We start from the raw sequence: 44,620 nt of genomic DNA on the forward strand, positions 1-44,620 counted from the left end.
CACAAACATCTCGAATTCAAGCACAATCTCTGATTTTGTATGCTAATTTATATGTTAAATACCGTTATTCCTTGTTATTTCATGTTTTGTACTCGAAAACTGAACCCGTTAGATTTTGGGATAGTGTTTTTCAAAAGTTCATTATTAATAGAAAAGGACTTTTTCAGTGGCCTCGGATGGGGCCCCCGTGAGAGTCTTCGTGTATTCAGGCTTTTAGTTTGGTTTATGTTCTTCCAAAATTTTTTCAAAACAACAATTCCCTATAAAATCGCTTTGATTAAAAACCTACGTTCTTCAATTCTGGTTGCCGTAACATTTTCTTTAATCGCTCATAGCTTTTAATCCATTTTTTATATTCTCCTAGTCTACTGATAGATTCATTATAGACACAAAAACAAAAGAAGGAAATCACCGATTCAGAGTAGGTGATTCCCTTCCTTTATTCTTTGGTCCCTCACTAGATTATTTACTAGTTAAGGCACGCTTACTATCTTCCTCGTTGATTTGATCCTGATCTTTTTTCCCGGGTTTTGGACTTTTAATGAAAAAGGATAACACTAACCCAACAAACGCGGTAATTCCAGCTACAATGAAGGAAACATTCACACCGTGAATCAGACCATTCACTCCCTCATCAGGAATCGCCCCGTTAGTCATTACGGTAACAAGCAAGGCAGTACCTACGGCTCCTGAAACTTGGCGCATCGTATTATTCATCGCCGTGCCATGTGGCATTAAATCTACGGACAATTGATTTAATCCAGCAGTAGTTACGGGCATCATCACCATTGCCACACCTAACATCCTTACTGCGTTAACTACAGCTAAATAGGTGAAGGTTGTCTGGCTATCTAGATTAGTAAACATAAAGGTCGTAATCGTTAAAATGACTAACCCGATAATAGCCAGCCATCTCGCTCCATACTTATCAAAAAGTTTACCTGTAATAGGATTCATAACTCCCATGAGTAATGCACCAGGTAATAGCATGAGTCCTGATTCAAAAGCTGTAAAACCTAACATATTTTGCATGAATAATGGCAGAACGGTCGCACCCCCGATTAAAGCTATGAAGACGACCATTCCTAAAGCAGTGGTTAAAGTAAATACTTTGTTCTTAAATACTCTAAACTCTAAGATCGGCTGCTGCAGTTTAAACTGTCTTAAAATAAACCATGTAAGTGCAACAACTCCGATAACCATAGCAATGACAACCTGTTGAGCTGCCCATCCCGAGTTACCAGCGGTACTAAACGCATATAGTATGCCACCAAACCCTAAGGAAGATAAGATTATCGATAAAACATCAATTTTCGGAAATGTTTGCTTGGTAACATTTTTAAGAATAAAATAAGCAATGATAAAATCAATAATAACGACTGGTAAAATCACATAGAATAAACTTCTCCAAGGGAATTGTTCAACAAGCCAACCGGATAACGTTGGACCAATAGCTGGAGCGAATGAAATGACCAAGCCGAACATTCCCATCGCTGCCCCGCGCTTTTCTATCGGATAAACCATCATCAAAATCGTTTGCATTAACGGCATAATTATCCCAGCACCAGAAGCTTGGATAATCCGACCAACCATCAAAATTCCGAAGTTAGGCGCAATCGCACAAATGGTTGTACCGACAGCAAACAATCCCATCGCTGATAAAAACAAGGCGCGCGTCGTAAATCGCCCAATTAAAAAAGCCGTGATTGGAATCATAATTCCGTTCACTAGCATAAAGATGGAAGTGAGCCATTGAGCAGTACTCGCTTCTAGACTAAGATCTCTCATGATATGTGGTAGTGCGGTAGCTAATAATGTTTGATTTAATATCGCAGCAAAAGCGCCTGAAATTAAAACAAACATCAAAGGTACACGATTAATTTTCTCCTCCGAACGTGTCGGTTCTTTTTCATCAACCATTCAAATTTCCTTCTTTCTTTTTCGTGGAATACATGTATTTGCTTAAGAGCACATTTAAATATATTAACACAGCCTATAGTCAACGGAAAGAAAAATGATTAGCTACCTAATTATTTTTCTTTTGAAAAAATATCACAAACCCACTATTAAAGGAATAATTGGTATACTTTTTTATTAGCAGCCTATACTTTTCATCGGTACCTAGGAGTTTCAAATGGAGATAATTGATTATCCTAACATAAGACTTTACACTGGTTATATAAGGAAAGGATGATTCGATATGGGACAAACAATTAATGGTAAAATTGCCTACATTACAGGTGCAGGTAGCGGAATTGGACGAGCGACTGCATTGGAACTAGCACAAGAAGGAGTACATGTAGGATTAATGGCTCGTACAGAAAGCAAGTTAAATAAAGTCGCCGAAGAAGCACGAGCACTAGGCGTAAATGCAAGTATAGCCGTCGTTGATATCTCAAAAATGGAGGAAGTCGACCATGCAGTAACTTCCCTCAAAGATGAGCTAGGACCTGCTGACATTTTAATCAATAATGCCGGAATTAGTTATCGTGGTTCTTTCTTAGAAATTGAACCCGAAGATTGGAAACATACAATAGAGGTAAACGTATTCGGAACCTACCATGTTACACGCGCCGTGCTTCCTCAAATGATTGAAAAAGATCAAGGCGACATCATGAATATCTCATCAAGTAACGGCCTAAAAGGAACTGCTGGCGCTACAGCCTATAGTGCTTCCAAATTTGCGATCTCAGGAATGACCGAAGCTCTTATGCAGGAAGTGCGCCGAAATAATATTCGCGTAAGTACCCTTAATCCTAGTTTAGTTGCTACAGAGTTGGCATTAGGGGATAAATTAGATGAAACGGATAAAGAAAAGTTTATGCAGCCTGAGGATATTGCGGAGTATATGGTGGCTCAACTGAAGTTACATCCGCGCATTTTCATAAAATCTTCCCTACAGTGGGCAACGAACCCATTTTAAAAAAGTACCTGCCCTCCTACCTTTAGTGTAGAGGGCAATTTTTTTGCGAAAAATAGACACTCCGTCGGTAAAGTTCTGATTTTGGCCGATAAAATTTCATCTATACGGAAGTCCCCAAGTTATCGTTCCGTTTCACCCTCTTCCCACAAAACCATAAAAAAGCTCAAAGACTGCAACAAACGCAGTCTTTGAGCTTACTCTCATATCAGCTAGTAATTTTTTCATAGGAAAGTTCCTTTTCCATTACTTACTCATGCTCAACGGTCGAACTCCCTCTCTTACTGCAATAAACTCGGGACGTTCTTTTCCTTCTGAGAACTGAACCCGTTAAGTTAAGGGGTACAATTTGCGTTTTTGTACTCCAAAACCGAACTACTTATTAAACCATTTCTAACTTTTAATAGCTTACAGCAGCATAAGAATTTATTCGTCCTTCACTAAAATAATACCCCGTACCACTAATTGGATCCGCCGTATTTTCAATAGCTTCGCGGATTTGTGAATTGTTTCGTCCTTGCTCTGCGAGTATCCCAGCTAGTCCTGCTACGTGAGGTGAAGCCATCGAAGTTCCTGACATATAAGCATATCCACTGTTTGGAACAGTTGAAGCGATGTCAACACCTGGAGCAGTTACATCTACCCATGCACCGTAATTAGAGAAGGAGGCTTTGTTATCGTATCGATCAACAGCCCCTACTGCAATCACATTGTCATAGGAAGCGGGTTCAAAGGTTGTAGACACACCATCGTTTCCTGCTGCAGCAATAACGACTGATCCCTGATTCCAAGCATAATCCACTGCATTTTCTAGTGTTTGTGTATCACAATCGCAGCCTAAAGATAGATTAATAACTTCTGCACCCTGATCGGCTGAGTACTGAATCGCATCTGCAATGGCTGATAGAGATCCGTTTCCGTTTTCATCTAGCGCACGTACAGCAAGAATTTCAGTATTCGGTGCCATTCCGGCTATCCCTTCAGCATTATTTGTCTCCGCAGCAGCCGTTCCTGCAACATGTGTTCCATGTCCATTTTCATCCATAGGAGTATAATCATAATCTATAAAATCATATCCCCGAACCGTTTTTTCATTTAAATCTGGATGGTTATAGTCCACTCCTGAATCGATAATAGCAATTTCCTGACCGCTATTGCCTCGAGTGATATCCCAAGCAGCTGGTGCTTCCGTATTTTGCGGCCCATACTGCACATTACGATAGTAAGTATCATTAGGAGTCCATGTTGCATGAAATTCGTAGTTGGGTTCAGCATACTCTACATTAGGATTTTTGTTTAAAGCTTTTACAACAGCCTCGACATTCCCTACTTTCAACACTTTGAAGTTAGAATCCACTGCATCTTTGTCAACGATCTCATCGGCTTTGACACCTTTTAAAGCCGAATTTTCTTTGGACTGACCCTTACCCTCTTTAAATTTTACTACGACTTCGCCTTCAACATAGTCACCCTTTTCCATCTGAGCATTTACCTCTGATTGTGGTAATTCTTCAACTTTTTCAGCGTAAACATCATAAACATTCGGCAGCAATGACAATGTTATTGCAAGTGCGATCGCAGTCAAACCTTTCAATCTCATAAAAAATCCTCCTTTTTTGGTATAGTAATAGATTCACCAAAATAAGGAGGATTTCCTGTAATTTCGACTTGGGAAAGAACAAGTAATTTTAGTATACTAACGAGTAAACTCAGGCTATCGTTTGGGCAAGTTCATTCTTTTCCTAAAATTAATAAGCCATGTTTTTTTTCCATCACGTAAGGTCCTGGTAATTCACGAGGTGGTACACCATAATATGACTTCACGGCCACTTTATCTGCTTTCTTCTTCTTTTCTATAAATTGGTCAATCTTCTCTACTGGTACTCCACTCGGTTCAATAACTACAGTTTTATCAATTCTAACGATGAAATTTCCGGTGATCTTTAATTTCTTTCTGCCAAAGTAAAGTTCCTTAATCGGTTCGATAATAATCTATCCTTTCATTCGCCGATTTCTAGTTAGATGCTAACTAAAAGAAAGTTTGATAATAAAAATAAGCTACAAGCAATGATAGTATTGAAGCAATGGAACCTGTAATTCTAATTGGCAGTCGCAATTCACGGAGAACTGCCCCTACGATAATCCCTGCCACAACCATACAAGTGATTAATGAAAATAGATGGAATACCATATAATTCATAGAAACTGGATCTACTACTTCTCCAGCCAACACGACACCTCCCATGCCTCTAGTGCCTAACGCCTTTAGACAAATGATTTATTTCTTGATTTTTATGTATTCAGCCGTTCCACACTTTTCACATTGGATTAGCACATCCGCAAGGTTCAATCCTGGAAAGGACACGTGTCGAGGTCCCATCGAACGATCTTTGCAGTCCTCACAAACATACTTATCGGTAATATTGAAAATGTAAGTATGAAAGTCAAGTCGCATAGATTCTGTCATCCCTATCCCCCCTTTTACTATCAAATTCCGGTTACTACACCCTATATCGGTATATTTCGACAAATTTATACAATTTCCTTTATTTTTTTGAAAGTTCGAATGTTTGTTGCTTGTTTTTAAATTGTGCGGTACCTGGTACCACACAACAAAGACAGATTCACATTGTACAGATAAACACTAACATATCAACAAAAAAGAGCATCAAACTGCTATGCAATTTGATACTCAAGTCATCTTACATTTTTAAAGTTTACACCTCAAAACTGAACTACTTAATTCAATATCCAATTTGTTATTTGTACTGTAATTTCACGTTTTCTCCACAGTATCAGAACTACTTAAACAAATAATGGATATCTTATTATTTGTTTATCGTTTGGATAAGTGACAAGAGTGTAGGAGAGACTGTATTTGTATCCACTAAACCATCCTCACACTGCTTGACCCTATCCAACTGATCCAAAAAATAATCGTCACGACACTTAAACTTCAATGTACCCGAAGTGATCTGGCCCTTCACACTAATTACTTGATCATGTAGCCATTCTCTGTCCAATGGTATCTCTCCTTTTACGGTATCTATACTTGAAAGTATAGGTACTAAGCGAACAAAATATACGTTTTAGTGGAAATAAGGACAAGTTCTTCTACATTAAAAAAATAATTCTTACTGAGTTTTTCTTCTCATTAATATGTATAAGAAAGCCAGAGCTTCATAAGCTCTGGCTTTCTATGTTAATCCTTTTTATTAATATATTCGTTAGGCTCTTCATTACCCGCACTACTACTGTTTTTAAATTGACTTAAACGACCATTTCTGTGTTCTCCATGGTTTTTGTTCTCTTTGAATTGGTTATCAGGTTTCTTATCTTTTTTCGACATTATTACCCTCCTTTTCTTATAAGAGATGATATTAGTTTAGATTAAATAAAACTTTCTATTCATCACAATAAACAACTATCCATTAATTCGTGTGGCGAATGTTTGATTTGAAAATTACAGGGAAGAAGACCTATGACAATAAAATGCTTGTTGTATACATTCTGTAAAAAGGAGAGGTTTACAAATGGCACGATTAGATGGTCAAATCGCAATCATTACAGGTGGAAGTGGCGGTATCGGTAAGGAAACCGCTAAGTTGTTTTTACAAGAAGGAGCAAAAGTCTCCCTCGTAGATTTAAATGAAGAGGCTTTAGAAGAAGTTAAATCTGATCTTGAATCTTATGGCGAATTGATGACTGTTAAAGCAAACGTTTCTGAAGAATCTGAAGTACAAAACTATGTACAGAAGACTTTAGATCGCTTTGGTACCATTGATATTTTCTTCAACAATGCCGGTATTGAAGGAAAGGTTGCCCCTATTACTGAACAAACGGTAGAAGACTTTGATAAAGTTTTCAATGTGAATGTGCGTGGGGTTTTCCTTGGTTTGAAACACGTTCTGCCAACGATGACTGAAAAAGGAAACGGAAGCATTATTAATATGTCCTCTGTTGCTGGTTTAATGGGCGCTCCTGGTGTGGCTCCTTATGTTACTTCAAAACATGGAGTGGTAGGCATTACTAAGGTCGCAGCGCTAGAAGCTGCCCCGTCCAATGTAAGGGTGAATTCTGTCCATCCTTCACCAGTAAATACTCGAATGATGCGCTCCCTCGAGAAAGGATTTAATCCTGAAGATGCTGCAGCAGCTAAGGATCAACAAACAGAAGCTATTCCATTAAATCGCTACGGTGAAAGTGACGATATCGCGAAACTTGTGCTTTTCTTAGCTTCTGATGATAGCAAATTCGTTACGGGTAGCCAATATCGCGTGGATGGTGGTATGGGTGCTAGTTAATAGATGAAAAACTGAGTCCTCTCTTTAGGGGATTCAGCCTTTATTATGTGTTGCACAGTTACGAAATCGCGAATAATATATCATTCTTTCGCTAATGTCTTCTATTGTATGGATCCACAAATCTTATGAACTTTTGCCTCTTCCCACTTTCTGCTCTAACACTTTCTTCAACTCCGTCCAAGGTGCAACAATTTCCTTCGCAGCTAAAAAACTTAATCTCGTCGGACCTAAAAAAGATGTACCACATCACTCGATTGAGTTAATCTCCATGGGAAAAACGGCAGCGGAAATGATTCAATACCAAACCAACTCAGAATCGGCCGTTGTTGGGAAGACCTTGCGTGAAGTATCTTTCCCGAATACGAGCAAATATTAGTGCGATTATAAGAAATAAGACGATTGGTACTGCACCTCTAAGTCCCGCCCATGAGAGGAATGTTTTTTCCTTCAAAGTATAATTCATTTTTATGGTTGATATAAAAACAGCGATCGGTCGTGCGATCAATATCAAGATAACCGATAGAACTAAGCCGTTCAACATAATATCCATTGTGAACAATTGCCCGGGAAATGATAATAACCCTAAAATGATAAACATCAAGATTTGAGCCATCCAAGCAAATCCCTCATTGAATTGGAATATAGAGTATCGATAGGTCAATTCAGAGTTCCGAGTTCCCTATCAGAAGGTCCGCCACGTAAACAGCAAGAAATCCGCTGCCACCAAAGAATGATGTAGCACTATAGGACATTAAGGCAAAGGCTACCGATAAAATCGGATAAAGAGCACTTGAATCTAATTTGATTGAAATAGTGAACAAGTAATCAATCGTAGTATGGAAGATACCATGTGTTGCAGAAGTTAGTTATCCTATCATAAGTGATATAAAATCGCGTATAAAGTGCCTTGTTCATCTTTAGAAATCTCTATCAAAAATGAACGAAAACTTTTTTGAATAATTTTCGTTCTATTCTTGTATTAATCATTATAGTCGGTTCTAAACAATAACTCTTTAGGGATTACCGTTCCTCGTGTACCTCGCAAATCCGCGAGCGTATCTACGTGTGTTCAAGAAAGTTATCAAAATTCCTCCAAATATTTTCTAACTCCCCCCTCTTTCACCATTCCAAACAGAGATAATAGCTGGTGTTCTTAATTTCCCATCATTATAGGAAACAATAAAAACATCAAAACAGCTAATCAAAGGTAATAACTGGTTCCTACAAAGTATATCCAATGTTAATCCTTCATAATTTTCCAGATCATCACTGACTCAAAGTGTCACCTCCATAGTAATTATCAACTTGATAAACTATACGGTATGAAATCTGTAACAGTTGCTCATTATATTTCACCTATCTTATACTAGAACTACCAATACAGTTGGAGGTTTTACTATGGTGATACGCTTAATCACATTTTTTATGATCGGTATCGTTTTGTTCACATTAATCACCTTATTTTCACCTAATTTATTAAGTTACCTTTGGATTGCCCTAGCCGTTCTACTTGTTATCGGTATAGGCTATCTAGCCTTTCACTACTTAAAAAAGATTTTTGTTCTATTTCATGAAGAAAACAAGAATTCATAAAAAATAAAAAGAGTTCTAGGAAAATGTTGAAATCCTGGAACTCTTTTTATGTTAATTTATTTCCTATCAGATTATTCAAAAGTCATCTTACTCATCACATACACACCGTAATTCCTGTGCACAGCTCATCTGATTAGCAATAGCATAACCAACAACCTCATAACCTTTCCTTCTTAATATCCGAACACATAAGTTCCTTTCTACTTGATCAGAAGAAATGAGAACGAGCTTTTTATTAGGAATGTCCGTATAATGTCTCTTTAAATAAGGAAGCGGAACACAATAAGCTTGGTTAGCCGACTCGCGACTAGAAGTCTGGTAATCTCTAGTATCTATATAAACAACATCATCCTCAGATTCATTTCTCTGAGGAATATCCATGTTTTGTACACCTAAAACCGGGATATATCTGTAAAAGAAGGATAACAACAATGCGATTATAACTACAATCCCCACGATATACATGGCTACCTCCTTGTTTTTCTATAATGGATACATAATATACCTCACAATGTATTAATTCAACCGTTTTGTTTTGCCATGCATTTAACTACAAGCAAGCCCTAGGAATTGGTCCATACCTAGGGCTGACTAGTATGCATTTTATTATTTCACTTCTAAAGTCCATTCATGACGATCTTCCACTTTACCTGTTTGAATGCCTGTAATTGTATCGTATAGTTTTTGCGATAATTCTCCGATTTGATGATCGTTAATGATCATTTTGCGCCCTAACCAATTCAATTCACCAACTGGAGAAATCACGGCCGCAGTTCCTGTACCGAACGCCTCTTCTACCAGGCCTTCTTCGTAAGCTTTATAAAGCTCTTCTACAGAGATTTTACGCTCAACTACGGGAATGTCCCATTTTTTCAACAATTCAATGATTGACATTCTCGTAATGCCCTTTAAAATACTTCCATTCAATTCCGGAGTAACAACCTCTCCATTAATTTTGAAGAAAATGTTCATACTCCCTACTTCTTCGATATACTTTTTCTCCATTCCATCCAACCATAGCACATCAGCATTGCCTTCTTTATAGGCCTTTGCTTGTGCTTGATAGCCAGAAGAATAGTTGCCGGCGGTTTTCGCCATTCCTGTGCCGCCTTTTACAGCACGAGTAAATTGGTCTTCCACATTAATTGTTACTGGACGCAAACCACCCGTAAAGTAAGAACCAACAGGGGATAAGATTATCATTAATTTATACGATTGGGAAGGAGCAACTGCGAGACTCGTTTCAGTCGCAATAATAAATGGACGTATGTAAAGTGAGGTCCCTTCAGTCGATGGTACCCAATCCTTTTCTATGCTGATTAATTCTGTAAGGTGGTTCATCACTTGATCTTCGTCAATTGGCGGAATGCTTAGCCGTTCACTGGAGCGATTTAACCTTTGAAAATTCATGTCTGGACGGAATAGTAGTATGCGATCCTCTTCTGCTCGGTAGGCCTTCAACCCTTCAAATACTGTCTGACCATAATGAAAAATCATCGCTGCAGGATCTAGCGTTAATGGTTCATACGGTACAATTCTCGGATCATGCCAACCCTTTTCTACTTCATAATCCATAACAAACATGTGGTCAGTAAACGTTCGTCCAAATGGAATTTGATCCGATTGAGGTTTAGGTTTTAGGTTCTTACTTTTTACAATTTCTAGTTTTTGTTCATTCATAGTTAAGTCTCCTTATTTCCAATGGTTTGTCTCTTGATAGATCTGTCTTTCCTTTGAGGGTTAACTTATACAGAAACGATGATATTAGTATTCATTGTACGCTTTACCTTTCGAATTTTAAAGACTTTTGATCGCAATCCTCCAAAATTTCTTTTGCACATTAACGCACTAGACTAAATCGAGGTGGAGTATTGAATGCGGCGCGATATTCCTCAATAAAATTCGAAGTTAACCGTTTTAATTGATTGATCATACATTTATAGATAGATAACCATTTGGAGGGGAATTTTTATGACATTACCATCTATAGACCTTGGACTCATGTCTGAACACTTAGCGGCTCATGAAGGAATCATTCATAAGCTCGAGAACTACTTATCAAAGGTAACATCCACAGAATTAAGAGAAACCATTGACTTGCAAGTCAACGTTATGCGTGCTCACGTCAAAGTCATGTTAATGCTCATCAATCCATATCTACATGAATATGTAGTCGTACCGCCCCTTTCTACACATAAGAGCAATCATGGACCTCAAGCAAATACAATGGAGCAGAATTTAAAAAATAAGCCAATCGCTTTAGAAGCTCGGTCCACAGCAAAATCAATGGCGAATGAAAATTTCACATCCGCGCTCTTCATGAAAAACCATAATGTCAAACAGGCACATATTGAAATGGCACTACAACAGGTAACAATTCAGGAAAAATATAATGAATATATCAAGAAGATGGGATGGGCCTTTGTTCCTTATGCCTCTCTTCAGGAGCAAATCCATACCTACCAAAATTATCAACGAATGTTAATTTAAGACCTCCATTTCTACTAAAAATATAAACATAGAAATACCTTCCCCAACTATATTTACATTTAATAGTTATCGGCCTTTCCACCTTTTCAATAGAAGCATATTATAAAGTATCTACTAAAAAGGTGGTGAGTTTATGAGTTATTATGGCGGAGGAGGATTCGCGTTAATTGTTGTGCTGTTTATTCTTTTAATTATTGTTGGGACATCTTTTGTAAAATGGTAAGAGAAGAACAAAAACCATTCTTCGATCGGAGCCAGGACTAATGTCTTGGCTTTTCCCATACTAAGGGTGTGAAAGATTCCTAGAAAACTAATCTTGATCTATTTTTTGAACTTCATATTTATATCCTAAGCATTGATAATTTTGTCTTTGATACATTTCTCTAGGAGTATCTTCTCCGTCAGCAACTAAGATCACCGTTTTGTCAGAAAATTGATCCATAACAAACCTTTGCAACCTGCTTCCTATACCCTTCTTCTGAAACATTTCGGCAATAGATAAATTATCTATTTCTACCGTCTCCTCCGCAACAATCACATCCATAGATCCCGCTGCAGTCCCCTTGTAAAAAGCGAGAACCTGTAAAATATGTCTTTCTTGAAAATTACGTTTATGCAATTCAATTTTTTGTTCCGCGAATTCACGACCAAACTCTAAATCTTGCGGAAATTGTAATTGAACAAAGGTTTCAAAATTCTCATGAGTTACTTCTACAACCTCTATATCGGATTCGTTCTTTACTAAAGGAAATTGATGAGGCTCAATCGCGTACAATTCGTTATAACCAAAGTCATAACCAATATTCTGGAAATAATCAGTCAACGTAACTGTCGGAACTGTATTTGCAGGTAAATAGAATTTCTCATGCTTTTGTCCATATTTCCTATGATAATCTCTTAAATAATGAGCAGCTTCTTTAAACTGCCTCAGATTGGGCAAGTCATTAAATTGAATAAAATTACTATCATATCTCGTTAACATTTCAGGATAATGAATATGTTTATATCGCTCGTCTTCATATACAACGTGACCTACTTATAAATATTTTCAAATGTTATTTGTTTCATAAAATTATTCCTCTCAAATTTCTCTCTTTTTTAGGTTAAGTTAAACGTTAATATTGATCGTTGCCCGAGTTGAGAATGAAGTTTATTCAACCATCGAGCAGTATGATGAAACAAAGAATTGGTGAGGTACATAACAAGGCTATTTTACTGGTGATTATATAGACTTTATTAATAAATACCCATTAAAAAACTTGTGCAGAGAGAAGTTTCTCCTACACAAGTTGATTTCTTATTTCCCTATTTTTCTTAACTGTTCTTCTGCCATTTTTCCGGTGATTGGTAAATGGTACCTTTCTCCTTGATAAGCTTTGACCATTAAGAAAATCCATAAAACAAGGGTAAGAGGAGCGATCAGTAAACTTATGATAATACCGACAATCGGGATAAAATTAACAACTAAACTTAAAACAAAAAATCCCCCAAACACTAGGACAGATTGCATGGCATGAAAGCGGATATTGTCATTTTCCTTTTCGATTAATAGAAATACAACCCCGCTAATAAAGCCGAGTAAATAAGCCAACAGTCCCCCTACATTTTCCTCTAAACCCGTTGAGGATTTCTGGTTCTTTTCTGATTCCTTTTCACTTTCAGACGACACTTTTTGATTTGGCTCTTCTTCCATTTTGCTCATTCCTCCTTTTCTTCATCTTTCAACAGGCTAACGAACATCGCTACTGTCAATGAAGCATACATAAGCGGTAGAAATGGCTAAACTAACTTGCCTAATCAAACCAATTGTCAAATTATTCTGTATATTTATTAAACGAATAATCACTCCTTTCGTCAATGTAAGTAGCTTTCATTTGAAGTAAATTGTTGCTCGCATAATAGATACTAGTAAAATTAATGTTACGCAGCGTGTTACATCAGGCCCCGTCATAATTAAAAATGCAGCAGAAATGCCATGAAAATTGTGACGAACCCCCAAAGTAACAGTATCTGGAAAAGTATTGCATTAAATCCAGCAGCTCTTGCCATGGTACTCACATGTTTTTTGACGTTCATTGTAAAGGTTATGCTTTCGGCCAAGTTTTCTTGTTATGAAATATATTAACCGCTACCAAACCACCACCAATTAAACCAGATAACCCAATGATTGCTTACCTCCAACCATCACTCAATGTTCTCATCCCCTTTTAAAAAATAAATCCGCAATCCTGCAGCTAAAAATACCATTAGCTTTTCAAAAGCAAATGAACGTACTGCAGACAAATGCATAGGATAAGGTAATTAGCCTAGCTACCAAACAATAACTATAAGAATAAGTCATAAAAACCGAGGTGAAGGTATGGCTGTTGTGAAGGCAACACAAAAAGATATTAATCTGTTAGCAAGATTGCTAAGAGCAGAGGCTGAAGGTGAAGGGCAAATAGGAATGATGCTCGTTGGTAATGTTGCAATAAACAGAGCGAGAGTCATTTGTTCCGATTTTGAAGACGTACGAAGTATTCAGGAAGTAATTTACCAACCGAAAGCATTTGAAGCTATTACAAAAGGTTATTTTTTTCAAAGGGCAAGGGAGAAAGAAAAACGATTAGCTCGTAGATCTGTACAAGGAGAAAGACGTTGGCCGGCTAAATATAGTTTATGGTACTTCAGACCAGACGGGGACTGTCCAGCCACCTGGTATGACCAACCTCTAGTGGGAAGATATAAGCTCCACTGTTTCTACCAGCCTACTGGTGAAGAATGTGAAGATGTTTATAACACGTTTTAATTCTCCTCTTTTTAAACGTAAAAAGTCACCATGCTGATCAGCATGGTGACTTTTTCTTTTATTAGCAGAATGAATCTTTTGATTTCGGTACTGATAATCCAAACAATGGCCTGAGGTAGAGAGCTAAGAAAGTCCCTGCTAATGCTAGAACACCCCAAATGTAGCCGTGAAGACTAAAGGATGCAATTCCTCCAAAGTAGGCGCCAATGTTACATCCAAACGCGAGGCGGGCACCATACCCCATGAATAAACCACCAATAACTGAAGCGGCAATATTTTTTCCATTCATTTTAGAGAACTTAAATAGTCCACCTGCTGCGGATGCTAGAAATGCTCCTAAAATAACACCTAAATTTAATACAGTTGTTGAATCAGCAAAAATTGATGCGTCCAAAACTGCGGCATTAGCACCTTGCCAATAACTCCAACTAGCTACATCAATTCCGAAGAACTGAGCAACTTTAGAGCCCCATAGTGCAAAAGCTGATGTAACTCCCCATGGCGCACCACGAGTCATTAGTGTTAAAGCATTAAGAACAGCTAATATAATGGCTGCGGCAAACAAAGGCCATGAACCACGAAAGATTCTTGACCATCCCTTTGTAGATGGTACAGGTGCCATTTTCGGTGCCTTTTTCTTTTTTTCTACAACTAACGTAATCCAAGCAACGAGACTAAACAGAGCAATTGATAAAAACCAGGCTCCACCGTAGCCGAGACCCGTGGATGTTGCTAAAGAGACGGGTTCAAATGCTGGTAGGTCTTCCGTCCAGAATGGCAGATGATGAGCTCCTATTGTTGAACCAACAATAAAGAATAATAGCGTGACAAACATAACGGAGCGTCCTCCACCAACTGCATATAGCGTACCAGAAGCACAGCCACCGCCAAGCTGCATTCCAATTCCGAACATGAATGCACCTACAAGCAGACTCACTCCGACTGGTGCGACATAACCAGCAACGCCTCCGCCAAAGAAAGAATAACCAAAGGCTAGAATTGGAGCAAATAATGTTACGGCGACACCTAACATTACCATATGAGAACGTAACGCTTTCCCATTACCAACAGACATAATTCTACGAAATGCGGAAGTAAAGCCAAAACGTGCATGGAATAATGTATATCCCAACAATAGGCCAATAACAAGAAGTAACGACTGTACTATATTTTGTGTAATCATTAGATAAATCATCAAAATTGCTCCAACGATTAAACCACCAACTATAAGCGGCATTTGCGGACGATTTAAATCAGCATCTTCTCGTTGAACTGGATCTTTTACTTCATCTATAGGCTGAACGTTTGTTATTGCCATTTTAAAACACCCTTTTCCTTATAAATTTACTCGGAATTAAACTACTAAATTATAATAACGCTTGATTATCTTTATGTCAAAATAATTTAATCAATAGGAAAAAGTTAGCACAATCTCAGATTTTCAGACAATAAGTACAGTCTTCTCTAATTAGAGTAAGTAATTCCATTACCGTGGATAACAGGTGAAATAACATACTGACCACTCGCTTTCCGTGGGGAAGACGGCAAGCCTGAGGAGGCTCAGCGTACGCCTACGGAAAGCGACTCCTTCCTTACCGCCCCTTTCTCCACACAATCATCTCGGAATCGAATCTTCTATAACAATCCTTCACAGACCCTACAATTTCCTACTTGTCTATAAAATCAACATAGCAAATAGCATACCAATTAACATAGTAATTAGCACGTTGATAACAGCTTTATTATGCGATTTGTATAATAATTCAAATGTTATTATCCCATAACCTCTGATATATAAGGGAAAAACAAGAGACCAAATCATATGCGATTTGGTCTGCTAATTCGTATGCTATTTCGTAAGTTTCTCCACCGAAACGGAACCACTTATAATTAGAGAAGACTGCTTTTCGATCCTTCTGCCACCCCGTGTTTATTCAGCTTTATTTGATTGACTGTTTTCGTCTTCAGTTTGTGTTCCCACTTCAAATTCCTTAACTAATTCATGTAACTGATGACTCGATTGGTTCAAATTTTCAGCCGAGTGGGCTAATGACTCTAATGCCCCTGTTTGTTCATCAATAGATGAATTGATTTCTTCATTTGCAGCAGCGGTTTGCTGAATACTTGAAGCTATGTTGTCCACCGAACTTACGACATTATTTTTATATTGGTTAATATCTTCAACATTGGCAACGTTACTTTCAATACTATTAGTAATTTGACGAACGGCTGACTCAATATCATTAAAGGCTTCCTCTGTTTTCGCTACCACATCATTTTGCGTATTGGTAATCTTTCTTGCATCATCCATCTTGTTGATCGCCCCAGTTGAGCTTATTTGAATTTGATCGATGATTTTACGAACCTCATCCGTAGAGTTCGCCGTTTGTTCCGCTAACTTACGAACCTCTTCTGCAACTACAGCAAAACCCGCTCCGTGTTCTCCTGCTCTAGCTGCTTCAATACTTGCATTTAATGCTAAGAGATTCGTTTGTTCTGATATATTATTAATCGTCAAAATAAAGTTGCCAATATGTTCAATCTGATTCGTTAACTCTCTTACAACGTTTTCAACCTCTGCAATGGTTCTTTTCGATTCCTCGGAGTGTTTGCGTAACTCGTCCATTTGTGCTAATCCATTTTGGTTAACTGTTGTGGCACGATCAGATAATCCATTCATATGATCACTACTTTGAGCAACGGACTCTATCTTTCCACTTAGCATATCAATTTGAGTACGCATCTGATCTAAATCTTCCGACGATTGATGTGCACCTTTAGTAATTTCCTCCATCGTACTTTGGATTTCTTCATTTGAAGCAGTCGTTCCTTCTGAAACTGATCTGAAGTTCTCAGCTGAATTACTTATTACCGCAGCAGATTTAGTTGTTCGATAAATAAGATCTCTCATATTATTAAGCATCACATTAAAATGACTATATAATAGACCTACTTCATCATTTGAATGATGAGCAACTGTAACGGTAAGGTCTCCTTGGGCAACTTTATCTGTTTCTTCTTTAAGTTTGGTTACTGGTTTAGTAATGCGATTTCCAAACAGATAAATCGCACTGATTAGTAGTATAATGACGATTCCTCCAAGGGTTAATTGTTGAATTAACAATTGATCAAGAGAAGCATAGAGTTCTCCTTCAGGTACCATTAAACCAACTTTCCAACCTGTACGAGAAATCGTATTATAATAAACTTGATAGTCCTTCCCATTCATTTTCATAGCAAAATGCCCATTACTATTATTTAACAGCTCTTCACTATGTGCATTGAATTGAGCATCTTCCTCTACTGTCTCATTCATTACTTTTTCATCTTGATCATGAGCGATAAATGTCCCTGAGTTATCAATACTAAATGCCCAGCCTGTTTCATAAATTTGGATATCTGAAATAATTTCTTGGATTTGTGTTAAATCAATATCTGCTGTAATTACTCCGCCAAAATTCCCAGATTCATCTTCAAACGGTACACTAGTGGTGACCATCGTAATATCAGAAGCTTCGTCGTAATAAGGGTCACCCCAGACGGCATCCTCTACACCTTGAGCTTGGGTATACCAATTCCAACTCGGATAATCATACTCTGCTGTTTCATATTCATCCGTAAAAACAGCACTTCCCCCATCCTTATAGACATAAGGACCGAAGTATTCTACTGACGAGTCATAGGCATACTTCTCATACCAAACACCCGCTCCTAACGTATCCTCGTTAGTCATAATACTTTTCTCTAGGATATCTTGATAATTTTCTCGTGATAACGATTGACCCGTTGCATTCACAACAGAAGCGGTCGATTCAGCAACCTGTTGGTGACTAGCGAATTTACCCTCTATTTTATGAATCGCATTGTCTTGCAAAGTGGTCATACGTGAATTGATTTCTTCATCAATTTGCGCTTTTGAAAAATTATAAGAAAAGGCCATAAACAAACCTAGTCCAATAATGACTAGTGGTAAAAAGATCGATAACATTTTTCCTTTCAAACTTTTAAAAACCATAATTTCCCCCTACTTTATACATTTTCAACCTTTTCTTTTTATCGGTTCATGGAACAAAAACTTTATTAAAAACATTAATTCTTTTCTTAACAATCTTCAAGTTTATCCCACGAGTAAGGGATCTGACCGTGTCAGTACGGCAACATGTGAAAAAAATTAACAATTTCGTCACCGTTCTAACTCGTTTTCTAATGATTTTGGTGACTTTTTTCGATATACTCATCGTTGAGTCACTTTTATACGAGAAGGGGAATTTTTTTGCAAATCAACAAAGATTACAACTATGTACCTTGGGTGATTGGGCTTTCTATTGCCATCAATGTCATTGTCGTAGCACTGCTATTCGTTCCAGAAATAGGGAGTGGGGCAAGCTTTGATATTAAGCTGTTGCCATTGCTTAATGCTGTGTTTAACTCTTTCACATTCGTGTTTTTACTTGCCGCCTTATTTATGATTTTACGAAAAAACATTACGTGGCATAAACGTTTCATCTTTGCAGCATTCACGACGACGACTTTATTTCTTATATCTTATTTAACCTATCATTCTATGTCTTCTTCGACTTCTTATGGAGAAGAAGGAACTTTACAAACGATCTATTATTTCATTCTCATCACACATATTGTTTTAGCGGCTGCTATTGTGCCATTGGCGCTACTTACGCTATTCCGCGGTCTTGCTATGAAAGTCGATAAGCATCGCAAAATTGCTAGATGGACGATGCCTATTTGGTTATATGTAAGTTTGACGGGTGTCATTGTTTACTTAATGATTTCTCCCTACTATTAATTTCCAAAATGGCTTAGTCTAGGACTAAGTAGTTCCGTTTTGGTGGAGAAACATACGAATTAGTAGACTAATTAGCAGACCAAATAGCACGTTGACAATAGCTGTTGTCAACGTGCTTTTTTTGTAGGCCAAGTAGGCAATTGTAATTTTATAGTGAAAATAATTGTATAATCTGTGAAGGATTGATCTTAAACTAACTTGACAGTATTGTTGAAAACTCGATTCCGAGATGATCGTGTGGCTGTTCCGTAATCGGTAGGAGGAGAAGGAGGTCGGGGAAATAACTCGCTTTCGTTGGGAGTACGGTGAGCCTCCTTGGACTTCGTCCTGCGGGGTCTCACCATGTCCTCTAATCCCACAGAAGTCACGTCATTTCCCCAACCCCCTTGCCACGTAAGCAGAACGCCTTATGCGTGAGCATAGTGGAGGACACTGAAAAATTGATAATATAAGAGAACAAGAACTAATCAATATATAAGGCAAAGTCGATGGGATCACCTATATATAGTAGGTGGTCTCATTGTGTTTTTCCTTGTAAAGACTTTTTCAGTGGCCCGCTTTGCTCTGTGGGTTTCCTCTAAAGGTTCAGGATGATTGATCTTTAAATAGATCTTCCTTCATCGCATAGATGGCGGCCTGGGTGCGGTCATGCACTTGGAGCTTACTTAAAATATTACTGACATGTGTCTTGACAGTTTTTTCTGATATGTACAGTACTGTCGCAATTTCCTTATTACTTTTTCCAAGCGTAACCTGTTGCAGCACATCTTTTTCACGTGCTGTAAGCTTGTAGAGGGCTGGGGTTCTGGTTTTCTTTCCTTGATCATTCATTTCAGATAACAGTAGATGAGTCGCTTTTGGGTGAAGATATTTTTCTCCTTCATAGGCAGCGTGGATGGTCTTGACTAGTTCATCAGGATCTATATCTTTTAGTTGATAGCCTACCGCACCCGCTTGAAGGGCCGGTATGACATGATCCTGGTCTGAATAACTTGTCAGAACGACCACTTTCACATCTGGATAAGCTTCTGTTATTTTTTTAGTGGCTTCTATGCCATCCATAACAGGCATCATCAGATCCATAAGCACCACATCTGGCTGCAATTCTTCATACTTTTCAAGGACGAGCGAACCGTTATTCACTTCTCCCACTACCTCGATGTTCGGCTGGGTGTTTAAGAAAAATCGCAAACCACGCAACACGACGAGATGATCATCCACTAGCATTACTTTAATTGTCATTGCCCACCACTCTTTTCTTGTTTTTCAAATGGAAGGAATACTTTCACAGTAGTTCCTAATCCCCGTTCGCTGCTTATTTGAAATACTCCTCCGAATATTTCAGCTCGCTCCTTCATACTCGTCAGACCTAACGATCGCTTTTTTGGATTTTGATTAACATCAAACCCATTTCCATGATCTACAATCTCCATTCCTACGCCTTGCCTATTTTCATACATATAAATGGTCACCTTCTGCATGTTGGAATGTTTGTGTACATTATTCAAGGCTTCCTGGCTTATGCGCCATAACGTTTCTTCCACAGAGCGTGACCAATCTGGAGCTGAATCTATTTTAAATATAATGGAAAGACCGAGATGATCTCCATATTTTTTTATAGCTGACACTAAACCCTCTTCTATCCCAATTGGGCGAAGCTGCCAAATTAGGGAACGCATCTCTTTTAAAGAGTCTTGTGACATACCGAGCATCTCGTCTAGTAAATCTCTCAATGGTTGATCCTGAGGCGAAATGATTTCTTTAGCGCCTCTGGCAGTGAGCGATAAAGAGAACAGCTTTTGATTCACTGAATCATGTAAATCACGCGCCAGACGCTTTCTTTCTTCATATAGAAGCAATTCTCCACGTTTCTCCTGCAGCCGCAGACTTTCATAAACTAAAGAAATATGTCCTGCAAGCGCCTGTAACACCTCTACATCACACTCACTAATATCATGAGAACGAGGAGCTGCAATATACAAGACTCCTAGCTTTTCATCTTTGATGTGAATAGGAACCATTACATACTCTGCGTTTCCATTACTTGAAGATTTACCTGATAGAATGACCTCCTGATTGTTAAACGAATGAACAGCAGGGTGGTCATCCTTTAAGGATTGAGAAGCTGTGTCTATTAATTGCGGATCATCTGTCACAATAGATTTTAAGAATAGCGCCTCTTCTTCTTTAATAAATAAGCCTACGGAAGGCCATTGAAAAATTTTACTAGTTTTTTGTACCACTTGTTCATAAAGACGATCAATATCCGAAGTTTTCCATATCAACCGTACAAGTTTATTTAATTTTGCATAGTTTTCTGCGCGTTTCTGCTGCTCCTCATACAATCTGGTGCGTTTCACTGCTGTTCCGATTTGAAAAGCCAATGATTGAAGCAAAGTTAGCTCTTCTTCTGAAAAATGTTCTTTACCAGGAGAAGCTACATTCAAGATACCAAAACGTTCTTCTCCGTCTGCTAAGGGGATGGTGGCATGATGGGTAATCCCTTTCGTGTCTCCTGATTCATGTTTTATCGCGTAATCGATTCTTTTACATTCAATGATATTGACTGGCTCTCTTAACCTGCCGCTCCAATACCAATTCAGACAGGAGCAATCCCCACGGCACATAGGCCTTTTACCTTCCACGGTCAAAGCAGGAGGTAATTGATGGTCCGCAACGAATTCATAGTGCGGCTTCTGATCCACTAGAAATATCCACCCGGTTTCAAGGCGAGTCAATTCCAGCAATTTTTCCAATACCGTTTGCAACATATCATTTAAATTGTTTGATCGATTTAGGGTTTCTGCTATAACCTTTAATATTTGCATCTTCTCCATACTTTCATATCGTTCCATGGTTTCACCCCAACACAGTCAGAAGTAATTTCTGACAGATATATAATGTGTAACTGATCTGTAACCTGTTCTTCTTTTCTAATTTCTATCTCATAGGTGAAAATTCCTTCATCCATAAAAAACAAGGATTAAAAATCAGTGGACCGGACTACTATCGCGTACAATCACCCGCCTTCCTTTAGAAGCATTTGATCTACCAAGTTAATTAAAAATCAAACCTACTCACCTCATTTATGATTGTTCAGGAGAATCCAACATAATGCATCCGCTTCACAAGCGCTAACATCTCGCCGTTATGTCCCCTTTCCTATTAGAATATCTTACAGAAAGATAAGGTCCCTCAGTACAAGGATGGAATAACCATCATACAAACGACCGAGAACGTACATTCCCTTTTACGTCTTTAGACTGAGAAAAGGATTCATCCTCCAGAATGAAAAAAGTTACTTCTCAGGTATGTTAAAAATAAATGGCGTCCCCCTTATTATTAAAGTAACACCAAGAGATGGAGAAAAGGAAAGGGGGGGGCGTACCATGAATATATTCGAAGTGAGTTTGGACGTAGAATCGAAACGACTAAAATAAAAGAATCAGAGGAACTTTGTAAGTAGTTCCGTTTTGGTGGAGAAACATACGAATTAGCAGACCAAATCGCATATGATTTGGTCTCTTATTTTTCCCTTATATATCAAGTGTTATTGGATAAAAACACTTGATGAATCATACAACATCGCAATCCAAGTAGCATAATGACAACACATATTGTCAATGTTCTAATTATTATGTTGATTTTTATAGACCAAGTAGGTAATTGTAATTTTGAGTTAAAATAATTGAAGAGTCTGTGAAGGATTGTTGAAGACTCGATTCCGATATGAATGTGTGGCTGTTCCGTCATCGGTAGGAGGAGAAGGAGGTCGGGGAAATAACTCGCTTTCCGTGGGAGTACGGTGAGCCTCCTTGGACTTCGTCCTGCGGTGTCTCACCATGTCCTCTAATCCCACAGGAGTCACGTCATTTCCCCGACCCCCTTGCCATGAAGAAGAGGGACGGAACATCTACGAATCTAAGAAGTCGGCACGTAGCTATTGTTATAACAGCATGTTTTATCCTCTATTTTCATTATGGAGGAAGGCCTCCTATTCGGTTCCGTTCGTGAAAATAAAGCTAAGCAGAGAGGGCCGGAAAAAGCGGACTAGACGAAACCCACAGAGCAAAGCGAGGCCACTGAAAAAGTCTTTACAAGGAAAAAAATACAATGAGACCACCTACTATATATCGGTGATCCTATCGACTTTGCCTTATATATTGATTGATTTAGTTCTTGTTCTCTTATATTATCAATTTTTCAGTGTCCTCCACGACTCTCACGCATAAGGCGTTCTGCTCACGTGAAGTAGCTTAACCGATGCTTCCGTTCTCCTTACGAAAGCAAGAAGGTCCGGGAAATTGCGAGACTCCTGTGGGATGAACATGATTGGTGAGATCCCGCAAGGCGTAGCCTGAGGAAGCTCACCGCATGCCCACGGAAAGCGAGTGATTTCCCGGACCTTCTAACCTCATCCTTTGTAACGGAAACCACCGGAATGTCTCGAAGCTGTCTTCCACGTAAGGGCAGAAGTGGATCATTTCAATGGCAATATTCACACAGCAACCTGATTTTCATAAAAAGTGTTCCGTTCCACTCTTCATAGTTATGGGGGATGGGAAACTGCGAGACTCCTGCGGGAAAGGATAGACTGGCAAGACTACCCTTTAGCTCGAGGAGGCTTGCCGTCTTCCCCGCGGAAAGCGAGTGGTTTCCCATCCCCCATTCTCCGATAAAAAACAACGGAACCGCCATTCTTTTATTGAATGATCCCGCATGAGGAAGCTCACCACATGCCCACGGAAAGCGAGTGATTTCCCGGACCTTCTAACCTCATCCTTTGTAACGGAAACCACCGGAAGGTCTCGAAGCTGAGCCTTCTATAATCTAGGTGATTTAGTTAAACAAAAAAACAGAACAAATGTAACACCTCTCTTTCAACCTAAAAACGGCTAACGAATTGATATGCAATTCGTTAGCCGAATACTCCATTTATTAGTCATTCCATCGTGTTTCAGAAATGACAACCCCTCTTTTCGCCATTTCAGCTATATATAGATCCCCTGGTACAATTTTCTCAGGAGGATACACACCTCTTTTGGTAATAGATTGACCCCCAATCATTTGAGCGACAACCGAAATTGTATTCGCCGTGGCACGAGCCATTGCAGTTACTTGATTTTTCCGGTCTTTATAAGTAACCATTTCATATTGATAAGTCGTATTTTTCTTGTCTTTGATTCCACCTACACAAACTCGAAGTAACACAACATCATCTTTGTCCTTTAAATCCACGATGGGATCTAAGGTTTTTAACAATACGTCACGTGGTTTTACTTTTACTCCATTCACATCGACTTCATAGTCATTTCTCGTTAATTTTAAATCAACTAATAGCTTCATCTTTTCAGCATGACCAGGGTAACGAATCGTTTTATATTCTAACGTGTCAACCTTTGGAAAAGACTCCAACAAAGTGGACGTACCACCTGATGTATGGAAGGCTTCCAACGGACCAAATCTTTCGAAATATAATCGTTCAAGCTCTGTTAAAGATGCTACCTCTTGTTTCTTGCCACTTCGAATAATGGTTGAAGGGTCTGTGTAATGATCGAACAAACCTTCCATTGAAAAAACATGATTATATTCAAGTGGGGGCTCAGGCTGAACCGGAATACCCCCGACAAATAGTCGAATAGAACTCAATTTATCAAGTTTGCTCGCACCGTAACCAGCTAATATGTTGATCATCCCTGGCGCCACTCCTAAGTCAGGGATTGTAGTTACGTTGGCTGCTTTTGCTTCATCAAAAAGGTCTAAGACATGATCGGTGACGTGACCAATATGACCGCCTAGATCGATTGAACTTATCCCTGCGTCTATTGCGGTACGAGCAACGGTTTCGTTAAAAGAATAAAATAATGCATTAATCACCACATCATATTGCTTGATAAAATCCGACAAATCTGTAGAGTTTCCGGCATCTACCTTATACGCCTGAATCTTTGATGAACGGATCTGCTGGCAGACTTGTTGGGCTCTTTTTACATCAATGTCAGCGAGACCTACTTTTTCCACTCCGACACATTGGACTAAATCACGTGCCGCTTCTTTTCCCATTAAACCAGATCCTAGGACAGCTACTTTCATAGTCCGCACTCCTTCTCAATTACTCATCTATTCCACATCAATTTGAGCTCGTTGAAGTTTCCCACTAAAATCTACGTAAATTGCTTTCCATTCGGTAAAGACATCTAATGCCGCTACTCCAGAATCACGATGCCCATTCCCCGTCCCTTTTGTACCTCCAAAAGGTAAATGAATTTCTGCGCCTGTTGTCCCTGCGTTCACATAAACAATTCCTGTATCTAAATCACGTTGAGCGGCAAATACTTGGTTCACGTCACGGGTGAAAATAGAACTCGACAACCCATATTCAACGCTATTATTGATTTCTATCGCTTCATCCAGGCTGCTCACGGATAAAAGAGAAACAACCGGTCCAAAAATTTCTTCCTGTGCGATACGCATATCAGAAGTTACATCTGTAAATAAAGTCGGAGCAAAGTAGTGACCGCGGGCGTGTTCTCCATTTTCCATGACGTAACCGCCTGTTAGCAGCTTAGCACCTTCTTGCTTTCCGACTTGAATATATCGTTTAATTTTATCTAATCCGTCTTGGTTAATAATGGGGCCAACCTTTATCGATTCATCTAAGCCGTTTCCAATTGTTAGCTTAGCTATTTCATTTAACAAGCGACCTTCGAGTTGTTCTTTAACACTTTCATGGACTATGACTCGGCTACATGCGGTACAACGTTGCCCACTCGTTCCATACGCACTCCATAAAATCCCCTCCACAGCCAAGGAAAGATCGGCATCATCCATCACAATCACCGCATTTTTGCCACCCATTTCAAGCGACACTTTCTTCAAGCGTTGGCCGCATTTTCCTGCAATATTACGTCCTACTTCATTAGACCCTGTAAAAGAAATAACGCGTATGTCTTCTTGTTCGATCATCGCTTCTCCCACCGTGGAACCTGCACCAAATACGACATTCATGACTCCTTTTGGCAATCCCGCTTCTTCAAAAATTTTCGCTAACTCAAAAGCCATGATCGGTGTTTCCGTCGCCGGCTTCCAAACGACTGCATTTCCTGCTACGACTGCCGGAAAAGACTTCCATGTTGCAATCGCAATCGGGAAATTCCATGGGGTAATGATGCCGACCACCCCAACCGGAGCACGCACGCTCATCGCAAATTTATCTTTTAGCTCTGAAGGTGTCGTTTGTCCGAATAATCTCCGCCCTTCCCCTGCCATGTAAAAAGCCATATCAATTCCTTCTTGTACCTCTCCACGAGCTTCCTCTATCACTTTTCCATTTTCCATCGTCAGCAATTGTGATAAGGATTCTTTTCTCTCCTTCATAATCAACCCGACACGATAAAGTACTTCTGCTCGTTGTGGTGCTGGTACAAGTGCCCACTTTTTTTGAGCTATTTTCGCGGCTTGTGTTGCTATTTCCACGTCTCTTATGCTTGATAAAGGAACCTGAACGAGTGTTTCTAAATTAGCTGGGTTAATGACGTCCGTGTATTGCCCACTTGTTGGTTCAGTCCATTTTCCATTAATAAAATTTTTAAACTTTTCTTCTTTGATCAGCTTATCACCCATAGTTGATCTCCTCCTCAAATTGCGTCCTTGAAATAAGTATGATTAACGATCGCGTTCTCTTACTTGCTGGATGGTCGATGAAACGGAAATTTGCTCCCGATCGCTTTCCACCTCAATCAATACCGGTTTTTCAGCATGTATAGCTTTTATGAGGGCTTGGTCAAATTCTTCTGGACTTTTCACATAAAAACCTACCGCACCTAAGTCTCGAGCCACTTTGGAAAATGGCACATTGCCTAGATTAGTTCCGATTGGTTTACAGGGGTAATGAATCTCTTGATGCATACGAATCGTTCCATACATACAATTGTTAAAAACAATACTAATGATGGGGATGTTATAACGGACAGCAGTTTCAAATTCCTGGATCGTCATCATAAAACCGCCATCTCCTGACAAAGAGATAACTGCACAGTGTGGTTTAGCCAATTTTGCTCCTAACCCAGCAGGCATACCATACCCCATTGCACCTGAAGTGGGTCCAATATATGTGTTCTTTTCATTAAATTGATAATATTTATGAAGCCAGCCTGCAAAGTTCCCAGCATCATTTGTGATAATGGCGTTAGGAGGCAAACGTTGTTGCAGGATTGCTATTATCTGCTGATTAACTGTTTCCTTTATTCCGGTCATCTGTATAGAATTCACATAAGATTGCCTGCGTTTTTTATTCCAATTTCCCCACGGCGAGGCCAACTTACATCCGAGTAAATCCTTTAAAGCTTCCCTCGCGTCGGCTACAACACCAATATCTGGGGGATATACTTTTCCAAGTGTTTCATAATCAATATCAATATGAATGAGTGTTTTGTCCTTCGTTATTATCGAGTAATCCTGTGTCGTCACTTCGGATAACCGCGTCCCTATCGCTATCACCATATCCGCTTCCTCTACAGTTTGTAAGAGGTTGTGATCCATCCCTAAACCAAGATGTCCTACGTAAAGCGGGTGATCATTAGGAAAAACATCGTGCCTTCGAAAAGCAGCCATAACGGGGATATTATATTTGCTGCTAAATACGACTAAAGCATCTTCCCCTCCAGCATTTTTCACTCCACCGCCAGCAATAATAAGCGGACGTTTCGCCACTTGTAATCGCTTCTCAATCTCCTTTATTTCATGTGAGGAAGGACGAGGGGAAGGTCTTGCCACAGGATTTGCAAACTCCATCCTCCCCTTCTTTGTAAGGAGATCTTCCGGTAACGATAAGACAACAGGACCAGGACGACCAGTTTTGGCGATACGAAAAGCTCGTTGCACAAGCTCAGGAACTCTAGATGGTTCTTGAATTTCCATAGTCCACTTGGCAATTGGGCTAAAAAACCTTTGCAAATCTATTTCTTGAAAACCTTCTCTGCCTTTAAACTGACTATGAACTTGTCCTAATAAAACAACCATGGGTGTAGAGTCTTGATACGCCGTATGAACACCAATCGCAAGGTTTGATCCACCAACTCCTCTAGTAGCCATCACTACTCCCGGTTTTCCACTGGCTTTTGCAAAACCTTCGGCCATAAAGGATGCCCCGCCTTCATGTCTTGTCGAGATTAAATCAATCATGGGTTCATCATGAATTGCATCCATAATAGGAAGATAACTTTCTCCAGGTACACAAAACACTTTAGCTATTGCTTCTAACTTAAGACATTCCACTATCGCCTGTGCACTCGTTAACAGCTGAGGCTGACTTTTGGTCATTAGGGAGACCCTCCTCCCATCATTTTTTTCATCCGAGCTGCCGCTTCACGTAAACGATCGATAGGAACAGTTAAGGATATTCGGATATAACCTTCTCCTTTTAAACCGAAAGCTGTTCCTGGAGTAACGATCACCCCAGCCTCGTCCAACAATTTTTCTGCGAAATTTTGTGATGAATATCCACCTGGAACCTTTGCCCAAATGAAGAAAGTTCCTCTAGGCTTGTCTGCTTTCATACCGATTTCTTTTAAGGCCGCAAGCATATTGTCTATTCGTTTACTATAGATAGCATTGTTAGATTTCACGGAGGAAAAGTCACTGTTCAAAGCAGCAGCTCCTGCTTTTTGAATCGGTAGAAACTGACTCGTATCTGTATTACTTTTCACAATCGACAAAGAGCGAATTAACTCCTTGTTTCCTACCACGTATCCAATTCTCCAGCCAGTCATATTAAAACTTTTAGACAAAGAACCAAATTCCACCGCGATCTCTTTCGCCCCAGGAACTTGCAAAATACTAGGTGCCTTATAGTCATCAAAGGTTACTAAATCATAGGCAGCATCGTGCACCAAACCGAGTTTGTGTTTCTTAGCAAAATCTGCAGCCTTGGTAAACGTATCAAGTCCAACCGTAGCCCCCGTCGGATTACTCGGATAATTTAATAGAAGAAGTTTCGATCGTTGCAATTCAGATTCAGAGATTGACTCCAACTGAGGGACATAACCATTTTTCTCATCTAAAGGGAACGGAATCCCTGCACCATAAGCTAAGTGAATAGCCGATTGATAGACTGGATAACCGGGATCAGGAACAAGAACTCCATCACCCGGATCAAGGGCCGCACTAATAAGGTGGGCAATCCCTTCTTTAGAACCAATCAAAGCAAGAACTTCTGTTTCGGGATTCAGGGAGACGTTGTAGTGTTTTTTATAAAAAGAGGCTACGGCTAGTTTAAATTCCTGACAGCCTCCATAAGGGGAATATTTATGATTGTCTGGTTTACTTGCCTCAACTGTTAATCGATTAATAATAAAAGATGGGGTTGGCAAATCTGGTGCTCCTATCCCTAAATCAATGACGTCTATTCCCTGCTCCTGCAGCTTCTTCTTTTTTTGATGAAAAATTGAAAACAGATAAGGAGGTAAGCTATTTACTTGTTTAGACCCATATGTCATCTATTCGACCCCCAAGTCAGATTTAGGAGTCAGACGAAGGCACTGACCTTGCATACAAGTGAGCCTGACCCCTTAAAACTGTGATATTATCAAGAATTCTCTTTACATTTAACGTTAGGGAACAATTCTTTTGAGATAGGGAACAATCCGCTCGAGATAAGGAACAATTCCTTCAAGATCGGGAACAATCTACCTGGGATAGGGAACAATTAGCTCGCGATCAGGAGCAATCCAATCACTGGTTGTCCTACTGTTCTATTCTATTAAAGGAACATTCGTTTCATGATAGGTCTTTTTTCCATCTAATAAGAGAATCAATCATATTTCCCTCGATTATGGAATAAAGTGTAAGGACGGACAGCCTCCTCCCTCCATATAATTAACCCAGTAGTTCCCAAGCCAGTTGGATTCATACATCGTATGGGTTCGGTTGGCTTTTTCCTATATCGAAAGGGTGTGACTAAACTGACTTTCGCGTTAGACGGTATTGTAGTGCTCGACTTAACCCGCGTGCTTGCAGGTCCTTATTGTTCAATGATTTTAGGTGATCTTGGTGCTGAAGTAATTAAAGTGGAGGCACCTGGTGGAAGTGATGAGACGAGAAAATGGGGGCCTCCTTTTCAAGAAGGAGTAAGCGCTTATTACCTGTGTGCTAATCGGAATAAAAGAAGTCTCACTGTAAACTTAAAAACGGAAAAAGGTAAAGAAATCATTCAAAAACTCGTAGCCGAAAGTGATGTCATTCTCCACAATTTTAAAACAGGTACGATGGAACGACTGGGGCTGGATTACTCCACGTTAAAAAGCATTAATCCTCGTATCATCTACTGTTCTATCACAGGGTTTGGTGAAACAGGTCCATATAAGCACTTGCCTGGCTATGATTTTATTATTCAGGCAATGAGCGGTCTCATGAGTATTACTGGTGATGATAATTCAGGGCCACAAAAAATGGGTGTTGCCATCACGGATATTTTAACGGGGCTGTATGCATGCATCGGAATCCAAGCAGCATTGCTGGAACGAAGCCATTCAGGAATAGGTCAAAAAATCGATCTGTCCCTTTATGACTCAGCTGTAAGTTCTCTCGTCAACATTGGAAGTAACTATTTATTGTCAGGTCAAGTCCCTCAAAGATTAGGAAATCACCATGCCAACATCGTCCCCTACCAAACGTTTCAATCTAAAGATAAGGAAATGGTCATTGCTGTTGGGAATGATAAACAATTCGCCTCCCTCTGCAAGGTGATTGAGCATCCAGACTTAGCGTTCGATACCCGATTTCAAACGAATCCAGATCGTGTCGCTCACCGAACGGAACTCTCTGAGATTTTACAAGAAGCTTTTTCAAAAAAAACAGTAGCTTTCTGGAAGGAAAAATGTGATGGAGCTAATATTCCGTTTGGTGCGATCCAAACGGTGAAGGATCTAGTATCTGACGAGCAACTCATAGCACGGGATATGTTTGTTTCAGCCCAACACCCCAAAGCAGGCGAGATTGAAATGATCGGCAGCCCCTTAAAGCTATCGAGGAGCTTAACCGAAGTAAAACGTCATCCACCAGAGGCAGGGGAGCATACAATAGAGATTTTACGAGCATTAGGATATGATCAAAAAATGATCGAGGAATTACGAAGAGTAAACACCATCTAGTTCTTCGAAGCGGAAGTAAAAATTGTGTGGTACCAGGTACCACACAATTAAGCATTCGCCTTTCTGAAACTCATTGTTGCCAGCAGAACAAGTATGATTGCAAAGACGAGAATAAATAAGATCTCTTCAAAAAATGTCACCTGTCGTCCAAAGACAGATAAGTTCAGTCCCATCGCTTCCCGTATGACAGGGGAAAGAGTGTCAACATCGATCATGATCTTCTTCATCACGTCGACGCCATAGGTGACTGGGTTAATTTTGACTATAAAATTCATCCAAGCAGGCATGTTGTTAATCGGAAACAAAGCGCCAGATAGGAAAATCATTGGCATGACAAGAATTTGCACGGTCATTTGAAATCCCTGAGTGGATCGGATCACACTCGCGAATAATAATCCTAAACCGGATAAAGCACTAGCAAGCAAAAACATAAACGGAATCACTTGAATCAGCGACATAAAATCATAGGTTAATCCTATTAAAGGAATAAGTAAAAACAGAATAATCCCTTGAATGGTCGCAACCGTCGCAGCACCAAGCATCTTTCCCACGGCAATGCTCACCCGTGAAATTGGAGATACGAGGATTTCCTTCATATAGCCAAAATCCTTATCTTCAATGATCGATAAGGCGGAGAAGATTGATGTCATCAGTAACGTCATGGCAACAATACCAGGAAAAACGAACTCAACATAATTGAAGTCAGCACCACCCGCTTCTCCTCCCATACTTCCGATCATCATATTTTCCATGGTGCCACTCATTCCCCCACCGAATATAAGCAAAAACAGGATTGGCATCGTAAAGGAGCCAAATAGCCTTGCCTTATCTCGGAAAAATTTCGTTATATCTCTTTGCCAAATAGCGAAGATTCCTTCCATTTAAAATTGCCCCCTGTCCATCTGATTACTGATCATTCGTTTCACCAATTTCTCTACCCGTGAAAGCTAAAAATACATCGTTAAGAGTCGGTTTACGAATGTTTAATTTAGTAATAGGTATATTTAAAGTTTTAATAAATGAAGAAATAAAAGCATCACTGCTCGAAACCTTCAAGTGGATCGTATCATCTTTAAGTGAAACTTCCGCATCGTCCACTTTGTCCTGAATTTCTACTAAAGCTTGCTGATTATCTTCCGTAGACAATTCAATGATATCGCCGCCAAGTTGATTTTTCAGTTCAGTAGGCGTGTCGATCGCAATAATTTCTCCCTGATCCATAATAGCAACTCGATCACTAATTTCTGCTTCATCTAAATAGTGGGTAGTCAAAAACATCGTGATTCCTTCTTTTTCTTTCAATTTTAAAATATATTCCCACAAGTGCGCACGCGTTTGCGGATCGAGCCCTACCGTTGGCTCATCCAAAAACAGCACCTTAGGGTAATGAAGCAGTCCTCGTGCTATTTCAAGACGTCGTTTCATTCCACCAGAGAATGTTTCTACACGGTCTTTTCGTTTATCTACTAAATCAACGATTTCCAGCACCTCTTGGATGCGCTCCTGTCGTTTATCTTTTGGTACTTTATAGAAACGGCAATGAAGCATGAGATTTTCATTGGCTGTTAGTTTTTCATCCAATGTATTTTCCTGAAAAATAATACCAATACTTTCACGTACACTGTTCTTTTGCTTCTTAACATCAAAACCGTTAATAATAATGCTCCCCTCACTAGGAGCAAGCATCGTGCAAATCATGTTAATCGTTGTACTTTTCCCTGCTCCATTAGGACCAAGAAATCCAAAAATCTCCCCTTCATCCACCTCGAAATTGATTCCCTTGACGGCATCGGTTTTTTTATAGGTTTTCCTTAAATCTTTTACTGAGATAACTGGCTTCACAAAAACACTCCTCCCCTACAGTGAATAGTTCTGTTATCATAACTATATAGTAATTATTCACTCAATGTAGAAAGAAGTCAACGTTCAGCTATTAGAAATGAGGGATTACAATTAATGAATCAATTGATACGAGTAAGCTAGTAGAACAAACGTTATCCGTCATCCCTCTGATGGCGAAAAAATTATTTGGTCCTGTTCACATTTTGCATGATTCTGATTTACACCATACCCACTTCCATATTCTAAATATTATTGCAGATGCAGATTCTATCCGTACTACAGATATCGGAAAAAAATTAGCCATCAGAAAATCAAACTTGACGCCTTTAATTAATAAATTGATGGATAAAAATTTTATTATAAGAGTAAGAGACAACGAAGATCGTCGCGTTATTTATATTGAGCTTACAGAAGAAGGAAAAGTTTTTTTAGAGGAAAAAAGAGAAATACTTCAACAAGAGGTCAAAGAGCGTTTGGGAAAATTAAGCGTGGAAGATCAGAGAAAATTACAAGAGGCTGTATTCAACCTTGATTCCGTGTTATCAAAATTGACTGAATAAAGAGTTGTAAGGAAAGAATAGTTCCGTATGTAAAAAGAGGATAGGGGGAGAGAGAAACCGCTCGCTTTCCCCCTACCCCATTCTCCGATGAAAAGCAACGGAAACGCAATACTTTTATTTGTATGGTACCAGGTACCACACAATTAGAAATCCCTCTTTACTTTTAATTAGGGACAAATGAAAAAAAGTGCTATTTCAATTTTAAAGGAATGGATAATAACAAAAAAAGGATGCCCTGGGCTCGAGTGAATAAAGCCCAGGGCATCCTTCTTACTGAAAAAATTATTGTTCTAATTTATGTTTCAAACGATCATATTCTTCTTTAGAAATCTCCCCTTTTGCTAACCTTTCCTTTAATGTATCAAGCGGTCTATTGCGGGATGAATGGTTTGATTGATTGTTTGTCCCTGGTTTCATCATCCAAACAATAATGAAAATAATCGCTAAGACAATCAAGATACCGAAGAATCCAAAGCCAAAAAATCCTCCACCCATTCCACTGCCATTCATCATATCCTCACTCCCTTTGCTCTTCCACTCCCTGTATACCCGTATAGGTATAATTGTAATCATCTTTATTTTAATCTAAGTTAAAATATCCCACCAAATCTTAACGGCTGTCCCAACTATTAAAACAGCTAAAATCATTTGCAGCACCTTCGCGTTTACTTTTTTCCCAAAGTTAGCTCCTAGCGGTGATGCAATGAGGCTTGCAACAATCATAACAATCGCTGGAACAAACAACACTTGTCCCGTCAAAACCTTTCCTGTTGTTGCACCTATGGAAGATATAAAGGTTATCGCTAGCGATGAGGCGATGGTCATACGTGTTGGAATTTTTAACACTAACAACATGATCGGCACTAAGATAAATGCACCAGCCGCACCAACAATCCCTGCACCAATTCCTACCAGAATTGCAAAGAAAGCCGCGAGCCATTTGTTGAAGGTTACTTCTTCCAGTGAGACATCTTCCTTATTTTCCTTTGGCATCAACATCATAACCGCGGCAATAATTGCTAATATACCATACACTAAATTGATTCCATCATCTTCCATGAATCTTGAACCAAATCCACCAATAAAACTGCCAATTAAGATGCTAATACCCATATAGAGAATTAATGATTTATTTAGATATCCACCTTTCCTATATGCCCACACACCGCCGATCGTTGCAAATAGCACCTGCACAGCACTAATCCCGGAAACCTCATGGGCAGTAAACGTAGTTAATCCTACTAATGATGGGATATACAATAGCATAGGGTATTTAATAATGGAGCCACCAATTCCAACCATTCCAGATATAAAGGAACCAATGAAACCAATCAGAAAGATAATCATCATAAAATAGATACTATAATCCACCGTTTTTCACCTTCCTACGTCATTATCCGTGGACTGCACAACGGTTGGGTCCAATTTCCATTTCTCTCTGTTCTTCCTCCTCTAGATTTTCTTTACCCATGTTCGTATGACGAATTTTTTCATACGCATTGGGCTGTGGCGGAAGATTGTCGGTTACCATTCTTCTGAATTCGTTCTCATTATCCACTTGAAGACCAGAATTTTTCTGATAAAGATCTCCTAAACGAGCTGATACTTGTCCACCTTCTCCAAGTTCTTTGGCAAATGAATAGTGAGCTGGTAATACGACTAAATCGTCTGACAGTTCTTTGTAGCGTTTATATAGCGTGTTGCGTAGATCTCCTACCCAGTCTTCGGCTTTTCCTGCTAAGTCTGGACGCCCAATGGATTCTACAAACAGGATATCGCCTGTAAGAAGGTATTGATTATCAATGATTAACGATGTACTACCAAGTGTGTGACCTGGTGAATAAATCGGTTGAACTTTTACCGTCGTATTCCCTATTACAATATCTTGTCCCTCTTCTAGTGCTGTATAGTCAAAAGTAACTTCTGTAGCGTCTTTTGGTGGCAGATAATACGTTCCATTTACTTTTCCCGCCAACTGACGTCCTCCAGTAATATGGTCGGCGTGAAGATGGGTATCGATCAAGTGCTTAATTTTTATATCATTTTTTTCGGCGAAGTTTTCATAGACACTTGTCATTCGGTTTGTATCTACAATCGCCGCTTCCCCATCTGATACTATAAAGTAGGACAGACAACCTTTACCTAAACGGATAAATTGATGTAGAGTTCCACCACCATCTAAATCAGCAATTTTAGTTGGTTCTAAATGTTCACTCCAAGCTTTCATGCCACCTTCTAAGGAATGAACATTAGTATAACCAGCTTCATCGAGTATTTTAGCAGCCTTTTGAGATGAATTGCCTTTAGCACACACAACAATAAATTCTGCTTCTTTTGGTAAGTTTCCTTCTACGGATCCAATATCAGCGAGCAAACTAGAGTATGGCTCGTTTATAACATCTACATTTCCACCTTCGATTTTCCAATCATCAAAGTCACTAGGATTCCGTACATCTAAAATCAATGTTTTTTCATGATTTACTACTTTCTTTGCTAATTCTTTTGTTGTCATTGTACTTACAGCCATTGCTTTTCCTCCCTTATTCCTCTACATTGTCTTCCCATGCCAACATTCCGCCTGTCATGTTCGTTACCTCGTAGTTCTTCTCCTTCAAAATTTCACTAGCTTTCCCGCTTCTTCCGCCAGATCGACATACCATGATGTGCTCTTTTGATGGATCAATTTCATGTAAGCGACCCTCGATCTGACCTAAAGGAATATGACGAGCACCAGGTATCTTTCCTTGCGCCACTTCTTCATCCTCACGTACATCAATAATGCTTACCTTTTGATCGCTTTTTACTCTTTCCGCTACTTCTTTAGGAGTAATTTCCTTCACTGTTTTTTTACCTCCTCCATAATTCTATTATCATTATCCCCTTTCATCTTATTCTTATCACGTGCAATACAATTTGCCCCCTTAATTATGTAAAATTACAGACTAGAGGAAGATTCCTCATCCTCGGGTTGACTGCTCGTTAACTTTTTCCGATCTTCCAAGCTTAATCTTCCCAAACGCTCTTTGATTTATTGTTCGAAGAGTCAAGCTCCATTAAGGGGAGGTTTTGTATGGTACCAGGTACCACACAATTCAAGAGGACTTGTTTCGATCTATACTGTGGCCCAATATAAGGTACATAAGGAAAGCTGTAATGAAGCACCTATCAAAAGTGGACTCCAACGTCAATTCAATCAAGACCAAGAATTAGCTGTTGTGAAACGTTTAAAATTGAGCGTTCATTAAGCATGAAGGGATGCTCGTATGATAATTTAGTGGCCGAAGCAATGTTCAAAGTTACGATGCAATCAGTTATCCAACAGAATCAATCAATAGAACAAACCCATATTTTGTAAAATGAACACCATATTGCAAATAAAGGATCTTCTGAGCCCTAGAAAGAGAAAAAAACAATTATATTGAATATAGTTGTCATGATATACTTTACATATAGGAGGAATTGAGAGGTTCAGTAAAACTTCAGGAAAAAACCTCAGATTGTTCCGTTTGTTTGGATGCAAACCAGAGAAGTTAATATTAGAATATTTTTTAGGAGGATAACAATGCCCAAAGTAACTGTTCCGGGTCGAGGAACTTTTGAAGTTGAACATGGAAAAAAATTAGCCCTGGCATTAGAAGATAACGGTGTGGATATTCTTCATCGTTGCGGTGGACAAGCAAAATGTACGACGTGCAGAGTAGAAATATTGTCTGGTGAGATTTCTGATGTAACTACCGCAGAGAAAGAAGCTTTTTCAAAAAAAGGCGTGGAAGGAATTGCTGAAGATCATTTGCGTTTATCTTGTCAGATTCGTGTGAATGATGATGTGACCGTTCGCCCTATCATGACGGTTGAAGACTCCGGAAAGAATGCCGGTCCGAGGCCTAGTGAATAAATAGAACGTGTGTGTTAGCTAAAGGTTTAACTGATTGTGTGTGGTTCCACACCCCCATTTAGTTCGTACTCAATAACTAGCTAATATGAGAAAACCTTAACAAAGTCTTGTAAATACGTATAACCAATCCCCGTTCAAATTCCACAATTTGAACGGGGATTAGTTATGTTTTATATTCGTTTTTCTACAAATCTTTTTATGCGCTTCATGGCTTCATCTAACTGTTTAATAGATGTCGCATATGAGCAGCGGATATATCCCTCACCATTTGCTCCAAATACATCTCCAGGTACGACTGCTACTTGTTCTTCTTGTAACAACTCTTCTGCAAATTCACCCGAAGTTAACCCTGTTGCTTTAATGGATGGGAAAGCATAGAACGCTCCGCCCGGATTTGGACATTGCAATCCAATTTCATTTAAGCTGCTTACTATAAAATTCCTTCTTTGTTTATAGCTTTCAATCATCTCCTGCACACTTTGCTTTCCATTTTTCATAGCTTCTAAAGCAGCATGCTGAGCCATCGTAGGGGCGCACATCATGGTGTACTGATGAATTTTTACCATGGCAGCAATGATTTCCGTTGGTCCGGTTGCATAGCCGAGTCGCCAGCCAGTCATGGCAAAGGCTTTTGAAAACCCGCTAATTAAAATAGTTCGCTCTTTCATGTTAGGGATAGAGGCGAAACTCGTGTAAGTATCATCATATGTGAGTTCTGCGTAAATCTCATCAGACAAGACGACTAGGTCATGCTTCTCAATCACTGTTGCCAGCTGTTCTAATTCTTCCTGCAATAAGAAGGTTCCTGTTGGATTATTCGGATTACATAGCATGATCGCTTTTGTTTTTGGTGTAATCGCTTCTTCAATTTGTTCAGGTTTAAGTTTAAAATCATCTTCCGCTTTTGTTTGAATTGTAACCGGTGTTCCTCCCGCTAAACTTACTGTTGGCACGTATGCTACAAAGCTTGGTTCAACAATAATCACTTCATCCCCTGGATCGATAACCGTCCGTAGTGCAAGATCAATCGCCTGACTTGCTCCGACCGTAACAATCACCTGGTCATTTGGGTCATAAGTCAATTGAAAACTCCCGTTTAGGTAGGCACTAATCTCCTTACGTAACTCCAACATACCAGCATTTTCAGTATAAGACGTGTAGCCTTGTTCCAGAGCATGGACGCTTTGCTCAATAAAATTCCAAGGCGTGACAAAATCAGGCTCGCCCACTCCGAGGGAAATGACATCTTCCATCTGAGCGGCTAAATCAAAAAAACGTCGAATGCCTGATGGTTTTAATTCTGCTACTTGCTTGGATATATAAGAAGTTTGATTCATGGTGATACCACAATTCTTTTATCATCATCGTCTTCGTCATGTAAAATAATTCCATCATGTTTGTATCTTTTCAAAACAAAATGGGTCGTTGTCGATAGAACAGAATCAAGTGCGGACAATTTTTCAGATATGAATTTTCCGATTTCCGTCATCGTTTTTCCTTTGACGGAAACGGATAGATCATAAGCTCCGGACATTAAATAAACGGCCTTCACCTCTGGGAAACGATATATACGTTCAGCCACTTTATCAAAACCTACACCGCGAGCAGGAGTCACTTTGACATCCACCATAGCGGTAACCTCTTCCACATCCAATACTTGAGCCCAGTCGATTAGTGTAGAATAGCCAAGGATTGCTTTCTTCTGCTCCAAGTGATCGAGGAGCTCCCGAATTTCGTCTATGCTTTTTCCCATTAGCTTTGCAATCTTTTCTACTTCTAAATTAGCGTTTCTCTCAATTAACTTTAACAATTCTACTTCGTTTTCTACCACTTTAAACACCCACTTTTTAAGTTATACTATGCTCCATTCTACAAGTTTTGCGAAAGAACTGAAACCCTATTTACTGTAGTTCTTGCTTTCAGTGTTTTTTGCCTACCTTATTACAGCAGAATGAATAAACTTTCAAACCAAAATGGCATAGGACATCTTCAAAAAACATTTAGCTTTATCGTTTATGCGACAGTACTCAAAGCAACATATACGTTATACTATCGTTTGATTTGCTGACCACAACATTATTGAACTATTACTTTCTACCCTCACCTATTATTACTATGTAGATAAGATTCCTGTACCGATAGATCTCCATCAGTACAGTCAGTTAGATTCACTACTGTTTTTTCCAAAACCTTTTCACCTTATTCCAAACTGTTGTGACTATCGATTCGGATAGGTCTCTTGTAAAAACTTAATAGAATGCTTTATTAATTCCTTAAATATCTACCAATTGATAGGCATCTTCACGTTTATTTGGCTTTTCAACGTTTTCAATAAACTCAATGACGTCATTATCATTTTCCTTCGGAGTGAGGTTATTTCGAGAAGAAGACCGTGACAAACGCAATGAGCATGTTAAAGACTATATAAATAAGCACTCTGAAGAAGGATTAATGAAAGAATATGATTTAAAAAAGAATGAGGAGTAGATAATATTCTAACTCCTCCTATAGCTTTACTTGTTTAATAATTAACAAAACATTTGTTGCGTTAATTATTGACCTTTTTTTTGTGTAAATGCTCAACCAAAGGAAACAAAATTTGTTCCTCCAGTTCTTCAAAAGACGAATCCACTTTTATACGGTGTCCATTGAACAAAAACGCATCCAGCAAATAAAGAATACGTGGTGTGGTGTGCCAGGTGTGCTCCTTGATCTGTTCCCACACATAAGTTTCAAACTCCTTGGAGTGCTTATTGTGTTCGATGCATCCACGTATCTTCACCTTCTTAACCTCAATCGACCCTTCAAACATATTTTTATGCACGGTTTCCCACCACATCTTAGCCCGGATGGCTTCTTGATCGTTATGTTGTTTTTTCTTTAGATAAAAGCTTTTAGGTTGGATTCACTGATCTTCCATCCTTCCTTTCTCGAGGTTGGAGCCGTTCCTTTTAAGGTTCCATTGCGTAACCAACGTCGAACACTCTCTTTATGAGTTGTAATCTTATATTCAGCCAGCACTTTGCATGGGCCACCATGCAGGGTTTTTTTCATTTTATGAACCCCAAGAATGTGATCACTAGCTTTTTGGGCTTTCTGCGAAGCACTGACAATCAAAGTTTTGTCGTTCTTTAGTTGATGTAACCATGATTGAACATAAGACGCACTGTTATCTAGGGTCGTGTTTTCTATACCGGTCACACCGCATAACATGGAAGCTCCAAGCTCCGCTATGAGTTCTTCCTTGCTGTAACTTTCACTACCAAACCTAATGGTTCTTGTTACACCATCTCTAATTTAATCGCTCTTTATGTCCTGTGGAGTGGTAGGGTAAGCGCCCGGCGCCTTGACCATATTTCTATGGCTGGTTTCCAAACACTCCCCCCCGAACCGTACGTACACGTCTCCATGTATACGGCTCTCCATCTATTTACTCTCAATCTAGCTTTTGCTTAATCCAGTAGTCCCGCATGAATCCTTTTGTGACACTCATTGCTATGACCAGGATTGTAGAGATTTCGATATAATCTCTCATAGCCATAGAATTCATCCTTAGACTTTGACGCTAGATTGTCCAAAACCACTTGTGGATTTCTCATAGAGCCTCTCGCTCCTTCTACTTGTAAATTTTGGATTCAATAGACTGACTCCCTTCGCCATGCACTGGGTTTTCCCCAGTTCGGACTACTACGGAGTCTCCGTTGCCATATTAGATATTCAGACCCTTCAGTCATAGCCAATTGGTTTGGTTGTCGACATTCTAACTTAGACAATCCCCATTTAGGTTTAATAGGAAGCTTGCAATAGTTTCGGATGTAACGTTCGTCATTTCACTCTATATAGAGTTTGGAGGTTCCGTGATCGCTATTGAAATGCATCATCCATTCATTTCAATCCTAGAACCACACAGCCTTACATGTATCCTAAACTGTGGCCCACGATATAGCCCTTCTGACTGTCATTCAAGCAGTTTAGCCTTCATCCTTATCTATGGCTTTAACCTCTCCATTCAGTCGCACAGTGATACCCCTGTGACTTGTGGATTACCCAGCATGCTACGGTCCCCTATCAAATTTCTTATCAAGAGTTAGCTGGCGGTTTTATGGACATCACGATCAGTCCAACCGTTTGCTTAAACGGTGATCCTATTAAGCCCTTATGGGCGCACGACGATTTCATGAAATAATGTGCTGTAGTACTTGTTCACGTCCTCAAAATCTTCTCTAGGCGGCACGTTCACCCGATCTTCAAACGGCACATAGTAAGCTGTCCCACTTACAAAGCTGAAGGATGGGGCATTACAGTATCCTTCTTTGACCTTTTCAGCTTCCTCTATTGGGTTATGGTCGAAAGTTTCTTCTTTTCACTTGGGCTCGATGCCTTCCACTTGTGAACATACCTCAAATACTCGAAAGTAGCGAAGCAGCGGGATTTTCTTTTCTTGATCGGTTTCTTGATCTTCCACCTCAATCATTTTCCAAAAGACTACGATGTGAGATTTTTCCCCTTTCTTTACTTTTCCACCAGCTTCTTTGATTTGCTTAAATGTGGCATATTCCCCACCATAACAGCATGGTATTGATACCTCTGTACGCTTTTGTGTTTTCCAATTCACGGAAACTCCGTTTTTAAAAGGTTTTTTCCAAGGTACTGTTCCTTTTTCTAGTTTTTCGATGATTTGGTTGGTAATCATTTCATAGTTTTTTTTGCTCATGGTTTTCTCTCCCTTGAATTTTTATTTTGCCTTTGGAACTCCGAAGCGAAGTGTGTTCCCCAAAAGGAAAAATAACCATAATAAAAAGCAGGCGTAGGCCTGCAATCCGATGTATGTATTTGATGTTGACCTTCGGAAGCCCAGTGAAATACAAGTCTCTACACCTTAATAAAACTGTCTAGTTTAGTGTTGATATTTCATAAGAAAAGGACCAGTCATTTGGTCCCTTGCATAATTTAGGAAGTTGTAAGAATTTTTTTATTCCATTATTTTGTTTGCATTTGCGGGTTTAGCTGAAATAGGTGGAGGTTATTTTGATCTGGCTATGGCTTAGAGAAGGTAAACCCTATTATTGGGGGCTAGGTGGGGGAATAGCTTTAGCTTTATATGGTGTTATTGCTACATATGCCGCACGGCGCAGCCTGCTCAGATGATCCCTGTATTTCATAAGTTTTAATAACTACATTAGTATTGTTTGGATTAGGATTTTCAGCTGATTGAGTTGTTGATTCATTTTGACCGCATCCTACCAAAAGCAACATTGTAAAAAATACCCTTACTATACTTTTCAACTTTCTCCCCCCTACACAAAGAATAAAATATATAAACTAGCTGCAAGAATAATAAAACCACTTATTTTCTCCACTTTCCCATCTTTTCCTGAAAACTTCATCACCCAATCCGAAGAATAAGCAACGACTAACAGAATTATTCCTTTTCCAATAGCATAAAAGATAAGCAAAGATGAACCTGCAAAGATGCTACCTTGTACAGCAACTAAAGTCATAATGGTAATAAATATAGGGATCGTACAGGGCGTTACAACGACGCCGAATAGTAGTCCTAATGAAAATGCACCAGTCAAGGATTTAGGTTTTTTATCATTCCAATTGATTCTGTTTGAAAGAAAAGAAGGGAATCGAAATTTTAGTATTCCGATGAGTGATAAACCCATGGTGATTCCAATAATGGCTGGTATCCATTTATCTAATCGGTAATCCGTAAACAACGTTAGTACAGAGTTTCCGATAAATGCTGCTATGCCACCAAGAATGGCTGAAGTTATTGCCATCCCTAATACGAAGAACAAGGTCATTAAAATAGCCTTTTTACCATTTCCTTTAGAATACGCTGTAATAAAACCATTATAGAAAATTAATATAGGAATATAGCAGGGGCTAACAGCACTTAAAATTCCACCTAAGAACACTGCAAAATAGACCATAAGAGTAATAGATTCTATACCCATTAGCTGATTATAAACAAATTCCATTATTGCTCTTCACCTCCATGAAACTAAAGTTTCGTACAAGAATTAATATAATCAGCATTATCTGAAACTACATTTGTTGCTAACTGTATAATTTCACGAACACGCTCATCTGTGACTTTATAGTAAACAAATTTTCCTTCCTGACGGGATGTAACAAATCCGCAATCCTTTAAGCACGCTAATTGATTAGAAACTTGTGATTGTTTCAGTTGTAATTCCCCAACTAATTGTCCAACATTCCTTTCTTCATCCAATAACTTACGAGCGATTTTTAACCGTGTAGGATTAGAAAGTGCATGAAAAAATTTAGAAATTAATTCTGTGTGGAGTGTATTCTTTATTTCTAATTGGTCATTCATTTCCATTCCTCCCTTTAAAACAAAATTGAAAGATAACAAAAAACAACCCTATTCTTAAAAAATATAAAGAATAGGGTTATTTTCTTAAGTTTTTTCTAAGGCATACGATCCCCATTCAAATGTTAACTTCTGCTTCACACCGCAATGTTCAATAATATCATTGGGTTTAACATCATCATTCACTTCTATAATTTCATCGCAAACCGCGCAGGATACCAAAGGAATCTGATCACCTCTCCATCTTCCATTATTCAACTCAACGAGTTGAATACTTACACCAGCTCAGTTCGGACAATCTATCTTATCGTCCTTATTTGAATCTATGGGAACAGGTAAATCCATTTCACAAACTGGACAAAAAACGAACATTTCCATTTAAGAATTCCCCTTTATAGATTTAGTAATCGAGATACTTTCCCTCGATCCCATCCTCTAACAACTTCACTTCCAATAATAAATACAGGTGTTCCCATAGCTCCTGTTTTTTCAACCATTTCATTCATTGCCTTTTGATCAGTTGAAATATCGATTGCTTCAAACTCAACATCCTGAGACGAAAGAAACTCCTTCGCCATTTTACAAGGTCCTCAGTTGGGTGTTGTATAAACAGTAATTTTAGGTTGTTTTTCCATCGCTTAACACTTCCTTTATATTAAAAAAACATAATATGATGATACGATTGTCTCTAATCGCCTGTTTTTTGTAAAAAAATTTGAGATTCTTTTAATTTTTAGCTTTTAACTCTTTTTCTATCCATACAAAATATCTTTTTTCAAGGTGACTTTTTTTGGTTAATCCTATTTTTCCTGTGATCATAATAATCGACATTACAACAGTTGCTAAAACTCCCCAACCGAAACCTTTTGAAAGACGTATGGTTTCCAGAAATATGAAGAACGCATTAAATCTATACTCCTTTAAGCGATAGC

Annotated in this window: 48 protein-coding genes and 2 pseudogenes; 13 read left to right on the top strand and 37 right to left on the bottom strand. The window is 39.1% G+C overall.

From position 1 onward, the window contains the following. Positions 1-462: 462 nt before the first annotated feature. A complete protein-coding gene (locus tag ACFQIC_RS17350; protein WP_204711510.1) occupies positions 463-1,920 on the bottom strand; it encodes an MDR family MFS transporter in 1,458 nt (485 codons plus the stop codon). Between the two features lie 280 nt (positions 1,921-2,200). Between ACFQIC_RS17350 and ACFQIC_RS17355 the strand changes: the two genes are divergently transcribed. Continuing rightward, a complete protein-coding gene (locus tag ACFQIC_RS17355) occupies positions 2,201-2,923 on the top strand; it encodes a 3-ketoacyl-ACP reductase (RefSeq protein ID WP_204711508.1) in 723 nt (240 codons plus the stop codon). 397 nt (positions 2,924-3,320) lie between these two features. Here the strand turns inward: ACFQIC_RS17355 and ACFQIC_RS17360 are convergent, their stop codons facing one another. From ACFQIC_RS17360 to ACFQIC_RS17380, 5 genes are all read right to left on the bottom strand, one after another. Continuing rightward, entirely contained in the window at positions 3,321-4,520 is a 1,200-nt protein-coding gene (locus ACFQIC_RS17360) for a S8 family peptidase (protein WP_204711506.1), read from the bottom strand. A gap of 429 nt (positions 4,521-4,949) precedes the next feature. Then, complete coding sequence (locus tag ACFQIC_RS17365) at positions 4,950-5,150, bottom strand: hypothetical protein (RefSeq protein WP_204711504.1); 201 nt, start codon at positions 5,148-5,150, stop codon at positions 4,950-4,952. A gap of 48 nt (positions 5,151-5,198) precedes the next feature. Next, positions 5,199-5,387, bottom strand: a complete 189-nt coding sequence (locus tag ACFQIC_RS17370; protein WP_204711502.1) for a hypothetical protein — start codon at positions 5,385-5,387, stop codon at positions 5,199-5,201. Between the two features lie 361 nt (positions 5,388-5,748). After that, complete coding sequence (locus tag ACFQIC_RS17375; RefSeq protein WP_204711500.1) at positions 5,749-5,943, bottom strand: hypothetical protein; 195 nt, start codon at positions 5,941-5,943, stop codon at positions 5,749-5,751. Between the two features lie 179 nt (positions 5,944-6,122). Further along, entirely contained in the window at positions 6,123-6,269 is a 147-nt protein-coding gene (locus tag ACFQIC_RS17380) for a hypothetical protein (protein WP_204711498.1), read from the bottom strand. A 184-nt stretch (positions 6,270-6,453) separates the two neighbouring features. Here ACFQIC_RS17380 and ACFQIC_RS17385 point away from each other — a divergent pair, with 184 nt between their 5' ends. Both ACFQIC_RS17385 and ACFQIC_RS17390 read left to right on the top strand, forming a co-directional pair. Further along, positions 6,454-7,224 (top strand): SDR family NAD(P)-dependent oxidoreductase, encoded by a 771-nt coding sequence (locus ACFQIC_RS17385; RefSeq protein WP_204711496.1) that lies wholly within the window; start codon positions 6,454-6,456, stop codon positions 7,222-7,224. A gap of 94 nt (positions 7,225-7,318) precedes the next feature. Beyond that, positions 7,319-7,600 carry a hypothetical protein gene (locus ACFQIC_RS17390; RefSeq protein ID WP_390217552.1) on the top strand — a complete coding sequence of 94 codons (282 nt, stop codon included), beginning with the start codon at positions 7,319-7,321 and terminating at the stop codon, positions 7,598-7,600. A 15-nt stretch (positions 7,601-7,615) separates the two neighbouring features. On the opposite strand, the pseudogene ACFQIC_RS17395 reads toward ACFQIC_RS17390, so the two are convergent. Next, positions 7,616-8,030: pseudogene (locus tag ACFQIC_RS17395) on the bottom strand (cation:proton antiporter domain-containing protein); the annotation flags it as partial. Between the two features lie 592 nt (positions 8,031-8,622). Between ACFQIC_RS17395 and ACFQIC_RS17400 the strand changes: the two are divergent. Next, a complete protein-coding gene (locus ACFQIC_RS17400) occupies positions 8,623-8,817 on the top strand; it encodes a hypothetical protein (protein WP_204711494.1) in 195 nt (64 codons plus the stop codon). 87 nt (positions 8,818-8,904) lie between these two features. Here the strand turns inward: ACFQIC_RS17400 and ACFQIC_RS17405 are convergent, their stop codons facing one another. After that, entirely contained in the window at positions 8,905-9,282 is a 378-nt protein-coding gene (locus ACFQIC_RS17405) for a rhodanese-like domain-containing protein (RefSeq protein WP_204711492.1), read from the bottom strand. Between the two features lie 141 nt (positions 9,283-9,423). Continuing rightward, complete coding sequence (locus tag ACFQIC_RS17410) at positions 9,424-10,497, bottom strand: branched-chain amino acid aminotransferase (protein WP_204711490.1); 1,074 nt, start codon at positions 10,495-10,497, stop codon at positions 9,424-9,426. A 291-nt stretch (positions 10,498-10,788) separates the two neighbouring features. Here ACFQIC_RS17410 and ACFQIC_RS17415 point away from each other — a divergent pair, with 291 nt between their 5' ends. Then, the gene (locus tag ACFQIC_RS17415; protein WP_204711488.1) at positions 10,789-11,307 is read left to right on the top strand and encodes a spore coat protein; all 519 of its coding nucleotides are present in this window, start codon (positions 10,789-10,791) and stop codon (positions 11,305-11,307) included. 133 nt (positions 11,308-11,440) lie between these two features. Next, positions 11,441-11,530 (top strand): YjcZ family sporulation protein, encoded by a 90-nt coding sequence (locus ACFQIC_RS17420; RefSeq protein ID WP_204711486.1) that lies wholly within the window; start codon positions 11,441-11,443, stop codon positions 11,528-11,530. An 87-nt stretch (positions 11,531-11,617) separates the two neighbouring features. Here the strand turns inward: ACFQIC_RS17420 and ACFQIC_RS17425 are convergent, their stop codons facing one another. Further along, entirely contained in the window at positions 11,618-12,289 is a 672-nt protein-coding gene (locus ACFQIC_RS17425) for a GNAT family N-acetyltransferase (RefSeq protein ID WP_390217526.1), read from the bottom strand. A 315-nt stretch (positions 12,290-12,604) separates the two neighbouring features. Then, a complete protein-coding gene (locus ACFQIC_RS17430; protein ID WP_204711520.1) occupies positions 12,605-13,000 on the bottom strand; it encodes a DUF4870 domain-containing protein in 396 nt (131 codons plus the stop codon). A gap of 666 nt (positions 13,001-13,666) precedes the next feature. Here ACFQIC_RS17430 and ACFQIC_RS17435 point away from each other — a divergent pair. Next, positions 13,667-14,095 carry a cell wall hydrolase gene (locus tag ACFQIC_RS17435; RefSeq protein ID WP_204711484.1) on the top strand — a complete coding sequence of 143 codons (429 nt, stop codon included), beginning with the start codon at positions 13,667-13,669 and terminating at the stop codon, positions 14,093-14,095. A gap of 61 nt (positions 14,096-14,156) precedes the next feature. Here the strand turns inward: ACFQIC_RS17435 and ACFQIC_RS17440 are convergent, their stop codons facing one another. Then, entirely contained in the window at positions 14,157-15,413 is a 1,257-nt protein-coding gene (locus ACFQIC_RS17440) for a YeeE/YedE family protein (protein ID WP_204711482.1), read from the bottom strand. 612 nt (positions 15,414-16,025) lie between these two features. Continuing rightward, a complete protein-coding gene (locus tag ACFQIC_RS17445) occupies positions 16,026-18,110 on the bottom strand; it encodes a methyl-accepting chemotaxis protein (protein WP_204711480.1) in 2,085 nt (694 codons plus the stop codon). Positions 18,111-18,368: 258 nt separating this feature from the next. Between ACFQIC_RS17445 and ACFQIC_RS17450 the strand changes: the two genes are divergently transcribed. After that, positions 18,369-18,899 (top strand): DUF420 domain-containing protein, encoded by a 531-nt coding sequence (locus ACFQIC_RS17450; RefSeq protein ID WP_204711479.1) that lies wholly within the window; start codon positions 18,369-18,371, stop codon positions 18,897-18,899. A 585-nt stretch (positions 18,900-19,484) separates the two neighbouring features. Here ACFQIC_RS17450 and ACFQIC_RS17455 read toward each other — a convergent pair. From ACFQIC_RS17455 to ACFQIC_RS17480, 6 genes are all read right to left on the bottom strand, one after another. Next, complete coding sequence (locus tag ACFQIC_RS17455; RefSeq protein ID WP_390217529.1) at positions 19,485-20,141, bottom strand: response regulator; 657 nt, start codon at positions 20,139-20,141, stop codon at positions 19,485-19,487. Beyond that, a complete protein-coding gene (locus ACFQIC_RS17460) occupies positions 20,138-21,754 on the bottom strand; it encodes a GAF domain-containing sensor histidine kinase (RefSeq protein WP_204711477.1) in 1,617 nt (538 codons plus the stop codon). Before ACFQIC_RS17460 ends, ACFQIC_RS17455 begins: the two co-directional genes overlap by 4 nt. Positions 21,755-23,837: 2,083 nt before the next feature. Further along, on the bottom strand, positions 23,838-24,992 hold the full coding sequence (locus ACFQIC_RS17465) for a saccharopine dehydrogenase family protein (protein ID WP_204711475.1): 1,155 nt from the start codon (positions 24,990-24,992) through the stop codon (positions 23,838-23,840). A 27-nt stretch (positions 24,993-25,019) separates the two neighbouring features. Beyond that, entirely contained in the window at positions 25,020-26,522 is a 1,503-nt protein-coding gene (locus ACFQIC_RS17470; RefSeq protein ID WP_204711473.1) for an aldehyde dehydrogenase family protein, read from the bottom strand. 42 nt (positions 26,523-26,564) lie between these two features. After that, positions 26,565-28,220 (bottom strand): thiamine pyrophosphate-dependent enzyme, encoded by a 1,656-nt coding sequence (locus ACFQIC_RS17475; RefSeq protein ID WP_204711471.1) that lies wholly within the window; start codon positions 28,218-28,220, stop codon positions 26,565-26,567. Then, entirely contained in the window at positions 28,220-29,395 is a 1,176-nt protein-coding gene (locus ACFQIC_RS17480; RefSeq protein ID WP_204711469.1) for an aminotransferase class I/II-fold pyridoxal phosphate-dependent enzyme, read from the bottom strand. The genes ACFQIC_RS17475 and ACFQIC_RS17480 overlap by 1 nt, the downstream gene beginning before the upstream one ends. Before the next feature lie 465 nt (positions 29,396-29,860). Between ACFQIC_RS17480 and ACFQIC_RS17485 the strand changes: the two genes are divergently transcribed. After that, positions 29,861-31,048 carry a CaiB/BaiF CoA transferase family protein gene (locus ACFQIC_RS17485; RefSeq protein ID WP_204711516.1) on the top strand — a complete coding sequence of 396 codons (1,188 nt, stop codon included), beginning with the start codon at positions 29,861-29,863 and terminating at the stop codon, positions 31,046-31,048. Between the two features lie 47 nt (positions 31,049-31,095). Here the strand turns inward: ACFQIC_RS17485 and ACFQIC_RS17490 are convergent, their stop codons facing one another. Together ACFQIC_RS17490 and ACFQIC_RS17495 are read right to left on the bottom strand one after the other, a co-directional pair. After that, a complete protein-coding gene (locus ACFQIC_RS17490; protein WP_204711467.1) occupies positions 31,096-31,929 on the bottom strand; it encodes an ABC transporter permease in 834 nt (277 codons plus the stop codon). A gap of 25 nt (positions 31,930-31,954) precedes the next feature. Then, a complete protein-coding gene (locus ACFQIC_RS17495; protein ID WP_204711465.1) occupies positions 31,955-32,890 on the bottom strand; it encodes an ATP-binding cassette domain-containing protein in 936 nt (311 codons plus the stop codon). A gap of 170 nt (positions 32,891-33,060) precedes the next feature. Here ACFQIC_RS17495 and ACFQIC_RS17500 point away from each other — a divergent pair, with 170 nt between their 5' ends. Then, complete coding sequence (locus ACFQIC_RS17500; RefSeq protein ID WP_204711463.1) at positions 33,061-33,450, top strand: MarR family transcriptional regulator; 390 nt, start codon at positions 33,061-33,063, stop codon at positions 33,448-33,450. A 282-nt stretch (positions 33,451-33,732) separates the two neighbouring features. Here ACFQIC_RS17500 and ACFQIC_RS17505 read toward each other — a convergent pair whose 3' ends face one another. From ACFQIC_RS17505 to ACFQIC_RS17520, 4 genes are all read right to left on the bottom strand, one after another. Beyond that, complete coding sequence (locus tag ACFQIC_RS17505; protein WP_204711461.1) at positions 33,733-33,963, bottom strand: SHOCT domain-containing protein; 231 nt, start codon at positions 33,961-33,963, stop codon at positions 33,733-33,735. Positions 33,964-34,035: 72 nt separating this feature from the next. Beyond that, positions 34,036-34,821 (bottom strand): sulfite exporter TauE/SafE family protein, encoded by a 786-nt coding sequence (locus ACFQIC_RS17510; protein ID WP_204711459.1) that lies wholly within the window; start codon positions 34,819-34,821, stop codon positions 34,036-34,038. 22 nt (positions 34,822-34,843) lie between these two features. Beyond that, complete coding sequence (locus ACFQIC_RS17515) at positions 34,844-35,977, bottom strand: MBL fold metallo-hydrolase (protein ID WP_204711457.1); 1,134 nt, start codon at positions 35,975-35,977, stop codon at positions 34,844-34,846. A gap of 13 nt (positions 35,978-35,990) precedes the next feature. Further along, a complete protein-coding gene (locus tag ACFQIC_RS17520; protein ID WP_204711456.1) occupies positions 35,991-36,290 on the bottom strand; it encodes a rhodanese-like domain-containing protein in 300 nt (99 codons plus the stop codon). Positions 36,291-36,569: 279 nt separating this feature from the next. Here ACFQIC_RS17520 and ACFQIC_RS17525 point away from each other — a divergent pair, with 279 nt between their 5' ends. Further along, complete coding sequence (locus ACFQIC_RS17525; protein ID WP_417363405.1) at positions 36,570-36,695, top strand: hypothetical protein; 126 nt, start codon at positions 36,570-36,572, stop codon at positions 36,693-36,695. Between the two features lie 317 nt (positions 36,696-37,012). Beyond that, positions 37,013-37,345, top strand: coding sequence for a 2Fe-2S iron-sulfur cluster-binding protein (locus tag ACFQIC_RS17530; RefSeq protein WP_204711455.1), 333 nt, complete (start codon positions 37,013-37,015; stop codon positions 37,343-37,345). A gap of 170 nt (positions 37,346-37,515) precedes the next feature. Here ACFQIC_RS17530 and ACFQIC_RS17535 read toward each other — a convergent pair whose 3' ends face one another. The 7 genes from ACFQIC_RS17535 to ACFQIC_RS17565 all read right to left on the bottom strand — a co-directional run bounded on the left by ACFQIC_RS17535 (position 37,516) and on the right by ACFQIC_RS17565 (position 42,059). Beyond that, complete coding sequence (locus tag ACFQIC_RS17535) at positions 37,516-38,682, bottom strand: aminotransferase (protein ID WP_204711454.1); 1,167 nt, start codon at positions 38,680-38,682, stop codon at positions 37,516-37,518. Beyond that, on the bottom strand, positions 38,679-39,176 hold the full coding sequence (locus ACFQIC_RS17540) for an Lrp/AsnC family transcriptional regulator (RefSeq protein ID WP_204711453.1): 498 nt from the start codon (positions 39,174-39,176) through the stop codon (positions 38,679-38,681). The genes ACFQIC_RS17535 and ACFQIC_RS17540 overlap by 4 nt, the downstream gene beginning before the upstream one ends. A 442-nt stretch (positions 39,177-39,618) precedes the next feature. After that, on the bottom strand, positions 39,619-39,750 hold the full coding sequence (locus ACFQIC_RS17545; protein ID WP_390217535.1) for a hypothetical protein: 132 nt from the start codon (positions 39,748-39,750) through the stop codon (positions 39,619-39,621). 143 nt (positions 39,751-39,893) lie between these two features. Further along, positions 39,894-40,184, bottom strand: a complete 291-nt coding sequence (locus tag ACFQIC_RS17550; RefSeq protein WP_390217537.1) for a hypothetical protein — start codon at positions 40,182-40,184, stop codon at positions 39,894-39,896. A 41-nt stretch (positions 40,185-40,225) separates the two neighbouring features. Further along, complete coding sequence (locus tag ACFQIC_RS17555; RefSeq protein ID WP_390217539.1) at positions 40,226-40,558, bottom strand: zincin-like metallopeptidase domain-containing protein; 333 nt, start codon at positions 40,556-40,558, stop codon at positions 40,226-40,228. A 943-nt stretch (positions 40,559-41,501) separates the two neighbouring features. Further along, entirely contained in the window at positions 41,502-41,681 is a 180-nt protein-coding gene (locus tag ACFQIC_RS17560; RefSeq protein ID WP_390217551.1) for a zincin-like metallopeptidase domain-containing protein, read from the bottom strand. 27 nt (positions 41,682-41,708) lie between these two features. Further along, positions 41,709-42,059, bottom strand: coding sequence for an ArdC-like ssDNA-binding domain-containing protein (locus tag ACFQIC_RS17565; protein WP_390217541.1), 351 nt, complete (start codon positions 42,057-42,059; stop codon positions 41,709-41,711). Positions 42,060-42,324: 265 nt separating this feature from the next. Between ACFQIC_RS17565 and ACFQIC_RS17570 the strand changes: the two are divergent. Beyond that, positions 42,325-42,466: pseudogene (locus tag ACFQIC_RS17570) on the top strand (YnfA family protein); the annotation flags it as partial. Here ACFQIC_RS17570 and ACFQIC_RS17575 read toward each other — a convergent pair. The 5 genes from ACFQIC_RS17575 to ACFQIC_RS17595 form a co-directional block, all read right to left on the bottom strand. Beyond that, entirely contained in the window at positions 42,443-42,631 is a 189-nt protein-coding gene (locus ACFQIC_RS17575) for a hypothetical protein (protein ID WP_204711451.1), read from the bottom strand. The pseudogene ACFQIC_RS17570 and the gene ACFQIC_RS17575 overlap by 24 nt on opposite strands. An 11-nt stretch (positions 42,632-42,642) precedes the next feature. Further along, complete coding sequence (locus tag ACFQIC_RS17580) at positions 42,643-43,332, bottom strand: cytochrome c biogenesis CcdA family protein (RefSeq protein ID WP_390217543.1); 690 nt, start codon at positions 43,330-43,332, stop codon at positions 42,643-42,645. 23 nt (positions 43,333-43,355) lie between these two features. Then, positions 43,356-43,691 (bottom strand): ArsR/SmtB family transcription factor, encoded by a 336-nt coding sequence (locus ACFQIC_RS17585; RefSeq protein WP_390217545.1) that lies wholly within the window; start codon positions 43,689-43,691, stop codon positions 43,356-43,358. Between the two features lie 389 nt (positions 43,692-44,080). Beyond that, positions 44,081-44,266 carry a glutaredoxin family protein gene (locus tag ACFQIC_RS17590; RefSeq protein WP_390217547.1) on the bottom strand — a complete coding sequence of 62 codons (186 nt, stop codon included), beginning with the start codon at positions 44,264-44,266 and terminating at the stop codon, positions 44,081-44,083. A 148-nt stretch (positions 44,267-44,414) separates the two neighbouring features. Then, a partial coding sequence (locus ACFQIC_RS17595) for a hypothetical protein (protein ID WP_390217549.1) occupies positions 44,415-44,620 on the bottom strand: 206 nt, incomplete at its 5' end.

Origin of the sequence: Halobacillus seohaensis (genome assembly GCF_042663045.1) — a bacterium.
Taxonomy (GTDB): domain Bacteria; phylum Bacillota; class Bacilli; order Bacillales; family Halobacillaceae; genus Halobacillus_A; species Halobacillus_A seohaensis.

Coding starts and splice junctions, on each gene's coding strand:
- ACFQIC_RS17350 (WP_204711510.1), bottom strand. CDS start 1,920: ATGGTTGATGAAAAAGAACCGACACGTTCGGAGGAGAAAATTAATCGT.
- ACFQIC_RS17355 (WP_204711508.1), top strand. CDS start 2,201: ATGGGACAAACAATTAATGGTAAAATTGCCTACATTACAGGTGCAGGT.
- ACFQIC_RS17360 (WP_204711506.1), bottom strand. CDS start 4,520: ATGAGATTGAAAGGTTTGACTGCGATCGCACTTGCAATAACATTGTCA.
- ACFQIC_RS17370 (WP_204711502.1), bottom strand. CDS start 5,387: ATGACAGAATCTATGCGACTTGACTTTCATACTTACATTTTCAATATT.
- ACFQIC_RS17380 (WP_204711498.1), bottom strand. CDS start 6,269: ATGTCGAAAAAAGATAAGAAACCTGATAACCAATTCAAAGAGAACAAA.
- ACFQIC_RS17385 (WP_204711496.1), top strand. CDS start 6,454: ATGGCACGATTAGATGGTCAAATCGCAATCATTACAGGTGGAAGTGGC.
- ACFQIC_RS17390 (WP_390217552.1), top strand. CDS start 7,319: ATGTCTTCTATTGTATGGATCCACAAATCTTATGAACTTTTGCCTCTT.
- ACFQIC_RS17400 (WP_204711494.1), top strand. CDS start 8,623: ATGGTGATACGCTTAATCACATTTTTTATGATCGGTATCGTTTTGTTC.
- ACFQIC_RS17405 (WP_204711492.1), bottom strand. CDS start 9,282: ATGTATATCGTGGGGATTGTAGTTATAATCGCATTGTTGTTATCCTTC.
- ACFQIC_RS17410 (WP_204711490.1), bottom strand. CDS start 10,497: ATGAATGAACAAAAACTAGAAATTGTAAAAAGTAAGAACCTAAAACCT.
- ACFQIC_RS17415 (WP_204711488.1), top strand. CDS start 10,789: ATGACATTACCATCTATAGACCTTGGACTCATGTCTGAACACTTAGCG.
- ACFQIC_RS17420 (WP_204711486.1), top strand. CDS start 11,441: ATGAGTTATTATGGCGGAGGAGGATTCGCGTTAATTGTTGTGCTGTTT.
- ACFQIC_RS17425 (WP_390217526.1), bottom strand. CDS start 12,289: ATGTTAACGAGATATGATAGTAATTTTATTCAATTTAATGACTTGCCC.
- ACFQIC_RS17430 (WP_204711520.1), bottom strand. CDS start 13,000: ATGGAAGAAGAGCCAAATCAAAAAGTGTCGTCTGAAAGTGAAAAGGAA.
- ACFQIC_RS17435 (WP_204711484.1), top strand. CDS start 13,667: ATGGCTGTTGTGAAGGCAACACAAAAAGATATTAATCTGTTAGCAAGA.
- ACFQIC_RS17440 (WP_204711482.1), bottom strand. CDS start 15,413: ATGGCAATAACAAACGTTCAGCCTATAGATGAAGTAAAAGATCCAGTT.
- ACFQIC_RS17445 (WP_204711480.1), bottom strand. CDS start 18,110: ATGGTTTTTAAAAGTTTGAAAGGAAAAATGTTATCGATCTTTTTACCA.
- ACFQIC_RS17455 (WP_390217529.1), bottom strand. CDS start 20,141: ATGACAATTAAAGTAATGCTAGTGGATGATCATCTCGTCGTGTTGCGT.
- ACFQIC_RS17460 (WP_204711477.1), bottom strand. CDS start 21,754: ATGGAACGATATGAAAGTATGGAGAAGATGCAAATATTAAAGGTTATA.
- ACFQIC_RS17465 (WP_204711475.1), bottom strand. CDS start 24,992: ATGAAAGTAGCTGTCCTAGGATCTGGTTTAATGGGAAAAGAAGCGGCA.
- ACFQIC_RS17470 (WP_204711473.1), bottom strand. CDS start 26,522: ATGGGTGATAAGCTGATCAAAGAAGAAAAGTTTAAAAATTTTATTAAT.
- ACFQIC_RS17475 (WP_204711471.1), bottom strand. CDS start 28,220: ATGACCAAAAGTCAGCCTCAGCTGTTAACGAGTGCACAGGCGATAGTG.
- ACFQIC_RS17480 (WP_204711469.1), bottom strand. CDS start 29,395: ATGACATATGGGTCTAAACAAGTAAATAGCTTACCTCCTTATCTGTTT.
- ACFQIC_RS17490 (WP_204711467.1), bottom strand. CDS start 31,929: ATGGAAGGAATCTTCGCTATTTGGCAAAGAGATATAACGAAATTTTTC.
- ACFQIC_RS17500 (WP_204711463.1), top strand. CDS start 33,061: ATGGCGAAAAAATTATTTGGTCCTGTTCACATTTTGCATGATTCTGAT.
- ACFQIC_RS17505 (WP_204711461.1), bottom strand. CDS start 33,963: ATGATGAATGGCAGTGGAATGGGTGGAGGATTTTTTGGCTTTGGATTC.
- ACFQIC_RS17515 (WP_204711457.1), bottom strand. CDS start 35,977: ATGGCTGTAAGTACAATGACAACAAAAGAATTAGCAAAGAAAGTAGTA.
- ACFQIC_RS17530 (WP_204711455.1), top strand. CDS start 37,013: ATGCCCAAAGTAACTGTTCCGGGTCGAGGAACTTTTGAAGTTGAACAT.
- ACFQIC_RS17535 (WP_204711454.1), bottom strand. CDS start 38,682: ATGAATCAAACTTCTTATATATCCAAGCAAGTAGCAGAATTAAAACCA.
- ACFQIC_RS17550 (WP_390217537.1), bottom strand. CDS start 40,184: ATGTGGTGGGAAACCGTGCATAAAAATATGTTTGAAGGGTCGATTGAG.
- ACFQIC_RS17555 (WP_390217539.1), bottom strand. CDS start 40,558: ATGTTATGCGGTGTGACCGGTATAGAAAACACGACCCTAGATAACAGT.
- ACFQIC_RS17565 (WP_390217541.1), bottom strand. CDS start 42,059: ATGAGCAAAAAAAACTATGAAATGATTACCAACCAAATCATCGAAAAA.
- ACFQIC_RS17580 (WP_390217543.1), bottom strand. CDS start 43,332: ATGGAATTTGTTTATAATCAGCTAATGGGTATAGAATCTATTACTCTT.
- ACFQIC_RS17585 (WP_390217545.1), bottom strand. CDS start 43,691: ATGAATGACCAATTAGAAATAAAGAATACACTCCACACAGAATTAATT.
- ACFQIC_RS17590 (WP_390217547.1), bottom strand. CDS start 44,266: ATGGCGAAGGAGTTTCTTTCGTCTCAGGATGTTGAGTTTGAAGCAATC.